The 56,694-nt window shown below is 69.4% G+C and carries 52 protein-coding genes (2 of these 52 only partly in view); 35 read left to right on the top strand and 17 right to left on the bottom strand.

The window, feature by feature from the left end:
• Window positions 1–1,066, top strand: partial view of a succinyl-CoA:acetate CoA-transferase ScpC gene (gene scpC / locus N0B31_RS20440; RefSeq protein ID WP_260593496.1) — the 3' portion only. The gene continues 362 nt to the left of window position 1, outside the view; 1,066 of the gene's 1,428 nt are visible here — the last part of the coding sequence; the start codon falls outside the window, past its left edge; it ends in the stop codon at window positions 1,064–1,066.
• Window positions 1,067–1,189: 123 nt separating this feature from the next.
• Complete coding sequence (locus tag N0B31_RS20445) at window positions 1,190–1,960, top strand: IclR family transcriptional regulator (RefSeq protein ID WP_260593497.1); 771 nt, start codon at window positions 1,190–1,192, stop codon at window positions 1,958–1,960.
• A gap of 482 nt (window positions 1,961–2,442) precedes the next feature.
• Here N0B31_RS20445 and N0B31_RS20450 read toward each other — a convergent pair whose 3' ends face one another.
• The 3 genes from N0B31_RS20450 to N0B31_RS20460 form a co-directional block, all read right to left on the bottom strand.
• Complete coding sequence (locus N0B31_RS20450; RefSeq protein ID WP_260593498.1) at window positions 2,443–3,228, bottom strand: IclR family transcriptional regulator; 786 nt, start codon at window positions 3,226–3,228, stop codon at window positions 2,443–2,445.
• 410 nt (window positions 3,229–3,638) lie between these two features.
• The gene (locus tag N0B31_RS20455) at window positions 3,639–5,039 is read right to left on the bottom strand and encodes a dihydroorotase (protein ID WP_260593499.1); all 1,401 of its coding nucleotides are present in this window, start codon (window positions 5,037–5,039) and stop codon (window positions 3,639–3,641) included.
• Entirely contained in the window at window positions 5,036–5,707 is a 672-nt protein-coding gene (locus N0B31_RS20460; RefSeq protein ID WP_260593500.1) for an isochorismatase family protein, read from the bottom strand. Before N0B31_RS20460 ends, N0B31_RS20455 begins: the two co-directional genes overlap by 4 nt.
• A 105-nt stretch (window positions 5,708–5,812) precedes the next feature.
• On the opposite strand from N0B31_RS20460, the gene N0B31_RS20465 reads away from it, so the two are divergent.
• Window positions 5,813–7,249: an FAD-dependent oxidoreductase gene (locus tag N0B31_RS20465; RefSeq protein ID WP_260593501.1), complete on the top strand. Its 1,437-nt coding sequence runs from the start codon at window positions 5,813–5,815 to the stop codon at window positions 7,247–7,249.
• A gap of 25 nt (window positions 7,250–7,274) precedes the next feature.
• Here the strand turns inward: N0B31_RS20465 and N0B31_RS20470 are convergent, their stop codons facing one another.
• From N0B31_RS20470 to N0B31_RS20485, 4 genes are read right to left on the bottom strand one after another with little or no spacing between them, the layout of a single operon-like run.
• The gene (locus tag N0B31_RS20470; protein ID WP_260593502.1) at window positions 7,275–8,639 is read right to left on the bottom strand and encodes a dihydroorotase; all 1,365 of its coding nucleotides are present in this window, start codon (window positions 8,637–8,639) and stop codon (window positions 7,275–7,277) included.
• Window positions 8,636–9,292 (bottom strand): isochorismatase family protein, encoded by a 657-nt coding sequence (locus N0B31_RS20475; protein WP_260593503.1) that lies wholly within the window; start codon window positions 9,290–9,292, stop codon window positions 8,636–8,638. The genes N0B31_RS20470 and N0B31_RS20475 overlap by 4 nt, the downstream gene beginning before the upstream one ends.
• Before the next feature lie 53 nt (window positions 9,293–9,345).
• Entirely contained in the window at window positions 9,346–10,209 is an 864-nt protein-coding gene (locus tag N0B31_RS20480; RefSeq protein WP_260593504.1) for an HpcH/HpaI aldolase/citrate lyase family protein, read from the bottom strand.
• Window positions 10,202–11,401 carry a CaiB/BaiF CoA transferase family protein gene (locus N0B31_RS20485; RefSeq protein WP_260593505.1) on the bottom strand — a complete coding sequence of 400 codons (1,200 nt, stop codon included), beginning with the start codon at window positions 11,399–11,401 and terminating at the stop codon, window positions 10,202–10,204. The genes N0B31_RS20480 and N0B31_RS20485 overlap by 8 nt, the downstream gene beginning before the upstream one ends.
• A gap of 102 nt (window positions 11,402–11,503) precedes the next feature.
• Here N0B31_RS20485 and N0B31_RS20490 point away from each other — a divergent pair, with 102 nt between their 5' ends.
• The 8 genes from N0B31_RS20490 to N0B31_RS20525 are packed head-to-tail and all read left to right on the top strand — an operon-like array spanning window position 11,504 to window position 18,472.
• Complete coding sequence (locus N0B31_RS20490) at window positions 11,504–11,878, top strand: nuclear transport factor 2 family protein (RefSeq protein WP_260593506.1); 375 nt, start codon at window positions 11,504–11,506, stop codon at window positions 11,876–11,878.
• The gene (locus tag N0B31_RS20495; protein WP_260593507.1) at window positions 11,875–12,855 is read left to right on the top strand and encodes an LLM class flavin-dependent oxidoreductase; all 981 of its coding nucleotides are present in this window, start codon (window positions 11,875–11,877) and stop codon (window positions 12,853–12,855) included. Before N0B31_RS20490 ends, N0B31_RS20495 begins: the two co-directional genes overlap by 4 nt.
• Entirely contained in the window at window positions 12,852–14,219 is a 1,368-nt protein-coding gene (locus N0B31_RS20500) for an acyclic terpene utilization AtuA family protein (protein WP_260593508.1), read from the top strand. The genes N0B31_RS20495 and N0B31_RS20500 overlap by 4 nt, the downstream gene beginning before the upstream one ends.
• The gene (locus N0B31_RS20505) at window positions 14,216–14,539 is read left to right on the top strand and encodes a DUF4387 domain-containing protein (RefSeq protein WP_260593509.1); all 324 of its coding nucleotides are present in this window, start codon (window positions 14,216–14,218) and stop codon (window positions 14,537–14,539) included. Before N0B31_RS20500 ends, N0B31_RS20505 begins: the two co-directional genes overlap by 4 nt.
• A gap of 30 nt (window positions 14,540–14,569) precedes the next feature.
• The gene (locus N0B31_RS20510) at window positions 14,570–15,964 is read left to right on the top strand and encodes a dihydroorotase (protein WP_260593510.1); all 1,395 of its coding nucleotides are present in this window, start codon (window positions 14,570–14,572) and stop codon (window positions 15,962–15,964) included.
• Window positions 15,965–16,006: 42 nt separating this feature from the next.
• Entirely contained in the window at window positions 16,007–16,666 is a 660-nt protein-coding gene (locus tag N0B31_RS20515) for an isochorismatase family protein (RefSeq protein WP_260593511.1), read from the top strand.
• Window positions 16,667–16,715: 49 nt separating this feature from the next.
• Window positions 16,716–17,972: a 3-isopropylmalate dehydratase large subunit gene (locus N0B31_RS20520; protein ID WP_260593512.1), complete on the top strand. Its 1,257-nt coding sequence runs from the start codon at window positions 16,716–16,718 to the stop codon at window positions 17,970–17,972.
• Window positions 17,969–18,472 carry a 3-isopropylmalate dehydratase small subunit gene (locus N0B31_RS20525; protein ID WP_260593513.1) on the top strand — a complete coding sequence of 168 codons (504 nt, stop codon included), beginning with the start codon at window positions 17,969–17,971 and terminating at the stop codon, window positions 18,470–18,472. The genes N0B31_RS20520 and N0B31_RS20525 overlap by 4 nt, the downstream gene beginning before the upstream one ends.
• Before the next feature lie 7 nt (window positions 18,473–18,479).
• Here the strand turns inward: N0B31_RS20525 and N0B31_RS20530 are convergent, their stop codons facing one another.
• Genes N0B31_RS20530 through N0B31_RS20540 form a run of 3 tightly spaced genes read right to left on the bottom strand, consistent with a single transcriptional unit; the run spans window position 18,480 to window position 21,178 of the window.
• On the bottom strand, window positions 18,480–19,370 hold the full coding sequence (locus N0B31_RS20530) for an isocitrate lyase/PEP mutase family protein (RefSeq protein ID WP_260593514.1): 891 nt from the start codon (window positions 19,368–19,370) through the stop codon (window positions 18,480–18,482).
• A 57-nt stretch (window positions 19,371–19,427) separates the two neighbouring features.
• On the bottom strand, window positions 19,428–20,192 hold the full coding sequence (locus N0B31_RS20535; protein ID WP_260593515.1) for an SDR family oxidoreductase: 765 nt from the start codon (window positions 20,190–20,192) through the stop codon (window positions 19,428–19,430).
• On the bottom strand, window positions 20,189–21,178 hold the full coding sequence (locus N0B31_RS20540) for an LLM class flavin-dependent oxidoreductase (RefSeq protein WP_260593516.1): 990 nt from the start codon (window positions 21,176–21,178) through the stop codon (window positions 20,189–20,191). The genes N0B31_RS20535 and N0B31_RS20540 overlap by 4 nt, the downstream gene beginning before the upstream one ends.
• 111 nt (window positions 21,179–21,289) lie before the next feature.
• Here N0B31_RS20540 and N0B31_RS20545 point away from each other — a divergent pair, with 111 nt between their 5' ends.
• Both N0B31_RS20545 and N0B31_RS20550 read left to right on the top strand, forming a co-directional pair.
• The gene (locus N0B31_RS20545) at window positions 21,290–22,039 is read left to right on the top strand and encodes an ABC transporter ATP-binding protein (protein ID WP_260593517.1); all 750 of its coding nucleotides are present in this window, start codon (window positions 21,290–21,292) and stop codon (window positions 22,037–22,039) included.
• Window positions 22,036–22,788 carry an ABC transporter ATP-binding protein gene (locus tag N0B31_RS20550; protein ID WP_260593518.1) on the top strand — a complete coding sequence of 251 codons (753 nt, stop codon included), beginning with the start codon at window positions 22,036–22,038 and terminating at the stop codon, window positions 22,786–22,788. The genes N0B31_RS20545 and N0B31_RS20550 overlap by 4 nt, the downstream gene beginning before the upstream one ends.
• Here the strand turns inward: N0B31_RS20550 and N0B31_RS20555 are convergent, their stop codons facing one another.
• Complete coding sequence (locus N0B31_RS20555; protein WP_260593519.1) at window positions 22,789–24,123, bottom strand: MmgE/PrpD family protein; 1,335 nt, start codon at window positions 24,121–24,123, stop codon at window positions 22,789–22,791.
• A gap of 171 nt (window positions 24,124–24,294) precedes the next feature.
• Between N0B31_RS20555 and N0B31_RS20560 the strand changes: the two genes are divergently transcribed.
• The 5 genes from N0B31_RS20560 (at window position 24,295) to N0B31_RS20580 (ending at window position 29,389) form a co-directional block, all read left to right on the top strand.
• Window positions 24,295–25,170, top strand: coding sequence for a DMT family transporter (locus N0B31_RS20560; protein WP_260593520.1), 876 nt, complete (start codon window positions 24,295–24,297; stop codon window positions 25,168–25,170).
• Between the two features lie 81 nt (window positions 25,171–25,251).
• The gene (locus N0B31_RS20565) at window positions 25,252–26,580 is read left to right on the top strand and encodes an ABC transporter substrate-binding protein (protein WP_260593521.1); all 1,329 of its coding nucleotides are present in this window, start codon (window positions 25,252–25,254) and stop codon (window positions 26,578–26,580) included.
• 47 nt (window positions 26,581–26,627) lie between these two features.
• A complete protein-coding gene (locus tag N0B31_RS20570) occupies window positions 26,628–27,560 on the top strand; it encodes a branched-chain amino acid ABC transporter permease (protein WP_260593522.1) in 933 nt (310 codons plus the stop codon).
• Between the two features lies 1 nt (window position 27,561).
• A complete protein-coding gene (locus N0B31_RS20575) occupies window positions 27,562–28,620 on the top strand; it encodes a branched-chain amino acid ABC transporter permease (protein ID WP_260593523.1) in 1,059 nt (352 codons plus the stop codon).
• A gap of 1 nt (window position 28,621) precedes the next feature.
• Window positions 28,622–29,389: an SDR family NAD(P)-dependent oxidoreductase gene (locus N0B31_RS20580; RefSeq protein ID WP_260593524.1), complete on the top strand. Its 768-nt coding sequence runs from the start codon at window positions 28,622–28,624 to the stop codon at window positions 29,387–29,389.
• On the opposite strand, the gene N0B31_RS20585 is transcribed toward N0B31_RS20580, so the two are convergent.
• Complete coding sequence (locus tag N0B31_RS20585) at window positions 29,390–30,754, bottom strand: MmgE/PrpD family protein (RefSeq protein ID WP_260593525.1); 1,365 nt, start codon at window positions 30,752–30,754, stop codon at window positions 29,390–29,392.
• 54 nt (window positions 30,755–30,808) lie between these two features.
• Complete coding sequence (locus tag N0B31_RS20590; RefSeq protein ID WP_260593526.1) at window positions 30,809–31,216, bottom strand: universal stress protein; 408 nt, start codon at window positions 31,214–31,216, stop codon at window positions 30,809–30,811.
• A gap of 161 nt (window positions 31,217–31,377) precedes the next feature.
• Here N0B31_RS20590 and N0B31_RS20595 point away from each other — a divergent pair, with 161 nt between their 5' ends.
• Together N0B31_RS20595 and N0B31_RS20600 are read left to right on the top strand one after the other, a co-directional pair.
• On the top strand, window positions 31,378–32,604 hold the full coding sequence (locus N0B31_RS20595; protein ID WP_260593527.1) for a CaiB/BaiF CoA transferase family protein: 1,227 nt from the start codon (window positions 31,378–31,380) through the stop codon (window positions 32,602–32,604).
• A gap of 43 nt (window positions 32,605–32,647) precedes the next feature.
• A complete protein-coding gene (locus N0B31_RS20600; protein WP_260593528.1) occupies window positions 32,648–33,106 on the top strand; it encodes a nuclear transport factor 2 family protein in 459 nt (152 codons plus the stop codon).
• Here N0B31_RS20600 and N0B31_RS20605 read toward each other — a convergent pair.
• The gene (locus N0B31_RS20605; RefSeq protein ID WP_260593529.1) at window positions 33,103–34,311 is read right to left on the bottom strand and encodes a DUF3179 domain-containing (seleno)protein; all 1,209 of its coding nucleotides are present in this window, start codon (window positions 34,309–34,311) and stop codon (window positions 33,103–33,105) included. The genes N0B31_RS20600 and N0B31_RS20605 overlap by 4 nt on opposite strands.
• Before the next feature lie 186 nt (window positions 34,312–34,497).
• On the opposite strand from N0B31_RS20605, the gene N0B31_RS20610 reads away from it, so the two are divergent.
• The 5 genes from N0B31_RS20610 (at window position 34,498) to N0B31_RS20630 (ending at window position 39,790) form a co-directional block, all read left to right on the top strand.
• Entirely contained in the window at window positions 34,498–35,709 is a 1,212-nt protein-coding gene (locus tag N0B31_RS20610; protein ID WP_260593530.1) for a CaiB/BaiF CoA transferase family protein, read from the top strand.
• A complete protein-coding gene (locus N0B31_RS20615) occupies window positions 35,709–36,659 on the top strand; it encodes a hydroxymethylglutaryl-CoA lyase (RefSeq protein ID WP_260593531.1) in 951 nt (316 codons plus the stop codon). The genes N0B31_RS20610 and N0B31_RS20615 overlap by 1 nt, the downstream gene beginning before the upstream one ends.
• Window positions 36,656–37,978: a 3-isopropylmalate dehydratase large subunit gene (locus tag N0B31_RS20620; protein ID WP_260593532.1), complete on the top strand. Its 1,323-nt coding sequence runs from the start codon at window positions 36,656–36,658 to the stop codon at window positions 37,976–37,978. Before N0B31_RS20615 ends, N0B31_RS20620 begins: the two co-directional genes overlap by 4 nt.
• Complete coding sequence (locus tag N0B31_RS20625) at window positions 37,975–38,484, top strand: 3-isopropylmalate dehydratase small subunit (protein WP_260593533.1); 510 nt, start codon at window positions 37,975–37,977, stop codon at window positions 38,482–38,484. Before N0B31_RS20620 ends, N0B31_RS20625 begins: the two co-directional genes overlap by 4 nt.
• Window positions 38,485–38,623: 139 nt before the next feature.
• The gene (locus N0B31_RS20630) at window positions 38,624–39,790 is read left to right on the top strand and encodes an acyl-CoA dehydrogenase family protein (protein ID WP_260593534.1); all 1,167 of its coding nucleotides are present in this window, start codon (window positions 38,624–38,626) and stop codon (window positions 39,788–39,790) included.
• 12 nt (window positions 39,791–39,802) lie between these two features.
• On the opposite strand, the gene N0B31_RS20635 is transcribed toward N0B31_RS20630, so the two are convergent.
• Window positions 39,803–41,017 carry a CaiB/BaiF CoA transferase family protein gene (locus N0B31_RS20635; protein ID WP_260593535.1) on the bottom strand — a complete coding sequence of 405 codons (1,215 nt, stop codon included), beginning with the start codon at window positions 41,015–41,017 and terminating at the stop codon, window positions 39,803–39,805.
• A 315-nt stretch (window positions 41,018–41,332) separates the two neighbouring features.
• Between N0B31_RS20635 and N0B31_RS20640 the strand changes: the two genes are divergently transcribed.
• The 4 genes from N0B31_RS20640 (at window position 41,333) to N0B31_RS20655 (ending at window position 46,949) form a co-directional block, all read left to right on the top strand.
• Window positions 41,333–42,463, top strand: coding sequence for an acyl-CoA dehydrogenase family protein (locus N0B31_RS20640; protein ID WP_260593536.1), 1,131 nt, complete (start codon window positions 41,333–41,335; stop codon window positions 42,461–42,463).
• Window position 42,464: 1 nt separating this feature from the next.
• Window positions 42,465–44,528, top strand: a complete 2,064-nt coding sequence (locus N0B31_RS20645; RefSeq protein WP_260593537.1) for an acetate--CoA ligase family protein — start codon at window positions 42,465–42,467, stop codon at window positions 44,526–44,528.
• A gap of 366 nt (window positions 44,529–44,894) precedes the next feature.
• Window positions 44,895–45,254 (top strand): DUF8109 family protein, encoded by a 360-nt coding sequence (locus tag N0B31_RS20650; RefSeq protein ID WP_260593538.1) that lies wholly within the window; start codon window positions 44,895–44,897, stop codon window positions 45,252–45,254.
• Between the two features lie 96 nt (window positions 45,255–45,350).
• Complete coding sequence (locus N0B31_RS20655; protein ID WP_260593539.1) at window positions 45,351–46,949, top strand: class I adenylate-forming enzyme family protein; 1,599 nt, start codon at window positions 45,351–45,353, stop codon at window positions 46,947–46,949.
• A gap of 51 nt (window positions 46,950–47,000) precedes the next feature.
• Here N0B31_RS20655 and N0B31_RS20660 read toward each other — a convergent pair whose 3' ends face one another.
• Both N0B31_RS20660 and N0B31_RS20665 read right to left on the bottom strand, forming a co-directional pair.
• Window positions 47,001–48,197: an acyl-CoA dehydrogenase family protein gene (locus tag N0B31_RS20660; protein WP_260593540.1), complete on the bottom strand. Its 1,197-nt coding sequence runs from the start codon at window positions 48,195–48,197 to the stop codon at window positions 47,001–47,003.
• Window positions 48,198–48,268: 71 nt separating this feature from the next.
• Window positions 48,269–49,051: an HpcH/HpaI aldolase family protein gene (locus N0B31_RS20665; RefSeq protein ID WP_260593541.1), complete on the bottom strand. Its 783-nt coding sequence runs from the start codon at window positions 49,049–49,051 to the stop codon at window positions 48,269–48,271.
• A 337-nt stretch (window positions 49,052–49,388) separates the two neighbouring features.
• Between N0B31_RS20665 and N0B31_RS20670 the strand changes: the two genes are divergently transcribed.
• The 6 genes in view from N0B31_RS20670 to N0B31_RS20695 are tightly spaced (at most 1 nt apart) and all read left to right on the top strand, a layout consistent with a single transcriptional unit that may run on beyond the window.
• Entirely contained in the window at window positions 49,389–51,557 is a 2,169-nt protein-coding gene (locus N0B31_RS20670; protein WP_260593542.1) for a vWA domain-containing protein, read from the top strand.
• A complete protein-coding gene (locus tag N0B31_RS20675) occupies window positions 51,554–52,057 on the top strand; it encodes a DUF7287 family protein (protein ID WP_260593543.1) in 504 nt (167 codons plus the stop codon). Before N0B31_RS20670 ends, N0B31_RS20675 begins: the two co-directional genes overlap by 4 nt.
• Window positions 52,057–52,692 carry a DUF7288 family protein gene (locus N0B31_RS20680; protein ID WP_260593544.1) on the top strand — a complete coding sequence of 212 codons (636 nt, stop codon included), beginning with the start codon at window positions 52,057–52,059 and terminating at the stop codon, window positions 52,690–52,692. Before N0B31_RS20675 ends, N0B31_RS20680 begins: the two co-directional genes overlap by 1 nt.
• Complete coding sequence (locus N0B31_RS20685; protein ID WP_260593545.1) at window positions 52,689–53,708, top strand: hypothetical protein; 1,020 nt, start codon at window positions 52,689–52,691, stop codon at window positions 53,706–53,708. Before N0B31_RS20680 ends, N0B31_RS20685 begins: the two co-directional genes overlap by 4 nt.
• Entirely contained in the window at window positions 53,705–56,185 is a 2,481-nt protein-coding gene (locus N0B31_RS20690; RefSeq protein WP_260593546.1) for a DUF7266 family protein, read from the top strand. The genes N0B31_RS20685 and N0B31_RS20690 overlap by 4 nt, the downstream gene beginning before the upstream one ends.
• A 1-nt stretch (window position 56,186) precedes the next feature.
• On the top strand, window positions 56,187–56,694 hold the 5' portion of the coding sequence (locus N0B31_RS20695; protein WP_260593547.1) for a DUF7289 family protein. It continues 308 nt past the right edge of the window; 508 of the gene's 816 nt are visible here — the first part of the coding sequence; it begins with the start codon at window positions 56,187–56,189; its stop codon lies off the right edge, out of view.

A 56,694-nucleotide genomic window follows, 5' to 3' on the forward strand; every position in this document is an offset into this window, starting at 1 on the left:
GGCTGTCGTCGAGGCGGTGGCCGTCGGCGAGGACTGGCTCATCCCGTCGACCTCGCTCGGTCACACCCCGGCGTGTGTCGAGGCAGCCGAACGCCTCGTCGTGGAGGTCAACGAGGTGCAGCCGCTGGCGCTACAGGCACTCCACGACGTCTACGTGCCCGACCCGGTTCCACACCGCGAACCGGTCCCGCTGACCAGTCCGGGTGAACGTATCGGTGGCCCCCGGATCGAGTTCGACCCCGCCAAACTGTCGGCCGTGGTGCTCACCGACCGGCCGGACTCCCCGTACTCGTTCCGGGAGCCGACGCGAGAGGACGAGGCTATCGCGGTGAACCTGGCGACGTTCCTCTCTGCAGAACTCGAACGGAACCCGACGTTCGCGGAGTCGGTTCGGCTCCAGTTCGGTGTCGGGAGCCTCGGGAACGCACTGATGGGCGAACTCGGACGGATCGAGTTCGGCGACCGGGACGTCGCCTACTACGGCGAAGTGGTGCAGGACGGGCTGCTGGACCTCGTGGACGACGGGTCGCTCTCTGCCGTGAGCGCCACCTCCCTCGCGCTCTCGGAGACCGGGCAGCGACGACTCTTCGAGCGCGTCGAACGGTACGCCGAGCGGGTCGTCCTCCGGCCGGCCGAGATCACGAACGGTGCGGAACTCGTCAACCGACTCGGGGTGGTCGCCGTCAACAGCGCGCTCGAGGTGGACCTGTACGGACACGTGAACTCCACACACGTCGATGGGACGCACGTGATGAACGGCATCGGTGGGAGTGCGGACTTCTTCCGGAACAGCCCACTCTCGATCGTAACGCTGGCCTCCACGGCGCGGGACGGCGCGCTCAACCGCATCGTGCCACGGGTCGGCCACGTCGACCACACCGAACACGACGTCGACGTCGTCGTCACCGACCAGGGTGTGGCTGACCTGCGCGGAAGCGCTCCACGCGAGCGTGCCACGTTACTGGTCGAGAACTGTGCGCATCCGTCGTTCCAGTCGTCGCTCGAGGACTACGTCGACCGGGCGAACACGGCGGGGGGTCACGAACCGCACGAGACCGACCGATAGACTCGCCGTTTCACCGACGAAGTCGGAACAGTCGTCGCCGCAACCGCCCCGTCTGAGAGGTCGGAACGCCCGTTCTGCTCGGCGGAACCTTATAGTAGTAGTACGGCCAATCCGTGCCAACAGATGACGAACGAACACCCGACTCCTCGAACCGTCAAGACGACGGATACGGCGTTCACCATCCTCGAGGAACTGCTGGAGGCCGACGGTGCGACCATCACGCAACTGGCCAACGAACTCGGGATCGCCAAGAGCACGGTCCACCGCCACCTCCGGACGCTCTACAACCGGGAGTACGTCGTCCGTGACGGCGACACCTACCACGTCAGCCTCCGGTTCCTCGAGTTCGGCGAGCACGCGCGGACTCGAAACAAGGGGTACCGGCTGGTCAAGGAGAAGGTCGAACAACTCGCCGAGGAGACCGAAGAGCGCGTCCAGTTCATCGTCGAGGAGCACGGCTACGGCGTGTACGTCTACCGGGTGACCGGGAACCGGGGCGTCCAGACCGACCCGGGAATCGGGAAACGGATACCACTGCACGCGATCGCCGCCGGGAAGGCGATCCTCGCCTACCTGCCGGCGGAGCAGGTCGACGCCATCCTCGAACAGCGTGGCCTGTCTGGAATCACGCCGAACACGAAGACCGACCGCGACGTGCTGTTTCGGGACCTCGAAGCCGTCCGTCGCGAGGGGTTCAGTGTCAACAACCAGGAGAACGTCGAGGGCCTGCGCGCCGTCGGTGTGCCGATCAGAGACAAGGACGGCAGCGTGCTCGGCGCGTTGAGTGTCTCCGGGCCGACTCACCGCATGAAAGGCGAGTGGTTCGAGCACGAGCTGCCGAACCTCCTCCTCGGGACAGCGAACGAACTGGAACTGAACATCACGTACGCGTGACCGCGTTCCCGCGCAGTCAACATCCTGGCGGGTGCCGTCCCCCGGGTCGACCGTGCGTGGTGTTCGCACGGGCCGTTCCGCGATACCGAACGGCCGATACGAAGCGATGTAACCTGCCGTCGCGGGCGGGCGGTGGAATCGCGGGCGGACGGCGTCCGTCAGCGCCCCGTGGCGTCCGCGACCGTCGTCGCGGCTGTCCGGGAACGAGAGCGACTGTACGCGGGAATCGTGCGGTCATCCGAGGCTGTGACCGGTACACTCCCGTCGGTGAACTCCGGTCCCGGTGTCTCTATCCGGTGCTTGCTGTCCCACGTCACCACGGGTCGTGTGGCAGAATACCGCACGATCTGCGTTCTGCATAACGGAACGGCCGTTCCACCCACTCTGTCCGGTGGTCGAGAGACGACGGGGATGGTGGACGCCCGGCCGCTCAAAATAACAATAGTACGTTTGTTATTGTTTGTGGGCGGTGTCGGTCGGGCTCACGTGCTCGACTCCGGTGCGTACTTGAGGTTGAGCTCGAGCTCGTTGGCCGACCCGAGCAGGAGGTCGGGGATCCCGTCCTCGAGCCACTCGCCCTTGATCCGATGTGCCGGCCCCGAGACGCTGAGTGCACCCACGACGGTCCCGTCAGGGGCGAGGACCGGCGTGGCGACAGCCTGGAGCCCCTCGATGCACTCCTCGCGGTTGAACGCGACACCGCACTCGCGGATGCGCTCGAGTTCGGTGGCGAGCTGCTCGCGATCGGTGATCGTCGACTGCGTCTCCGGGGGCAGTCCCCACCGGTCGACGATCTCGTCCACGCGCTTCGCTGGGAGGTGAGCGAGGATGGCCTTGCCCCCGGCGATCGTGTGGAGGTAGCGTCGGGTTCCAGTGGTCGAGTTGGTACGAACCCCGTGTGTACCCACGCTGCGGTAGAGGTACACTGCACGACCGTGCTCCTCGGTCATGAACAGTGCCCGCTCCTCGGTCTCCTCGGCGAGTTGGTCGACGACGGGGCGGGCCATCGCGTAGGTGCGGTTTCGCTCACGGACGTACTCGCCCAGTCCGAGCAGCCGCAGGCCAAGGTGGTACTCGTCGGCCTCCTTCACGACGTAATCGTGCGCCTGGAGTGTCGAGAGGTGCCGGTGAACGGTGCTCTTGCCGATATCGAGGTGGTCGGCGAGTTCGGTCACCCCCCCTCCGTCGAGCTCCCGGATGGCTTCGACGACGGAGAGGAGCGTCGCCGCCGATTTCACCGTCCCCGAGGCGGAGTCTGTTTCGTCCATGTGTGGTAGTACCACGCTCCGGTATTAGTTGTTCCGCATCGAGGAACGGCCGACTCGCGGACGGAGTGCCGTCTAGGTTCACACCAGAACGTGTTCCGGGCGGTTCCCACGAATCGGGGCATTCCGCATCGAGGAAGCGACGCCAGAACGAGTGTCGAAACGGCGGGCTCAACCAGCAACATCTTCCCGTTCGTGGGGGTGTCGAGCACGCGAACCCCCGCAGGTATGGCCGGTGTTCCGCACCGAGGAACGGAGCCGTGAGGGGTAGCCTCTGGGCCACGTGACGCCGAACGTCTCCCGAGCAGTCGCGTTCGCGACGGCGGTACCGCTCCCAGACGCGACCCCGGGCGTCGACGACGTCACTCTCGGATCCCCGACGAGGGGAGACGACGGGGGACCGACCGCCGCCCTCAGATGGGGCGGTCGATGTGTGTGCCGTACCCCTTCTCCCCGACGACCTCGCCCTCGGCGTACGCCAGCCGACCGCGGACGATGGTGTGGGTCGGCCAGCCGGTGACCTCGCGGCCGTCGTACGGTGAGTAGTCGGCCGCCCCCTGCAGGAGTTCGGGCGTGACGGTCTTCGTCTCGTCGAGGTCGACGACCACGAGGTCGGCGTCGCTGCCCACGCGGATGGTCCCCTTCTTCGGGTAGAGGTTCCACGCCTTCGCCGTGTTCGTGCTCGTCACCGCGACCGCCCGCTCCAGCGAGATACGGCCCTCGTTCACCCCTTCCGAGAGGACGAGCGGGAGCATGACGGGGGTGCTCGGGAAGCCGAGGGCGCTGTCGCGGATGCCCTCACCGAACTTCGTCTCCGAGACGTTCGCACAGTGGTCGGTCCCGATACAGGAGATGGTGCCGTCGGCGAGGCGCTCCCAGAGGACGTCCTGGTCGTGTTGCGACCTGACCGGGGGGTTCACCTTCATCCGCTCGTCGCACTCCTCCGTGGTCAAGCAGAGGTAGTGGGGGCAGGTCTCGCCCCAGTGGTCGTAGCCGGCCGCCCGGAGCGCGGCGAGTTCGTTCGCCGTTTTCGCCGAGGAGATGTGGACGGCGTAGAAGCTCTCGTCGTAGTCGTGGAGCTTCGCGAGCGACGCGCCCGCGACCATGCTCTGCGTCTCGGCGTACCCGGGGAACTCCTCGACCATCACCTCGTACCCCTCGTCGGGGTCCGCCTCCGTGTCGTCGCTCTCGGAGGTGACGTAGACGTTGCCGCCGGCGAGGCCGTTCGTGATCTCGACGTTCTCGGAGTGGTAACCGAGCGTCGTCGGCGCGTCCTGCTCGGCGAGCTTCTGGATGAACGCGTCGCCGTAGTCGTCGAGCATGTCGCAGTCGACGCCGAACTTCTCCCCGGCGGCGTACTTGTAGTTCATGTACCACTTGAACGTCGTGATGCCGAGTTCCTCTACGAGGTAGGGTATCTCCTCGATGTGCTCGAACGAGAGCAGGCCGAGCGAGAAGAAGTAGTCGTGGTAGTAGTTGGGTTCTGCCTCCTCGAAGTAGCCGGGCATGACCTCCTCGTAGGAGGCACCCCGCCGGAAGTAGTTCCCGATGGTCGTCACGCCGCCGACGAGGTCCGAACGCGACTCGCTCTCGGCGTCCTCGTCCAGCCCGCGGTAGATCCCGTGGTGGGTGTGTGGGTCGATGGCCCCCGGAAGGACGTGCTTGCCGGTGGCGTCGACGACCTCGTCGCCGTCGAGCGCCCCCGGACGGGCGATGGCCGAGACGACGCCGTCGTCGGCCGCCACGTCCGCCTCGAACGTGCCGTGCTCCACCGAGACGACCGTCCCGTTCCGGATCACGAGGTCGTAGGTCATGCCAACACCCCCATCTCGTCGAGGTACGACTTCACTTCCTCGACCTCCAGGACCTCGGCGTACTTCATCCAGAGGTCGAGCAGGCCGATCTTGTGCGACGCTTCGATGCGGTCGAAGATGCACTCCTGCGGGAGCACGACGTTGAACCCGTTGGACTGCGCGTCGACGGCGGTTGCACGGACGCAGCCCGACGTCGAGTTCCCGACGATGACGACGGTGTCGACGTCCGCGCGGATGAGCCGCGAGACGAGGTCGGTCCCGTAGAACGCGCTCGCGTACGACTTGTCGATGACCGTGTCGCCCTCCTCCGGGGCGACCGGGTCGACGATGGCGAGGTCCGGGTGGTCGGGGTCGTCGTAGCTCGACGGCACCACCCGGGTGTACGTGATGGGGATGTCGTGCTCGCGGACGAACTCGAGGAACGGTTCCATGTGGTCGATGGCCCGCCACGCGATCTCGCCCATCGCGGTCCGGTACTGCTCGACGGCGTCGAGGATCGGCTCGTCGTCGCCGACGATGAGTTGCTGCATGTCGATGACCAGTACCATCGGATTCTCACCGAGGCCACGGGACTCCCACGACGACGCCCCCTCCTTGTCGTACCCTGCCTTCGTGATGACCTGCTTGTCCTGCTCGGAGAGCAGGTCCTCCCAGATTCGCTCAGTCATGTGTAAGATTCACACCCGGACTCTGACGGCAGCCAGTATAAAATTTCGTGCCGGGGCCGTCCTCCATGCGATACGTTTACAACCGCCGGACACGCCGTGAGAGACATGAGTGAGTCCGAGCAACCGACGCTCAGCGACGACCGGCAGGAAGTGCTCGACGCGGCGGACGTGGCGTGGGACGTGGAGACGGACGTCCTGGTCGCCGGCGCCGGGGGGACGGGGCTCGTCGCCGCACTCGCGGCCTGTGAGAACCCCGACCTCACGGTGACCGTCCTGGAGAAGGCACCCGAACCGGGCGGCAACACCTCGCTCTCCACGGGGATGATCCCGGCAGCGGGGACGCACCTCCAGGAGGAGAAGGGCATCGAGGAGACGCCCGCGGACATGGCCCGCGACATCCTCGAGAAGAACCACTACGAGGCGGACGAGGAGCTAGTCCACCACCTCGCCCGCGAGAGCGTGAACCTCATCCACTGGCTCGTCGACGACTGGGGGGTCAACCTCCACCTCGTGGACGACTTCAAGTACCCGAAACACTCGGAGTTCCGGATGCACGCCCCCGTGGGGAACAACGGGGCGAACCTCGTCGCCGAGCTGGTCGAACTCCTGGAGGCGCGCGAGAACGTCGAGTTGCTGACGAACGCGCCGGTCACCAAGCTCGTCGCCGAGGACGGGGCCGTCGCCGGGGTCGTCGCCGGCGACCGCCGCGAGGAGTACATCGCCGCGGCGAAGGTCATCCTCGCGACCGACGGCTTCGGCGGCAACCGACGGATGATCCGTGAGTACTGCGACGAGGAGATCGAGGAGGCGCTCTACTTCGGGTCGGACGGCAACACCGGTGACGGCATCCGGTTCGGCGCGGATCTCGGCGGCGACCTCGCCTACATGGACTCCTACCAGGGTCACGCGACGGTCGCGCGGGACACGGGGGCGCTCTCGACGTACGCCATCGTGATGAACGGCGGCATCCTCGTCAACGAGGACGGCGAGCGGTTCGGCGACGAGTCGGCGGGCTACTCGGAGTTCGCGGTGGACGTGCTCCGGCAGCCCGGCGGCGTCGCCTACGAGATCTTCGACGAACGCATCTTCGAGAAACTGACCGGGCAGTTCGACGACTTCGACGAGGCCGTCGAACTCGGTGCGTACACCGAGGCCGAGACGGTTGCAGAGCTGTGTGCGGTGTTCGACGTCGACGCCGACAGGGCCGAGGCGTCGCTGGAGGCGTACAACGCCGCCGTCGAAGCCGGCGAGCCGGACGAGGTCGGCCGCGAGGACGGCGTCCACACCCTCTCGCCTCCGTACTACGGGACGCGCGTGACGGGTGCGCTGTTCCACACACAGGGCGGACTCGTGGTGGACGAGGACGCCCGCGTGCTCCGGGAGGACGGGAGCGCGGTCGAGAACCTCTACGCGGGCGGTGGGGTAGCCAACGGGGTCAGCGGCCACGGTGCGGGTGGGTACCTCTCGGGCAACGGGCTCACCGCCGCACTCGGCTTCGGCCGGCTGGCGGGCATCCACGCCCGCGAGTCGCTGACCGAGTGACCGAGGAGCCGTCCCGTCGTCGGTATCAGACCGGCCGGTCGACGTGCGTCCCGTACCCCTTCTCGCCCGTGACCTCGCCCTCCTCGAACACCACGCGACCGCGGACGATGGTGTGGGTCGGCCAGCCGGTGACCGCCATCCCCTCGTAGATGGAGTAGTCCGACCCGGCCTGCAGGAGTTCGGGCGTGACAGTCTTCGTCTCGTCGAGGTCGACGACCACGAGGTCGGCGTCGCTGCCCACGCGGATGGTCCCCTTCTTCGGGTAGAGGTTCCACGCCTTCGCCGTGTTCGTGCTCGTCACCGCGACCGCCCGCTCCAGCGAGATACGGCCCTCGTTCACCCCTTCCGAGAGGACGAGCGGGAGCATGGTCTGGGTGCCCGAGAACGCGAGGCCGGTCTCCCAGAGGTCGTCACCCAGCTTCTCGTCGAGCGTGTTGCAGACGTGGTCGGTGCCGATACACGAGAGCGTGCCGTCGGCGAGCCGTCTCCAGAGGGTCTCGCGGTCCGTCGCGTCGCGCATCGGTGGCGTCACCTTCATCCGCGCGTCGCAGTCGTCGGCCGTGTAGACGAGGTACTGCGGGCAGGTCTCGCCCCAGAGGTCGTAGCCGGCCGCCCGGAGCGCGGCGATCTCGTCCGCCGTCCCGGCCGAGGAGATGTGGACCGTGTAGAAGCTCTCGTCGTAGTCGTGGAGCTTCGCGAGCGACGCGCCCGCGACCATGCTCTGCGTCTCGGCGTACCCGGGGTAGCGCTCGCGGAAGGCGTGGTAGTCGGCGTCCGGGTCGCCCGGCTCCAGGATGGACCGCGTGATCTCGACGTTCTCGGCGTGGTAGCCCAGCGTCGTCGGTGCGTCGACCCCCGCGAGCGCCTGGATCATCCCGTCGCCGACGTCGTCGGTCAGGTCGTTGTCCAGCCCGAACTTCGTCCGGGTCATGTACTTGTAGAGGTAGTACCACTTGAACGTGGTAATCCCGAGGTCCGCGACGATGTCGGGGATCTCGGCGACGTGCTCCGGCGAGAGGATGCCCAGCGTGTAGAAGTAGTCGTGGTAGCTGTTGGCCTCGCTCTGCTCGAAGTAGCCGTCCATGATGTCGGTGTACGTTCCCGGCCGCCGGAAGATGTTCCCGACGGTCGTCACGCCGCCGACGAGGTCGCCGTGCGTCTCCGTCTCGTGGTCCGTCGCGTAATCGCGGTACAGCCCGTAGTGGACGTGCGGGTCGATGGCGCCGGGGAGGACGTGCTTGCCGGTGGCGTCGACGACCTCGTCGCCGTCGAGCGCCCCCGGACGGGCGATGGCCGAGACGACGCCGTCGTCGGCCGCCACGTCCGCGCGGAAGGTGCCGTGTTCGACCGAGACGACCGTCCCGTTGCGGACGACGAGATCGTGGCTCACGCCGCCGCCTCCCGGAGGTAGCTGGTCACGTCGTCCGCGTCCCGGACGTGGCCGTACCGCTCGTCGATGTCCAGCAGCGCGACCGCCGTCGAGGCCTGCACCCGGTCGAACACGCACTCCCGGGGGACGAGGACGGCGAACCCGAGCTGGGCCGCGTCGAGTGCGGTCGACCGGACGCAGCCGCTCGCCGAGCAGCCGAGGACGACGACGGTGTCGACGTCCGCACGGACGAGTCGCGCGGTGAGGTCGGTGCCGTAGAACGCACTCGAGTACGATTTGTCGAGCACGAGGTCGTCGTCGCGGACCGCCAGGCCGTCGGTGAGGCCGATGTCGTCGGGACCGAGTCCGCTCCTCGCCCCGGGGACGACGCGGGTGTAGACGACCGGGATATCGGCGTCGTGAGCGGCCGCCAGCAGGGGTTCGATGTGTTCGAGCGCCCGATACGCGACCGCCCCCATCGAGGTCCGGTAGCCCTCGACGGACTGCTCGATGGGGACGTCGTCGCCGAACAGGTGTCGCTGGAGGTCGATCGCCAGCACGACCGGATGCCGGCCTGACTCGCACCGTGGAGTCAGCCCCGGCAACGGCTTCTCGTCGGTCGCGGCGAGCACCTCGCGGTCGCTCGCCCCGAGTATCGTGTCTCGCTCGGTCATGTGGACTACTCACACGATGCTTTCCGTGTCGGTGTAATAAGTGTATCTGCGGGTCAGTGGTCGGCGGCGGCGATGGCGTCGGCCCGGGCGACGAGCCGGCGGTAGCGCTCGACCAGCGCCTCGTCGAGGAACGTGCCCTCGTGGACGAACGCGCCTCGGTCGGACGCGTCGTAGGCCTCGACGTGCGTGCGGGCCGTCGCCACCGCCTCCGGGTCGGGCGTGAACACCTCGTTGACGACGGGGACCTGTCGCGGGTGGATGACCGACTGGCCGACGAAGCCGACCTCGGCGGCTCGAGCCGCGACCTCGCGCAGTGCGTCGAGGTCGGTCGGGTCCGGGTACACGGACGAGACCGGCTGGAGCCGGCCGATGGCCGCGAACCCGACGATTCGGTGGCTCAGGAACTCCCGGACGCGAGTGGAGGTCGGCTCGCCGCCGGTCGCCCGCGCGTAGTCGCCGACGCCGAACGAGAGCCCGGTCACCCGTGGTAATCCCGCCGCCGCCTCGGCGATCTCGCGTCCGGCGAACACGCCTGCCGGGGATTCGAGCAACAGCACCAGCTCCGGCGGGTCGTCCGTCAGGTCGTCGAGCGCCGCGACCGTCTCCTCGACCGCTCGCGGCGTCTCGACCATCGGGAGCGTCACCGTGTCGACGCCGGCGGCGACCGCGGCGTCGAGGTCCGCCGTCCAGTGGTCGGTCCCGAACTCGTTCACCCGCACGGACAGCTCCGTCTCGCCGAAGTCGGCCGTCTCGCGGACCGCCCGGAGGTTCTCGCGGGCCTGCGGCTTGTCCTCGGGCCGGACCGCGTCCTCGAGGTCGACCGTGACGGCGTCGGCCCCAGCGTCGGCGGCCTTCGCCATCATCTCCGGCGAGTCACCGGGCGTGTAGAGGAAACTGCGTCGCAGCCGCTCAACCAAGCCGCACCACCCCTCGGGCTTCGAGTTCGTGGACGTCCGCCTCCGACAGGCCGGCCCGCTCGGTGAGCACGGCCATCGTGTCGGCCCCGAGGTCGCGCCCCGCGTGGTCGATGCGGCCCGGGGTCGCCGAGAGGTGAGGGACGACCCCCGGCATCACGAGGTCGGGGTGCTCGTCGTCGTCGACCCGTTCGAGCGCGCCGCGCTCCCAGAAGTAGTCGTCGTCGAAGATGTCGGCGGTGTCGTAGACGGGACCGATGGCCGCCTCGTGTTCCTCGAACACGCGGAGGATCTCCTCACGGTCGCGCTCGGCCATCCAGTCGGCGATGATGGCGTCGAGTTCGTCGCCGTGATCGAGTCGCTTCGAGGCCGTGGCGAACCGCGGGTCCTCGGCCAGTTCCTCTCCACCGACCGCGCGCAGGATGCGCTTGGCGACGCTCTCGGCGCTCCCGGAGATGGCGACCCAGCGGCCGTCCTTCGTCTCGTAGGTGTTCCGGGGCGCGGAGTAGGCACTCCGGTTGCCCGTGCGGGTCTTGACGGTGCCGTTGACGCTGTAGTCGACGGTGAGTCGCCCCATGATGGAGAACAGCGGCTCGACGAGGCTGGTGTCGACGACCTGTCCCTCGCCGCCGTTCACGTCGCGGTGGTAGAGCGCGAACGTCGCGGCCCACGTCGAGTAACAGGCGGCGATGGCGTCCGCGAGCCCCAGCGACGGGAGCGTCGGTGGCTTGTCCGGGAACCCCGTCACCTCGGCGAAGCCGCTCATCGCCTCCGCGAGCGTGCCGAACCCCGGCCGTTCGCGGTAGCGGCCGGTCTGCCCGAAGCCGCTCGTGCGGACGAAGACGAGTCCGGGGTTCACCTCGCGGAGCGTCTCCCACCCGAGGCCCCATCGCTCCATCGTCCCGGGGCGGAACCCCTCGATGACCACGTCGGCGTCGGCGACGAGATTCTTGAACGTCTCCGCGCCGTCGGGGTCGCTCAGGTCGAGTCCGACGCTCCGCTTGTTCCGACCCAGCCACTTCCACGAGAGCGCCTGCCCCTCCCGGCCGAAGTTCCGTATCGAGTCGCCGACCGCGGGGTGTTCGACCTTGATGACCTCCGCGCCGAAGTCGGCCATGAACGTCGCGGCCATCGGTCCGGCGATGAGCGTCGAGCAGTCTATCACCGTCAGGTCGGACAGCGGCCTGTCTGGCATCGTCGAGGGTTCCTCGCCGGGTGGGATAAGTGGTTCGTCCCGTGGTACCACGACACACCAGAGACAACGCTTTTGCTACCCCGCCGCCCAGCCACAGTTCGGATGCCAGCTACTCCCACACCACGGGCAGTGGCGGAGGAGTTCTTCGCCCGCATGGAAGACGAACGGCGCGAGACGGTCGGTGAACTGTTCGCCGACGACGCGGTCATCACGCTCCCCGATGCGAGGTTCGAGGGGCCGGACGCCGCGAGCGAGTTCCTCGCCCACCTCGCGCCGCGCTACGAGTGGGCCGCGAAGGAGTTCGACCGCTGGCTCGAGACGGAGACGGCGGTCGTGAGCATCGGCACGCTCTACGGCGTCGACAACGACGGCGAGGCGTTCGAGGGCGTCCGCTACGTCGACGTCTACGAGGTCGAAGACGGGCGCATCCAGCGCGTCGACATCTGGAACGACCTCGCTGTCGACGGGGTCGTATGACTCGCACCGGCGTGCTGTTCGCGCTCACCGACGACCTCGACCTCGTCCAGCGGGCAGAGGAACTTGGCTACGAGAGCGTCTGGGCCGCGGAGGGGCAGGGCAAGACCGCGTTCGGGAAACTGGAGCGGTGGGCGACCGTCACGGAGGACGTCGGGCTCGCGACCGGCATCGTCAACGTGTTCTCCCGTACGCCCGCCGCGCTCGCGCAGGCGACGGCGACGCTCGACGCGCACTCGGACGGCCGGGCGATCCTGGGGCTGGGCGTGGCGCACCCGGGCGTCGTCGAGGGCTTCCACGGCGCGGCGTTCGACCGCCCGCTCCGTCGCCTCCACGAGTACGTCGAACTGGTCCGGCGCTACCTCCGCGGCGACGCGTCCTCGTTCGAGGGTGAGTTCTTCACGCCGGCGCGGACGAGTTTCTGGGAGGCGTTCGAGCCGGTGCGTGCGGACGTTCCCATCTACAACGCAGCGCTCGGGCCGGGCAACGTCCGGCTGACGGGACAGGTCGCCGACGGCTGGCTCCCGAACCTGTTCCCGATGGACGGGTTCGAGACGGCGCTCGGGTGGCTCGAGACCGGGGCCGAACGGGCCGGTCGGTCGGTCGACGACGTGGACGTCGCGATGTACGTCCTCACGGTGCCGGACGAGGACCCCGACGCGGCCCGACGACGGGCCGCCGAGCACATCGCGTACTACATCCGGGACATCCCCGGCTACTACGACCGCCCGGCCGAGGAGGCGGGTTTCGCCGACGAGGTCGCCGCCGTCAAGGACGCCGACTCGACGCCCGAGGGCGCCGCGAGCATCAGCGACGCGTTCGTCGACACGCTGGCCGTCGCCGGGACCCCCGACGCGTGCCGGGCACGTATCGACGAGCTGCGCGAGGCGGGCGTCGACCTCCCTATCGTCCGCGCCCCGACGGGCGCGAGCCCCGAACTCGAACGGCGGGTCCTGGAGACGTTCGGACCCGAACGATGACCCTCCGCTGTCTCTCGCTGAACGGGCTGATGCACGGCAACGGCTTCCCGACCGAATCGCTGGTGCGTGGACTGGCGCACGACCCCGCCTTCGTCGGCGTCGACGCCGGCTCGACCGACGGCGGCCCGCACTTCCTCGGCTCCGGCGAGAACATGCACTCCTCGCGTCGCGCGGTGAAGGGGGTCTACCGGGTCCTCCTGACCCACTGCCTCGCCGCCGACGTCCCGCTGCTCGTCGGGTCGGCCGCGACGGCCGGTGCGGACACGCACGTCGAGTGGACCGTCGACCTCGTGGCGGAACTCGCCCGAGAGGAGGGGCTGGACTTCGACCTGGGCGTCGTCTGGAGCGAGCAGTCGACCGACGCCGTCCGCGACGCCATCGACGCCGGCCGCGTGACGCCGCTCGACGAGTCGCCCGAACTGGACGCCGCGACCGTCGAGTCCAGCGAACGCGTGGTGGCGATGGCCGGCCCGGAGGTGTTCGTCGAGGCGCTCGACCGCGGCGCGGACGTGGTCGTCGCCGGCCGGTGTTCGGACGTGGCCATCTACAAGGCCGTGCCGCTGCGCGAGGGCTACCACGAGGGGCTGGCGACCCATCTCGCGAAGACCATCGAGTGCGGCGCGCTCATCGCCGAACCGCGGGGCGGCGACTGCATCCTCGGGACACTCACGGACGAGTCGTTCACCGTGACCCCGACCAACCCCGAGAAGCGGACGGACCCGCTCACGGTCGCCTCGCACCTGTTGTACGAGACGGCCGACCCGACCCGGTTCGTCGAGCCGCGGGGCGTCCTCGACACCAGTGCGGCGAGCTACGACGCCGTCGACGACCGCACCGTCCGCGTCTCGGGCTCGCGGTTCACCCGTGCCGAGAACTACACCGTGAAACTGGAGGGGGCGCGATGGGTCGGCCACCGGGGCGTCGCGGCCGCGGGAATCCGGGACCCGACCGCCATCCGGCAGCTCGACGACCTGCTCGCCACGGCGCGAACGAAGACCGAACGGAAGGCCGAGCGGCTGGATGTCGACGCGTTCTCGCTCGACGTCCGCGTCTACGGGCGGGACGGCGTGATGGGCGAGCGAGAACCGACGCCCGACCCCGGCCACGAGGTCGGGCTGTTCGTCGAGGCGGTCGGACCGGACGCCGAGACGGTCGACGACCTGCTGGAGGAGTTCACGTACACGCTGTTCGTGAGTGACTTCCCGGGGCGACAGACCACGGCCGGGAACGCCGCGTTCCCGACCTCGCCGGCACACGCGCCCGTGAGCCCGGCCTACGAGTTCTCCATCTGGCACCGGCTCGAGGTCGACGACCCGCTCGACCCGTTCCGCGTCGAGGTCCGGCCCGTGGAGGGGAGCGGATGAGACTCGGCGACCTCGCCGACGTGGTCCGCAGCAAGAACGCCGGCGTCCACTACGTCACCGTCGACGTCCTGTTCCACGACTACGCGACGTTCGAGGCCGTCCGCGACGCGGAGGTGCTCTCGGCGGCGACCGTCGCCGACCGCTACGGGCTCCCGGTAGAGGACGTGCGCTTCTTCGTCTACGAGCCGGGACTGGCGTTCAAGGCGACGTTCCCCCGCGAGCACGTCGCGGGGGGCCCGGGCGACCCCGACCTCTACGGCGCGCAGCAGCACGCGCCCTTGCTGGCCGTCGAGGTGCCCGTCGACACGGCCGACCCGTAGTCTTTTGTCGGCTGCCGGTGGATAGCAACCATGCCAACGAGTACCGTAGACCTCGTCGTGCGCAACGCACGGGTCGTCACGCCCTCCGGCACTATCCACGGCGGGGTCGCCTGTGACGACGGCGTCGTCGTAGCCGTGGGTGCCGACGCGACCCTCCCCGAGGGCGACACCGACGTCGACGCCGGGGGGAACTTCTGTCTCCCGGGGCTCGTCGACCCACACGTCCACCTCGGCCGGCGGGACCTGGGCTATCCCGAACAGCTCGAGATCGACTTCGAGACCGAGACCCGCGGTGCCATCCACGGCGGCGTCACGACCCTGTTCAACTTCGTCGAGCAGGAGGGTCACTACGTTCCCGACCTCGACCACTACCGCGAACTGGGTGAGGCGAACTCGTACACGGACTTCGGCTTCCACATGGTGATGAGCCACGCCCACCACATCGACGAGGTCCGTGACCTCGCGGCGGCGGGCGTCACCTCGTTCAAGATGTTCTACAACATGTACAAGTACACGGATATCGACATCGAGCCGTGCGAGGCCGACCGCGTCTCTCGCGTGCTCTCGCAGGTGTCTGACATCCCGGGTGCCGTCGGCATGTTCCACGCGGAGAACGCGGAGTTACAGCGGGAGTGTGAGCGCGACGCGAAGGCGTCCGGCAGCCACGACCTGCGGGCGTGGGCCGACGCCTCGCCACCGGCGGCCGAGGCGATGCAGATCGACCAGATCGGCCACCTCACCCGGTTCACGGACGCCGACGCCTACGTCGTCCACATCTCCAGCGCGGAGGGCGTCGAGGCGACCGAGCGCTGGCAGGAGAAGGGCGTCCGCGTGAGCGGTGAGACGCTCGTCACGTTCCTCGCGAACACCGTCGAGGACGACCTCGGCGTCTGGGGGAAGGTGTCGCCCCCGCTGCGCGAACCCCACCACCAGGAGGCGCTCTGGGCCGCCATCCGCCGTGGTGTCGTCGACCACGTCGGCACCGACCACATCGCCACCAGCGTCGAGGAACACGAGATGGGCGAGGGCCAGCACGGGCCGCACCTCTGGGACGCCCCGCCGGGTATCCAGCCCGGGCTGGAGTTCCTCCTCCCGATGATGCTCACCGAGGGCTACAACCAGAACCGCATCTCGATGGAGCGGCTAGTCGAGGTGTGTTCCACCAACAACGCGAAGCGGTTCGGCATCTACCCGCAGAAGGGCGCCATCGCGGTGGGGTCCGACGCCGACCTCGTCGTCGTCGACACCGAGGCCACCGCCACCGTCGACGACGACTTCTTCCACACCCGCGAGCCGCGGTGGTCGTCGGTCCACGGCCGCGAGGTACAGGGGCTCGCGACACACACGGTCGTCGGCGGCGAACTCGCCGTCAGGGAGGGCGAACTGCTCGTCGAGAAGGGTGGCGGTTCGTTCCTCGCCCGCTGACCGCAACGGTAAGGTAGTCGGCCGCGAGTGTGACTGCCACACATGCCCGAACGACCGTGGGACAGCCTGCTGTCCGACCGGGACCGCGAGGTCATCGAAGCGGCCGGCTACGACGAGGCGGGGGCGTCGAACTGGGACACTCGCGGCGTCGGCGACCGCCCGATGCTGCTGGTCGTCGACGTCCAGCGTGTCACCGTCGGCGCGGACGTCCCCATCACCGAGGCCGTCGAGGAGTCGCGTATCGCCATGGGCGAGGTCGCCCACCGGGCGCTCGAACACCTCGTCCCGTTCGTCGAGTTCGTCCGCGAGCAGGGGATTCCAGTCGCTCACACCCGGGTCGTCCCCCCGGCGTACGACCCCGACGACCCCGAGGTACAGATCGTCGACGCACTCGCCCCGCTGGACGACGAACCCGTCGTCGACAAGCGGTACGCGAGTGCGTTCTTCGGGACGGACCTCGTCTCGCGCCTCGTGCGCGCCGACGTCGACACGCTCGTCGTCGTCGGGGACACCACGAGCGGCTGTCTGCGCGCCACGGTCGTCGACGCCCAGCAGTTCGGGTTCAAGGTGGTCGTCCCCGAGGAGTGCGTGTTCGACCGCGTCGACCTCTCGCACCGGGCGAGCCTGCTCGACATGTGGATGAAGTACGCCGACGTCCGGCCGACGAGCGAGGTCCGCGAGCTGCTCGCGGGGGAGTCGTGACCCCGCGAGCCGGGAAACGGTTATCCTACCCCCCGTTGGACTAGCGGGTATGGCTGCTGGTACCATGGCCCAGCAGATACTGGCGTCGCACACGGACGCAACGTCGGTATCACCGGGCGAACACGTCACCGTCGAGCCCGACTGGGTGCTCGCACACGACCTCTCGACCTACCCCGTCAAGGGGCGGATGGCACAGCTCGGGTACGACCGGGTCGCCCACCCCGAGAACGTCGTCATCGTCTTCGACCACCACGTCCCCTCCGCGAGCGAGGTCATCTCCGACCACATGAACGAGGTGGAGGCGTGGGTCCGCGAGCAGGGCATCGAGCACTTCCACCCCGCCGGGTCGGGCATCTGTCACAACGTGCTGGTCGAGGAGGGGTACTCGGTCCCCGGTGCGCTCATGCTCGGCGCGGACTCCCACACGACGAGCCACGGCGCCTACGGGGCGTACGCCACGGGCATCGGCCACACCGACTGCGCCGAGGTGCTCGGCTCGGGTGAACTCTGGTTGCGCGTCCCCGAGACCAAGAAGCTCGTCGTCGAGAACACCCTGCCCGAGGGGACCACCGCGAAGGACCTCGGCCTCGCCATCATGGGCCGGCTGACGGCGAAGGGGGCCATCTACGACGCGATCGAGTACCACGGCGAGGGCGTCGAGGCGCTGGCGATGTACGAGCGTCGCACGCTCTCGAACCTCGCGGTCGAACTCGGTGCGGTGACGGGGATGGTCCCCCCGGACGACACCACCGAGGCGTACCTCGAGGGTCGGGCCCTGCTCGACTACGAGCCGGTCGTCCCCCGCGAGGACGCCGAGTACGCCGCCGAGGTCCACCTCGACGCGAGCGAGGTCGTGCCGCTGCTGGCGACGCCGTCGCAGGTCGACAACATCAGCACCGTCGAGTCGAACGCCGGCGTCCACGTCGACCAGGTGTTCGTCGGCAGCTGCAACAACAGCTCCTACGAGGACCTCGCGGCGTTCGCCGGCCTCCTGGCCGGCGAGCAGGTCGCCCCCGGTACCGACCTCGTCGTCGTCCCCGGGAGCAAGCAGGCACTCCTCCGGCTGAACGAGGAGGGGCTGTCCAACGACATTGTCGAGGCGGGCGGCATCATCTCGCCGCCCGGCTGTGGTCCCTGTTTCGGCGCCCACGGCGGCATCCTCGGCGAGGGCGACGTCTGCCTCGGGACGATGAACCGGAACTTCCCCGGCCGGATGGGGCCCGGAGAGATCTACCTCGGGAGCCCGGAGACGGCCGCCGCGACGGCCATCTACGGCGAGATCACCGACCCCCGAGAGGTACGATGATGGAGCGAACGGGCCGCGTCCACGTCCTCCCGGCCGACGTGGACACCGACCAGATCATCCCCGGCGAGTACCTGACGACCGTCCCCGACGAGGAACTCGGAGAGTACGCCCTGCGCGGCTACGACCCCGAGTTCGCCGAGCGCGTCGAACCGGGCGACGTCATCGTCGCAGGTGGCAACTTCGGGCTCGGCTCCTCGCGGGAGTCCGCGGCCGTGGCGCTGAAGAACGCCGGTATCGGGGCCGTCGTCGCCGAGTCGTTCGCCCGCATCTTCTACCGCAACGCCGTCAACGTCGGCCTCCCCATCGCCACGGTCCCCGGCATCACCGACCACGTCTCGGCGGGCGACACGCTCCGCGTCGACGTCGCCGAGGGCGAGGTCGAGAACGTCACGACCGGCGAGACGTTCACGTTCAGTCCCCTCCCTCCCGACCTGCTCGAGATCCTCGACGCGGGCGGACTGGTCGCGCTCCGACAGCGCCAGAACCGGTCGGACTCGTGACTCGCCCTCAGTCCAGTTTCGCGTACCGCTCCGCGTACGCGTCCTCGCGCTCGTCGGCCGCTCGTTCGAAGGCGGTCCACTCGTGGAGCAGCGTGATGTCGTCACGCTCGCCCCACTCGACCATCTCGTCCAACACCGACGCCTGACTCCCCTCCGAGATCACGGTCTCGTAGACGTGCCGGATGGTGTGGAGCGCGGCCTTGAACGCGTCCGACGGGTAGATGGCCACGTCGTAGCCCGCCCCGGTGAGTTCCTCGCGGGACAGCGGCGGCGTCTTCCCCTTCGCCGCCATGTTCGCGAGGTGTGGCCCCTCGACCGCGGTGGTGACCTCGCGCATCGTCTCGACGTCGGTCGGGGCCTCCACGAACAGCACGTCCGCGCCCGCCTCCCGGTAGAGTCGAGCGCGGCGGATGGCCTCCTCGACGCCGTGGACCGCGAGGGCGTCGGTGCGGGCGACGACGAGGAACTCGTCGCTCTCCCGCGCCTCGGTGGCGGCCTCGACCTTCGCGGCGAACTCCGGGGCCTCGACCACGCGTTTCCCCTCGAAGTGCCCGCACTTCTTGGGGAAGTCCTGGTCCTCCAGCTGGATGGCCGAGACGCCCGCTCGCTCGTACTCCCGTACCGTGCGCCGGACGTTCAGGGCGTTGCCGTAGCCGGTGTCGCCGTCCGCCACCAGCGGCACGTCGATGGCCCCGGCCATCTGTCGGGCGCGTCGCGCCATCTCGGTCATCGTCGTCAGCCCGATGTCGGGCCCTCCGTGTGTCGAGGAGGAGACACACGAACCGGACATGTAGACGGCCTCCGCCCCGGCCTGCTCGGCCATCCGCGCGGTGAGCGCGTCCCAGGCGCCGTGTACCATCAGTAGCTCGTCGTCCGCGATGCGGTCTGCGAGTCGCATGGCACCCGTGCGAGACGGGGGTACAAAGCGCCTGTGCCACCTCTCAGCCGGGCGAGACTATCCGGTCGTGTGGATGCCGCCGTCGACCACCAGCGAGTGGCCGGTGACGTACGCCGACCGGTCGCTGGCGAGGTAGACGGCCGCCTCGGCGACGTCCTCGGGCTGTCCGAACCGTCTGAGCGGGATGCGTTCCTCGAAGGCGTCGCCCCGCGCGGTGCCGATGACCTTCGAGTCCGACCGCGTCATCTCGGACTCGACGACGCCGGGGTGGATGGCGTTCACCCTGACGGCCGGACCGAGCGCGTCGGCCATCGCGTACGTCATCAGCCGGACCGCGCCCTTCGACGCGCAGTACGCGACGTAGTCGCCGACGCCGTACAGGCCGGCGGTACTGGAGAGGTTGATGACACTCCCCTCGTCCATGCGTCTGGCCGCGGCCTGTGCGCCGAAGAACGCCCCCTTCGCGTTCACGTCCATCGCCCGGTCGAACTCCGCCTCGGTCGTCTCGAGGAAGTCGGCGAGGACGAACACGCCGGCGTTGTTGACCATCACGTCGACGCCGCCAAACTCGTCGGCCGTGCCGACGGCGGTATCGAGCGCCTCGGGGTCGGTGACGTCGCACTCGACGAACGCCGCGGCCGCGTCGGTCTCGTCGGCGAGCCGTTCGTCCGTCGGCGAGCCACCCTCGCGGGGGGCGCGCTGGCGGTCGGCGACGACCACCGCGCTCGCACCTTCGCGGGCGAACGCGAGACAGATATCCCGGCCGATGCCGCTCGCCCCGCCGGTGACGACCGCGACCCTGCCGTCGAGGTCGCCCGTCATGACCCCTCCGGCGCGAGCGCGGCCATCGTGTCCCGCAGGCCGTCCTCGTCGGCGCTCATCGGGGCGCGGACGATGGGGAGGTCGAGTCCCGCGTCCCGGAGCTCGTCGAGCTGGGCCCGGACGTCGTCGGGGGTCCCCACGACGCCGACGCTCTCGACGAATCCCTCGGAGAGCTCGTCCACGGCGTCGGCGTCGGTGTCGGCGGCCTGTGCGGCGTCCACCTCGTCGTCGTAGCCCGCCTCGCGGGCGATGCCCTCGTAGTAGCCGGGGATGTGCCGGAGGTACTGGACGACGTGGTGGGCCGCGGCACGATAGGCCGCGTCGGCGTCCTCGTCGACCGACGTGAGCAGGTACATCGCCACGTCCACGTCGTCGACCGACCGGCCGGCCCGCTCGGCACCCTCGCGGAGCCACCCCATCGCCTCGCGGAAGCGGTCGACGGGGTAGAGGTACGGGAGCCAGCCATCGGCGTACTCGCCCGTCAGGCGGACGTTGCCCGGGCCGAGCGCGGCGTTGTAGATGGGGACCGTCGAGCGGACCGGCTCGAACGCCTCCCAGAACCTCGTCCGCTCGGGCGAGAAGAACTCGCCCTCGAACGGTTCGTCCACGCCGGCTAGGTACCGGCGGACGAGCCCGATGTACTCGGCCATCCGGGGGAGGGGTCGCTCGAACGGGACGCCGTGGAAGCCCTCGACGACACCCGGGTGCGCCACGCCGAGCCCGAGGCTGGCCCGGCCGTCGGAGTGCGCATCGAGCGTCGCCGTCGCCTGCGCGAGCACGGCGGGCGTCCGGGAGTAGACGTTCACGATGGACGCACCGAGGCCGATCTCGTCGGTGGCGGTCGCCCACCGCTCCAGTTTCCCGAACGCGGTCTTGCCCTGTCCTTCGCCGGTCCAGATGCTCTCGTAGCCGAGCCGCTCTGCCTCACGGACGACTCCGAGGTCGTCCAGCAGCCCGATAGAGAGCGCGGTGCGTTCACTGGTCACGGGTCTCACACCCGCCGTTTCCCGGCGGCGGGGAAAACGGTTCCCCTCGACCGAGCGACGGATCGACCGAGACAAACGCTTAATACCGGCGCACGAAGTGTAACACGACAGATGGCACCACTCCTCGATGTCGACGGGCTCACCAAACGGTTCGGTGCGCTCGTCGCCAACGACGGCGTCTCCCTCTCGGTGGCCGACGGCGAGGTCAGAGGCATCATCGGCCCCAACGGGAGCGGGAAGTCGACGTTCTTCAACACGCTCACCGGGTTCTACCGCTCCGACGGCGGCACCGTCACCTTCGACGGCACCGACATCAGCGGCTGGAAACCCTACCGCATCGCCCAGCAGGGGCTCGCGCGTACGTTCCAGATCGTCTCCCCGTTCGAGGACCTCACCGTCCGCGAGAACCTGCTCGCGGTCCACACCCCCGGCCTGCGCGTCACCAAGGAGAAGGGGAAGCGGGCCGACGAGGTCCTCGAGTTCCTCGAGATCGACCACATCGCGGACAACGAGGCGTCCGAGATGAGCGGCGGGCAGCAGAAGTTGCTCGAGCTCGCACGGGTGCTGATGCTCGACCCGAAGTGCATCCTGCTGGACGAGCCGACCGCGGGCGTCAACCCCGCGCTCCAGGACCGCATCCTCGACCGGCTGGAGGAGATGAACGAGCGCGGGACCACCTTCGTCATCGTCGAGCACGACATGTCCCTCATCCAGCGGTTCGCCGACAGCGTCACCGTGTTCGACCAGGGCCAGGTCATCGCCGAGGGCGACTTCGACGAGGTGACCCGCGAGACCCGGGTCCGGGAGGCGTACCTCGGGACGGACGCCGACGCCGAGACCACGGAGGACCTCCTCACATGACCGCGAGCGAGTCGTCCGAGTCGGTCGACCGGCCCGAACCCGACCGCCTGGTCGCCGAGAACGTCGTCACGGGGTACGGCAGCTCCGAGATACTCCACGGCGTCTCGGTGCGGAGTCACGACGGCGTCACCTGCATCTTCGGCCCCAACGGGAGCGGGAAGTCGACGCTCATCAAGGCGCTCAACGGCATCGTCCCCATCTGGGAGGGGTCCGTCCAGTACGGCGACACCGACCTGACGGAGTACAACGCGAACCAGGTCGTCGAGAGCGGCATCATCACCCTCCCGCAGGACGGCGGGCTGTTCCCGAACCTCACCGTCCGGGAGAACCTCGAGATGGGTGGCTACACGGTCTCCGACAAGACCGCCGTCGACGACCGTATCGAGGCGTCGCTGACCGCGTTCCCGGCGCTCCGCGACAAGCTCCAGAGCAGGGCGAAGTCGCTGTCCGGCGGCCAGCAGATGATGCTCAGTTTCGCCCGGGCGATGGTCTCCGACTCCGACGTCTACCTGCTCGACGAGCCGAGCGCGGGACTCGCCCCGGCGCTCGTCGACAACGTCATCGACCAGGTGCGGACGCTCGTCGACCACGGCGCACAGATCATGCTCGTCGAGCAGAACGTCAGGGCCGCGCTCCGCATCGCGGACCACGTCTACATCCTCGCGCAGGGGGAGAAGCATTTCGACGGCCCACCGTCGGAGCTGAGTGAGGAGGACGAGCTCATTGAGCTGTACCTCGGGCTCGGGTAGCTACCGTCGAGCGGTCGCACAGAGGGTGGCGGGGGCCGCCTCCCCGCTCCGGGCCGCGTCCCACAGGGTCCTCGTCGGCTCGTCACCGAGGAGGGGCACGACGAGCTCGTCGAACTTCTCCCGGAGCTCCGGCTCCCGCCACGGACGCTCGGCCCCACCGCGGGCGTGTTCGACCTCGGCGGTGCGCTCGCTGCCGTCGGTGAACCGGACGGTGACCCGGCTGCTGCGTGTGTCCGGGAGCCGCGCCGCGATGTCGTCGGCGACGACGACCTCGACGCGCTCGGCGAGGTCGAACGTCTCCTCGGAGAGCGACTCGTCGGCGAACGACTCCCGTCCGGAGGTACCGTGCAGGAGTCGGGTGGCGACGGCGTACGGCACGGAGAACTTCGCCTGCAGCGCGTTCGTCGGGCGAGTGGGTGTGAGTCCGGCGGCCGTCGGGTAGGTCTCGACCAACACCGACGCGACGGCCTCGGGGTCGATGGGAGCATCGGCAGTCAGGTCGTCGAGCGCGTCGAGTGTCGGATGGGTGTACCGGCAGGCGGCGTGGCGCTTGAAGTAGCCGCCGAGCACGTCCCACCGCTCGCCGAGCCCGTCGGCGAGTTCGGCGCTGTCGAACCCCTCACCCGTGGTGCGCGCGAGGTGGCGGGCGACGCCGTCGTCGAGTCCGGTGAACCCGGCCCGCGCGAGGTCGACCGCGAGTACGCCGTCGAGGTTCGCCTTCCCCGCGTAGCTGTTCCGGACGGTCGCCCCCTCGGTGGCGGTGGCCATCAGCGTCTGCTGGGCGCTGTTCGCGGCGATGCGCATGGCCGTGAGCGTCGTCTCGGCGTCACAGCCACGGAGTCGGGCGACGCCGGCGGCCGCACCGACCGCACCCCAGATGCCGTGTGGGTGGTAGCCGTCGGCCAGTGGGTAGCTGGCGCGAGCGACGCGGGCACAGACCTCGTAGCCGGCGACGAACGCCGCCACGAACTCGTCGGCGCTCGCATCGCGGGTCTCCCCGACGGCCAGCACCGCGGGGAGGACGTGGATGGCCGGGTGGCCGGCGGCGTACTTGTGGCCCTCGTCGAGTTCGAGTACGGTCCCCCCGGTTCCGTTGACGAGCGCGGCGAACCGAGGTTCGAGTCGGTGGGCCGTCCCGAGCACCGTCGCTTCACCGGGGGTCTCCGCGGCGAACCGGTCGGCCAGCGCGGCCGTGTCGGGGTCGGTCGACCCACCCACGATGGCCCCGACGGTGTCCGCGAGGACCAGTCCGACGTGGTCCCGGACCGCGGACGGGAGGTCGGCCGCCTCGAGGTCGGCCGCGAACGCCGCCGCCGTGCGCTCGTACTCGCTCATGCTGGCTCACCGCCCGCTGTGGGACGAAGTCGCATATCGGCACTAGGTGGAGCCAGTGTCGACTTAGCTGTTACCCGTGACTGGGCAGCCGCGAGCGGTGCGCTATCGTCGGAAACACCTTGTACCCGGTCTGCCTGCATCCGGGCAGATGCGACCCGAGGAAGCCGGCCGATGACCACCGTCGGAATCGCCCTCGCCCTGCTGTTCGCGGCGCTGATGGGGACCGCGAGTATCTTCTCCCGCCGCGGGCTCGAGCACGCCCGGCCCGCGTTCCTGCTGCTGACGTCGCTCACGGTCGCGGCCCCCGTGTTCCTCGCGCTGGCGGTGGTCACGACCGACGTGGCGGCTGCAGACCCCGGCCTCGTGGCGCTCGTGGCGCTCAGCGGCGTCGTTGGGAGCGTCCTCGCCCGCGGGCTCTACTTCCTCTCCATCGAGGTCGTCGGTCCGGGGAAGGCACTGTCGCTGGTGGCGGTCTCGCCGCTGTTCGTCGCCGTGCTCTCCGCGCTGTTCCTCGGTGAACCGGTCACGCTCGCGGTCGCGGGCGGGACCGGCGTCATCGTCCTCGGGGTCGCGGGGCTCTCGCGAGACTCGCGGGCGGAGGTCGAACGCCGGAACCGCTCGCCGCTCGTCCTCCTGACACCCGTTGGGGCGGCGCTGCTCATCGCCGTCGCGGTCGTCATCCGGAAAGCGGCGCTCAACGGCGGTATCGACCCCATACTCGCGGGTGCCGTCAACATGAGCGCGGCGTGGCTGGTCGTCGCGCCGGTCGTCGTCGGCCGGTGGCACGCCGACCTCCTGACCATCGACCGACGAGGCCTCCGGCAGTTCACGATCGCCAGCGTCCTCATGGCGCTCGGCTTCGTCTGCTACTTCGTCGGGCTCCAGCGGACGCCGGCGAGCGTCTTCTTCCCACTCGTCCAGACACAGCCCGTGTTCGCCGTGGGCCTCTCGGCGCTGTTCCTCGGCGGCCTCGAACTCGTCTCCAGACGGTCGGCCCTCGCGGCGGTCGTCATCGTCGTCGGTGCGGTACTCGTGACGCTCGGGTAGCCGCCACGTACCAGCCCGTGGCTCGCTGGGCCGCACGAAATTATAAATATCACCGGGGTCAACCGGATATCACCGGTATGCATGAGTAAAGATAGCAACCCCCGAATCGGGAGTCGTCGGACCTACCTGAAAGCGATCGGTGTCGGCGTCACTGCGGGCCTTGCCGGGTGTACGAGCAACGACGGCAACGACGGGAACGGTGGAACGGACGGGAACGGTGACTCCGGTGGAGATGGCGGCGACGGTGGTGGCGGCACGGCGACCGGCACCCCCGGTGGGAACACGGTCGAAGAGGTCGTCATCGGCGCGAACCACCCGTTGAGCGGGTTCCTCGGTGCGGCCGGGCAGGCGATGACGAACGCGGGCAAACTCGCGACGATGCACGTCAACGAGGAGGGCGGCATCGAGTCGCTCGGCGGTGCCCAACTCACGTTCGTCAGCCGCGACAACAAGGGGACACAGGAGGAGGGTGGCCCCGTCGAACAACAGCTCATCGAGGAGGACGGCGCGCACGTCGTCACGGGCTGTTACTCCTCACCGGTGACGCTCGCGGCCACACAGGTCGCCGAACGGGCCGGCGTCCCCCACATCATCGACGTCTCTGTCGCGAACAGCATCCTGCAGGGGCGTGGGCTGAACTACGCCTACCGCATCCAGACGCCGGCCAGCGGGATGGCGGGTGACTACGCACGGTTCATGCCGGAACTCGCGCGGGCAAACGACGTCACGATGGACACCGCCTCGATCGTCTACCTCGACAACGCGTTCGGGCAGTCCATCCGCGACACGCTCATGTCGGCGCTCCCGGAGCAGAACGTCGAGGTCCTCGAGGACTCGGCGTACACGTTCGGGCAGGAGTCGATGGACACGGAGGCGACCCGCGTGAAGCAGGCGGACGCCGACGCGTTCATCTTCGTCGGCTACGGTGGCGGCGGTATCCGGATGATGCAGTCGCTGCAGAACGTCGACTACCGCCCGCCGCTGCTCACGGGCACGTCGACGCCGACGTTCACCGACAACGACATCATCAAGCAGATCGGGAAGTTCGCGAACGGTGGGTTCGGGAACAACTACCAGTTCGACTTCAACAAGGAGCAGACGAACAAGATTTTCGCCGACTACCGCCGCGAGTTCGGGCGTGAACTCGGCGTCACGCACGCCGCGATGACCTACTCGGTGGTGAAGGTGGTACAGGCGGCGCTGGAGGAGGCGGGCTCGGCCGACCCCGAGGACATCAACGAGACGCTGAAGACCATCACCGTCGAGGACCACCCGGCCGCGATGCCGCCGATCGAGTTCCAGGAGAACGGTGAGAACGCGAACGCGCTCTCGCCGATGTTCCAGGTCCAGAACCTCGAGGGACTCGTCGTCTGGCCGGAGCGGTACGCGCAGAGCGAGGCACAGTTCTGACCCGGCACGAGAACAATCTTTAACAACCCGTTCACCCACCTTCGCACATGCTCATCCCCCTCATTATCGACGACATCGTCAGTGCCGTCAGCGAGTTCGCTGGCGACGTCGTCTCGCTCGACCCAGTACTGTTGCAACTCACCATCTTCGCGCTCCTGCTCGGCGGGGTGTTCGCGCTGGCCGCACTCGGCCTGACGATGATATTCGGCGTGATGGACGTCGTGAACTTCGCCCACGGCATGCTCATCGTGGCCGGGATGTACACCGTCTACTTCGTCACGACGACGGTCGGCATCAATCCGCTCGCGGCCCTGCCCATCGCGGTGGTCGCACTGTTCGCGCTGGGCGTCGTCATCAGCGTCACGGCCATCGAACCCATCATCGAGGCGCCCGAGGAGAACCAGTTCATCGTCACGCTCGGCATCTCGTTCATCCTGCTCGCGGCCGTGCAGATCTTCTTCACACCGGACCCACGGTCCATCGTGATGGACCTCGGCCGCTACCAGCTGTTCGGCGCCCAGATTCCGAAGGGGCAGGCGTACGCCCTGGCCATCGCGATCGTCGCCATGGCCGCGCTGTGGGTGTTCCTCCAGCGGACGGAGCTGGGGACGGCCATCCGCGCGACCGCAGACAACCGCGAGGGTGCCTGGTACGTCGGCATCGACGTGCCGAACATCGACCACATCACGGTCGGCATCGGGAGCGCGCTGGCCGGGCTGGCGGGCGCGGCTATCGTCATCTTCTCGCCGTTCGACCCGTTCATCGGCGAGAGCTACCTCGTGAAGGCGTTCGTCATCGTCGTGCTCGGCGGGCTCGGCTCGCTGCCCGGCGCGTTCGTCGGCGGGCTCATCGTCGGTGCGATTCAGGTGTTCGGCGGGTTCTACCTGCCGGGGACGACCAACGAGATCGTCATCTTCCTGCTGTTCGTCCTCCTGCTGTACCTGAAGCCGACCGGCCTGTTCGGCGAGCGGAGGGCCTGAGATGGCGGACAGCACCTCCACCGAGACCGACGTCGGCGGGGTTCTGACCCGCCTCGACGAGCACGAGTACAGCGCCTACATCAAGGCGGTGCTCGGGTTCGGCCTACTCGCGGCGCTCCCGTACCTCATCGAGATCGAGATGGCGGGACTCAGTCTCGGTAGCGTCCTCACGCTGAAGATCCTCATCGTCACGCTCGTGTTCGCGTTCTCGAGTCAGGCGTGGAACCTCATCTCCGGGTTCACCGGCTACTTCTCCTTCGGCCACGCTGCGTTCTTCGGCATCGGCGCGTACGCCACCCAGAAGCTCGCTATCGACTTCGGCATCAACCCGTGGTTCGGGATGCTCGTCGGCGGCGGCGTCGCCGTGTTGCTCGCGCTGCTCATCGGCTTCCTGAACTTCCGGTACGAGCTCAAGGGCCACTACTTCGCGCTGGCGACGTTCGCGTTCGCCATGCTGATGGGTGTCGTCGTCCGGAACACGAAGGAACTCGGCGGCGCCATCGGCTACTACCGGCCGTTCCCCCGCGACTACGGCGCGGAGTACGGGCTGGCCGCGTTCCAGTTCCAGAGCGACCTGCCGTACTACTACGTCATCTTCGGGTTCCTCGTCATCGTGACGGCCGTCGCGTACGCGCTGAAGGAGTCACAGCTCGGGCTGTACCTGTTCGCCATCCGTGAGAACGAGGACGCCGCCGCCAGCGTCGGCATCCCCACGTTCCGCTACAAGATGCTCGCCATCAGCCTCTCGGCGTTCTTCACGGCGTGGGCGGGCGCGTTCTGGAGCATGTACTTCGAGATCATCCGTCCGGAGACGGTGTTCGGCCTCTCGAAGAACGTCGAGGTGCTGCTGCCGGCGGTCGTCGGGGGTCTCGGTACCATCCCTGGCGCCATCATCGGCGCGCTCTTCGTGTTCCCGCTCGCGGAGTTCTTCCGCGCGAACGTCGACCAGATCATCGGCCTCGACGACGTGGTCTACGGTGTCGCACTCGTACTCATCGCGCTCGTGTTGCCGAACGGCCTCATCTCGATCCGCAAGCGCATCAGGGAGTGGCGGGACTGAGATGCACGTCGACCTCTCCAATCGGACGGCCATCGTCACGGGTGCGAGTTCGGGCATCGGTCGTGGTATCGCGCTCGCGCTCGCCGACGCGGGTGCCCGGGTCGTCGTCGCGGACCTCGAGGAGACGCCACCCAGCGACGCCGACCGGACGACCGCCGAACGTGTCGACGACCTGGGCGGGACGGCCGCGTTCGTCGAGTGCGACGTGACCGACGACGACGCCGTCGCCGCGCTGGTCGACGCGACCGTCGAACGGTTCGGCGGCCTCGACATCCTCGTCAACAACGCCGGCATCTCGCACGCGGGGACGGTCGAGGAGACCACGCCCGAGGAGTGGCACCGCGTGCTGGACGTGAACCTCACGGGCGTCTACCACGGTGCCCGGCACGCGATGCCGTACCTGAAAGAGAGCGACGCGCCGCGCATCGTCAACGTCGCGTCCCAGCTCGCGTTCGTCGCCCAGCCGGAGAAGCCGGCGTACCTCGCGTCGAAGGGGGGCGTCGTCTCGCTCACCCGGTCGCTAGCGGTCGACTACGCCGACGTGCCGGTGCTCGTCAACGCGGTCTGCCCGGGCGTCGTCGAGACCGAACTGACGAGAGACTCGCTCGCCGACCCGGAGCGTCGAGCCGAGTTCGAGCGACAGACCCTGCTCCCGTATCTCGGCCAACCCGAGGACGTCGGCGCGATGGCGGCGTTCCTCGCCTCGGACCACGCGCGGTTCGTCACCGGTCAGAGCTTCGTCGTCGACGGCGGCTACACCGCCCAGTGATCACGGCCTGAGCGTGGCTCCCACGGCTCGGACCTGACTGTCACGCACGCCGAGCAGCGCGTCCAGCGCCCCGGGTGCCTGCTCGGGGCCGAGCCGCGACGCGAGCAGGCGGTCGAACTTCGCGACGAGCCTGGCCTCCCCGGGGAAGTTCCGGTAGTCGCCGGGAGCGTCGATGCACTCGCTCTCGACGGTCCTGCCGTCGGTGTGGGTCACCTCGACCCGCGCGCTCCAGTGCTCGGGGAACAGCTCCTCGTACTGCTCGTCGTGGTGGAGCTGGACGCGCTCGGCGAGCGCCCGGGTCTCGGAGTCCTCGAGTGCGTCGCCGGTGAAGTCGTCGAGCCAGAGGTCACGGCCCCCGACGGCGAGGTAACGGCCGAGGACGTAGGGGATCGAGAACTTCGCGCTCGTCATCGTCGTGTAGTCGGTGTAATCGAGGTCGCAGGCGTTGCGGTAGGCGTACACGTCGACGGACTCGACGTCGTCGACCCGCACGTCGTCGACGACTCGTTCGAGCGCCCCGAGCGGCGCGTGGGTGTACCGGCACGACGGCGTGAACTTGTAGTAGTTCTCCAGTATCGTCCACTCGTCCCCGAGGGCGGCGAAGGACTCGTCGAACGCCTCACCCTTCATCTCCCGGAGAGGGTCGTACACCTCGGTCATTGCCGACCGGGACCCGTCGAGTCCGGCCACCGCCGCGAGCGCGGCGTTGACGCCGGCCTGTGCGGAGAATCCCGCGGTGAAGTTCCGGGCGGGCGTGCCCTCCTCGTAGGGGTCGTGCATCGAGACGACCGCGAGGTTCGCCCCGAGCCGGAAGGCCTCGGCGACGGTCTCCTCGTCGGCCCCCATCGCGATGGCCCCCGCCACGGCCGGGCCGATTGTCGTCCACGTCGAGTGGGGGTCACGGAGGAGCCACGGCAGTGCCTCGTTCATCCGGTCTTTCATCAGGAAGATGGCGTTCTCGATACGGGTGCACAGCTCGTACGCCCTCACGACGCCCTCGAGGAACGCCTCGCCGTCGGCGTCGTGGGCTTCGGCGAGCGCGAACCCGCCGACGACGATGCTCGCGCCGACGTGCCCGCCGGTGTTGTGGCCCTCCTCGACCTCGGGGGTGATGGCCGCGGTCGCGTTCAGGAGCGCGGCGCTCCCCGGGTCGGTCGTCCGGGTGGTCCCGACGACGCTCGCGTCGCCCGGCGGGAGCGACATCCCGGTCGCGACCCGTTCGTTCGCGTCGGTGTCCACGCCGGCGACCGCCGCCGACAGGACGTCCGCGACGACGTGCGTCCCGCGCGTCATGGCTTCGTCGGGCACCGGTGCCGAGAGGAACGCCACCGCGTCCTCTATCCACGCTCTGTCTTCGCTTCCCATGCCAACTCCTCCTGGGCGAGCGAGATAACGTTTCGCCCGCCTGTCGTCGGGGTGTCAGTCGCTGGCACGCACGTCCGGCACCGCGAGCACCGGTCGGTCGGCGCCGAGCAGCACCTGCTGGGTCGTGCTCCCGAAGACGGCCTTGCCGGTGGGCGAGCGTTGCCGCGAGCCGATGCAGATACAGTCGACCTCGAGGTCGGCGGCGACCTCGACGACCGCGGCGGCGGGGTCGCCGCTCGACTCGGCGAGGGTCACGTCGAAGCCGGCGTCGGTGAGTGCCTCGCGGGCGCGGCGCACCGAGGCCACCTGGTCGACGTACGCTCCCTCGGGGTTGTCGGTGAAGTCGTGGTGCACGACGACCGCGGTGTCCTCGGGGTCGAACAGGTCCGTGACGGCCTGGGCCTGCCGCCGGGCCCGCCCCTCGTCCTCGCCGACCGCGAGCAGTATCCGTCGGGTTGCCATACCCGCCGGTCGCCCGACTACCGCATATTCCTGTCTATCAGGGGAGTGATACGTCGGGGGAGACGTTATTACGGCCGGTGCCGACCCGCAGGTATGCCAGCAGCTAGCGACCGACGGTACCCGGCCGACGACGGACGCGACCGCTCGACGGAGGCCCGGTGATGGTCGGGGAGGCCGAACACCCCGACGGCGACACTGGTCCGCTCGACGGTGTGACGGTGCTCGACGCCTCACGCGTGCTCGCGGGACCGTTCTGTACGATGCAACTGGGTGACCTCGGCGCGGACGTCGTCAAGATCGAACGGCGGGACGGTGGCGACCAGACCCGCGGCTGGCACCCGCCGACGTACGGCGACAGCGACGAGAGCGCCTACTACCTCTCTATCAACCGGAACAAGCGGTCGGTGACGCTGAACCTCGCCAGCGACGAGGGGCGAGCGGTGTTCCGCGACCTCGCGAGCGAGGCCGACGTCCTCGTCGAGAACTTCCGCGTCGGGAAGATGGCCGAGTGGGGGCTCGACTACGCGGACCTCCACGAGGAGAACCCGGGGCTCGTCTACTGCTCGCTGTCCGGCTACGGCGAGTGGGGTCCCGACCGCGACCGCGCGGCGTACGACATCGTGATGCAGGCCGAGGCCGGGATGATGAGTATCACCGGGGTCGAGGACGGCCCGCCGGTCCGCGTCGGCGTCGCCATCGCCGACATCGGCGCGGGGATGTACTGCACGCAGGCCATCCTCGCGGCGCTGTTCGCCCGCGAGTTCGGCGACGGGACGGGCCAGAAGATCGACGTCAGCCTGTTCGACGGGCAGGTGGCGTGGATGACGTACATGGCGTCGAACTACTTCGCCACCGGCGACCCGCCGGGGCGGATGGGGAGCAAGCACCCGACCATCGCGCCGTATCAGGCGTTCGCCACGCGGGACGGCTACGTGGTCGTCGCCGTCTCCTCCGAACACATGTGGCCTCGGTTCTGCCGTGCGATCGACCGCGAGGACCTCGTCGACGACCCCCGGTTCGAGGTCAACGCGAAGCGCGTCGAGAACCGCGAGACGCTCGACGCCCTGCTGGACGAGGAACTGGCCGACTACACCACCGACGAGCTGATGACCCGGCTCGACGAGACCGGCGTCCCCGCCAGTCCCGTCCAGTCGCTCGACGAGGTGTTCGACCGCGAGCAGGTCCGTGCCCGAGGGATGCGGCAGTCGGTCGAGCACCCCACCGCCGGCTCGGTGGAGATGCCGGGGAGCCCGATGTTCTTCTCGTCGACGCCCGCGACCATCCGACGGCACCCGCCGCTCCACGGCGAACACACGGACGAGGTGCTGACCGAGTACGGCTACACCGAGGCCGACATCGAGCGGCTACGCGAGGGAGAGATCGTCTGAGGCGGGGGCGAACGGCTAAGCGCCCCTCCGACGAACCCGCGGCATGGCTCCCACCGACACCGCGGTACAGGAACTGCTGGACGCCCGCGCCATCGAGACGCTCCGGTACCGCTACTGCCAGCACGTCGACCGCCACGAGTACCGCGAGTGGGCGTCGCTGTTCGCCCCCGACGGGACGTTCACGTCGGACCTCCCGAACCGGGACGTCTACACCGGCCCCGACGAGATCTACCAGTTCGCCCGCGACGTGCTCGACAACCCCGACGCACCCAACGCGGGCTACCTCTACTCGACACACGTCGCGGTGAACCCGGTGATCGAGGTGACGGACGACGCGGCGACCGGCCACTGGTACTTCTTCCTCCGCTACGCGCTGGCGAACGGGACGAGCGGCTTCAAACACGGCCACTACGACGAGACGTACCGGCGGGTCGAGGACGAGTGGAAGTTCGCGTCCGTCCGGGTGGGGTTCGACTCGGCGGGGACGTTCGAGCCGGTCTAGTCCCGAGAGAAGGTGTAGTCCCCGTACACGGTCGTGTCGGGGTTGAAGTCCCGCCACGTCTCCCAGAACAGCTGTGGGACGTCCGTCGCCCGGACGAGCCGCTCCCCCTCGAACGGGCCGTCGACGGCCAGGCCGGTGAGCCGGCGCCAGCGCGAGCCCCCCGCCCGGAGGTGTCTGTCGTCCCACGCCTCGAAGGTGAGCGTCCGGCCCCGGACGCGCCGTTCGTACGCGACCAGCGAGGTGCCGGGCGCGACGGTGACGACGACGGGTACCCCGCCGACGACGTCGTTGACGACACGCTCCTCGACCACGACCGGGAGGGGATACGCACGGGCCGCCACACCGTACTCGACGCCGAGGACGTGTGTGAACTGCCCGCGGTCGAAGTCGGCTGCCTCGGGGCTCCCCGGGGCGCGCGTCGCGGGCTGGAGGTAGGTGCCGGTCGCGTTCATGCCGGGCTGGCCGTAGTAGAGCGGCTTCGAGAGCGGTGGTGGCAACAGCACCGCCGTGTCGGGGAACTCCTCACGCCACGCCCCCCACTTCGTCAGCGTCGACGGGACGAGCTCGAGGCGTTCGCCCGTCAGCTCACCGTTGATGGCGACCATCTCCGCCTGTGTCCAGAGACTCCTCGTCTCGCGGTCGTACATCACGAGGTTGAGCTTCCAGAGCAGTCCGCTCACGCCGAACGTCGCCTCCTCTCCGCGGACCTCTCGGACGGCGACGATGCTCGAGGCACACACCGGACAGTAGGTGACGAGCAGCGGCCCGTGGAACTCGTCGTTCACGACCTCGTGGCCGGCGAGGACCCGCAGTGGGTACGCGCGGGCCTCGCCCTCGCGGACGACCCCGACGACCGTGTCGTGGTCGGTGAGCCGCGGCTCGGTCTGGAACTCCCGCTCGGTCCCCGGAAAGTGCGTTATCGTGAGGTCGGCCCAGTCGGGCCCGAACGCCGGCTCCGTGATGGATCGGATGGCGTCCTTCGGGAGGCCGTTCAACATGTCCGCGACGGGGATGGGCAGCGCTTCGTCCGCGACGCGGCCGTAGTCGGCGGGGTCGCCCCGAGCAGCAGGCGGCTCCGTCTCGGCCGGCGTCGACGTGGGTGACGGAGCCTCGTCGTCGCGGCGGGGGGTGAACGCGGCGTAGCCCAACGCCCCGGCCGCGGTGCCGACGCCAGCGAGTCCGAGGAGGAGCTGTCGGCGGTGCATCGACGACGGTACGCGCAGGTCCGGTGAAAGCGCTATCGCGGTCTGGCGCCCCGTGCACAAGCCACAGTCGCGTACCGTAGGAGGCAACAGGGTTTATACCCGCTGCCACTAAACCGGGTAGCAACGTCGCCACGTGACCGTCCGGCTGCCAGCCGACCGACACGGGCGAGTATCGCACCACTACACATGTCAGAACCACACGAGGCCGTGGGACCGCTCGACGGGTTGACCGTCATCGAGGCCGGGTCGATGATCTCCGGTCCGACCGTCGGGCGACTCATGGCCGACTTCGGCGCAGACGTCATCAAGATCGAACACCCCGAGTTCGGCGACCACCTGCGGAACTTCGGCCCAAAGAAGAACGGGGCCGGGCTCTGGTGGAAGTACCTCGGCCGGAACAAACGGTCGGTCACCCTGAACCTCGGGAGCGAACGCGGGCAGGTCGTCTTCGAGGACCTCGTGAGCGAGGCCGACGTGCTCGTCGAGAACTTCCGCCCGGGCACCTTCGAGAAGTGGAACCTCGGCTACGACCGCCTGCGTGAGCTGAACCCCGACCTCGTGATGCTTCGCCTCTCGGGGTTCGGGCAGGACGGCCCGTACGCCGAGCGGCCGGGGTTCGGCACGCTCGCGGAGGCGATGTCCGGGTTCGCGTATCTCAACGGCTTCCCCGATCGGCCGCCGCTGTTGCCGCCGACGGGGCTCGCCGACGGCATCGCCGCCCTCTACTCGACGTTCGCCGTGATGTTCGCGCTCTACCACCGCGACGTGAACGGCGGGTCGGGACAGGTCATCGACACCAGCCTCATCGAGCCCATCTTCTCGCTGCTCGGTCCACAGCCGCTCCGCTACGACCAGCTGGGCGAGATCGAGTCCCGGTCCGGGAACCAGTCGACCAGCAGCGCGCCGCGGAACGTCTACCAGACGGGCGACGACCGGTACGTCGCCATCTCGGCCAGCGCCCAACCCATCGCGATGCGGGTGTTCGACGCCATCGACCGCCCCGACCTGAAGGACGACCCGCGGTTCGAGACGAACGCGAGACGGCTGGCGAACGTCGACGAACTCGACGCCATCATCGAGGGGTGGATGGACGAGCACACCCGGGCGGAGGTGCTGGAGGCGTTCGAGGCGGCGGACGCGACCATCGCCCCCATCTACAACGTCGAGGACATCCTCGCCGACGAGCACTACCAGGCCCGCGACGCCGTGGTCGGTATCGCGGACGAACAGCTCGGGGAGGCGCGCGTGCAGGACGCGTTCCCGCGGTTCTCCGAGACGCCCGGCCGCGTCGAGTATCTCGGTCCCGAACTCGGTGCCCACAACGACGCGGTGTACGGCGGCCGGCTCGGCTACGACGACGACACGCTCGCGGAACTCGAATCCGAGGGGGTCATCTGATGCGGCTCCCCGACGCGGTCCACGTCGTCGAGATGCTCCCGCGCGACGGCTTCCAGCGACTGGACGAGTTCGTCCCGACCGACGAGAAGGTCGCCATCATCGACCGACTGAGCGAGACGGGCGTCGACGAGATCGAGATCTCGTCGTTCACCCACCCGAAGGCCGTCCCCACGCTCAGAGACGCGGACGAGGTGGCGAAGCGGATCGAACGACGTGACGACGTGGCGTACCGTGCGCTCGTCCCGAACCTCCGGGGGATGGAGCGGGCGGTCGACGCCGAGGTCGACAAGGTGAACGCACTCGTCACCGTCAGCGAGACGTACACGGAGAAGAACGTCAACAGCACCCGCGAGGCGGTGCTCGCGGGGATGGACGACATCGTCGAACTGGCCCACGACCACGGCATCGAGGTGGAGTGTGGGATGGGGACGAGCTTCTACTGCCCGTACGAGGGTCGGATCGACCCCGAGGAGACGCTCGGGGTGGTCGACCGCGTCGTCGAGGCCGGCGTCGACGAGGTGACGCTGGCGACGACGATGGGGCTCGCCAACCCCGTCGAGGTCTCCGAGATGTTCTCGGCCGTGTTCGAGCGCCACCCCGACCTCGACGTGGGACTCCACCTCCACGACACCAACGGGATGAGTCTCGCCAACACGCTCGCGGCGATGGACTGCGGCGTCGACCGGTTCGACGCCTCCGTCTGCGGGCTCGGCGGCGGCGTCGTCCTCGCCGAGGGACTGTCGGGCGTCGGCAACACCCCCACCGAGGACCTCGTCCACATGCTCTCGCGGATGGGCGTCGACACCCGCGCCGACTTCGCCACCGTCGAGACCGTGGCCGACGAGGTGCGCGAGCGACTGGGGCTCGGCGCGACGAGCCACGTCCTCATGGGCGGCACCGTCGAGAACGTGCTCCGTACGATGGGGAGCGACGACGGAGGGACGGCATGACGGGCAAGACGCTCGCCGAGAAGCTCCTCTCGGCGAAGGCCGGCGAGGACGTCCGTGCGGGCGACTACATCGAAGCGCAGGTGGACGTGGCGATGGCACACGACATCACCGGTCCGCTCGCGTTCCAGACGTTCGAGGAGGTGACCGGCGGTGAGGGTGACCTGTTCGCGCCAGGCCGCACCATCTTGACCATCGACCACCACGCGCCCGCCGACGGGGTGCAGGCGGCGAACAACCACAACGCCATCCGCGAGTTCGCGGCCGAACACGGCGCGCACCAGTACGACGTCGGCGACGGCATCTGCCACCAGGTGCTCATCGAGGAGGGCCACGTCGCCCCGGGTGACCTCGTCATCGGTGCGGACTCGCACTCGACGACGTACGGCGGCATCGGCGCGTTCGGGACGGGTGTCGGCTCCTCGGACCTCGGCACGGCGCTCGCCACGGGCGAACTCTGGTTCCGTGTCCCCGAGACGCTGCGGTTCGTCGTGGAGGGAGACCTCCCCGAGGGCGTCTACGCGAAGGACCTCATCCTCCGGTTCATCGGGGACGTGGGGTTCGCGGGCTGTACGTACATGGCCGCGGAGTACGTCGGATCGACCGTCGAATCGCTCCCCGTCCACCAGCGACTCGTCCTCACCAACATGGCCATCGAGATGGGCGGGAAGACCGGACTCGTGCCCGCCGACGACCGCGTGGCTCGCTTCCTCGAGGCCGAGACCGGGCAGGCAGTCGAGTTGCCCGCCCCCGAGGACCGCCGCTCGGACGACGACGCCGAGTTCGCCAGCGTCCACGAGTACCGCGCCGAGGAGCTAGCGCCGCAGGTGTCGAAACCGTCGAACCCCGAGAACGCCGTCGACGTGGGCGAGGTCGCGGGGACGGACGTCGACCAGCTGTTCGTCGGCACCTGCACCAACGGGCGATACGAGGACATCTCGCTGGTCGCCTCGGTGCTGGAGGGCGAGACGCTCGCGTCCGGCACCCGGATGGTCGTGGTGCCGGCGTCGGGGTCCGTGTACCGCAAGCTCCTCGCGACCGGCGAGATGGCGACGCTCGTCGACGCCGGCGCCGTCGTCCAGGCGGCCGGCTGTGGCCCCTGTGCCGGCTACCACCAGGGCGTGCTCGGCGACGGCGACGTCTGTCTCGCCACCGCCAACCGGAACTTCCCCGGCCGTGAAGGCTCGATGGAGTCGTCGGTGTACCTGGCGAGCCCCGCGACCGTCGCGGTGTCGGCGCTGTACGGCGAGATCACCGACCCACGCGAGTACGACGGGCTGCCACGGTTCGACGACCACGCGCTCGCGGAGGTGGAGGCGTGACCGACCCGAGCACACCTGCGAGAGCGTGGGTGTTCGGCGACGACGTCGACACCGACCAGATCGCCCCCTCGCGGTTCATCGTCTCCTCGGACCCCGAGGAACTCGCCGAGCACGCGTTCAACGACCTCCGACCCGAGTTCGCCGCCGAGGTCGAGGCGGGCGAGTTCGTCGTGGCGGGGACGAACTTCGGGAGCGGCTCCTCGCGCGAGCAGGCCCCACTCGCGCTCGCGGGGGCCGGGGTGGCGGGCATCGTCGCCCAGTCGTTCGCCCGCATCTTCTTCCGGAACTGCATCAACCTCGGGCTCCCGGTGCTCATCTGCCCCGAGGTGGGGAACGTCTCCGACGGCGACGAGATCAGCATGGACCTCGACGCGGGTCTCGTCGAGAACCACACGACGGGCGAGCAGTACGATGCCGAGCCACTGCCCCCGTTCCTGCAGGAACTCGTCGACGTGGGCGGGCTGAAGGCGTACACGAAGGCCAAGCTCGCTGCCGACCGGGAGTGACCCGCGTGACGAACGTTCAAGACGTGACGGCCGGAAGGTGGCGTATGCCTGCACGCACCCCTCCGGCCGCGCCCCGGTGCTCGTCGCTCGCCCGCGTCTGTCGGTCCGCTCCGCTCGACACTCCCGACGGTGGTCGCTGATGGACGCCTTCGAGACCGACATCGCCGACGGCGTCCTCTCCGACGAGCACCGGATGCTCCGGGCCGAGACCCGGAGGTTCGTGACCAACGAGGTGCTCCCGGAGGCGCGCGAGCGCGACCCCGAGAAGGCGAACATGTCGGCCGAACTCGTCGACCAGCTCGCCGAGATGGGCTTCTTCGGCATCCTCGTCGACGAGGCGTACGACGGCCTCGGCCTCGACCTGAAGGCCTACGCCGTCATCGCGGAGGAGTTGTCGAGAGGCTGGCTCAGCGTCGGCAGCATCATCGCTCGCGGGCAGAGCCTCGCGGGTGCGACCGAGGCACAGCGCGAGTACTACCTCCCGAAGATGGCCCGTGGCGAACTGCTCAAGGCCATCGCCATCTCCGAACCGGGCGCGGGCTCGGACGTGGCGAACATGCGCACGCGAGCGGAGCGCGACGGTGACGAGTACGTGCTGAACGGGCAGAAGATGTGGACCACGTTCGCGAAGGGTGCCGACTTCATCCTGACGTACGCGGTCACCGACCCGGACGCGGAGCCGGCGTACACCGGTATCTCGGGGTTCATCGTCGAGAAGCCCGCGGGCACCTTCGACCGCGAGGGACTGAGCGGGCAGCGCGTGAACAAGATCGGCTACCACGGCTGGGACACCTGGATGGTGAACTTCGACGACGTGCGCGTCCCCGCCGACACGCTCGTGGGCGAGGCGGAGGGGAAGGGGTTCTACCAGATCGTGGAGTTCTTCGAGGAGGGGCGGGTCCACACCGCGGCGCGAGCGGTCGGACTGGCACGGGCCGCGCTGGAGGACTCGCTGTCGTACAGCCGGGAGCGCGAGCAGTTCGGCCAACCCATCGGCGAGTTCCAGGCGACCCGATTCAAGTTGGCCGAGATGGCGACGAAGGTCGAGGCCGCGCGGGCGCTGACGCTGCTCGTCGCGGAGGCCGTCGACCGTGGCGAGCGGGCCGACGCGCAGGCCGCGATGGCGAAACTGTTCGCCACGGACGTCGCCGAGGAGGTGACGAGCGAGGGTATCCAGATCCACGGCGGCTACGGCTACACCACCGACTTCGACGTCGAGCGCCACTGGCGCGACGCCCGGCTCACACGCATCTTCGAGGGGACCAACGAGATCCAGAAGCGCATCATCGCCGACCGGCTGTTCTGAGGCCCCGCGACCTCACGCCTCGTCCAGTTCGCCGACGACGCCCGCCGCCACCAGCCGCTCGATTGCCGTGTCGTCGAGCCCGACCTCCTCGAGGACGGCCCGTGAGTGTTCACCGAGTCGGGGGGGATGTCGGTCGACACTCGGTTCGGCACGCTCGTACTTGACCGGGAAGCCCAGCGTCTCCACCTCGCCGGCCGTCGGGTGGTCGAGCGTGCGACGCATCTGGCGGGCCTCGACCTGCGGGTCGTCCCAGACCGAGACGGTGTCGTTGATGGGCGCGGCCGGAACGCCGGCCTCGCGGAGCGCCGCCACGAGGTCGCTCGCGTCCCACCGCTCCAGCACGGCCGTCAGTTCCGCTTCGAGCGCCTCCCGGTTCGCCACCCGTTCGTTCACCTCCGCGAACCGCTCGTCGGCGGCCAGTGCCGGGGCATCGACCGCCTCGCAGAACGCCCGCCAGTGGCGGTCGGTGACGACCGACAGCTGGACGGCGCCGTCGGCGACCTCGTAGACCCCCTCGGGCGCGAAGTAGTTGTGTCGACGGCCGAAGGGTGGGTACGGCTCGCCCGTGGCGAAACTGTACGTCGCGCGCGTGGTGAGCCCGGCCAGCCCGGCGTCGAGCAGCGAGACGTCGACGAACTCGCCCTCGCCCGTCCGGTCGCGGGCGTACAGCGCGGTGAGGATGCCCTGGACGGCGTACAGCGCGGCGAACACGTCGTTCATCGGGACGCCCGAGCGCATCGGGCCGGAGTCCCCGTCGCGTGTCATCGACATCGCGCCGCCGAGCGCCTGCACCGTCGTGTCGATGCCCGGGAACTCCCGATAGGGTCCCGTCTCGCCGTACGCGGAGATGGAACAGTAGACGATCTGCTCGTTGTGTTCGCGGGCGGTCTCGTAGCCGATGTCGTACCGGTCGGTGAACGTCGGCGGGAAGTTCTCCAGCACCACGTCCGCGGCCTCGACGAGCTCCAGGAACAGCTCGCGTCCCTCGTCGGTCGTGACGTCGAGCGCGAGACTCCGCTTGTTCCGGTTCGCGGTCAGGTAGTAGAAGCTCTCGCCCGCCGCACCGCCGACCCGCGGTTCGAGGCTCCGGGCGAGTTCACCGGTCTCCGGGCGCTCCAGTTTCACCACGTCGGCACCGAGGTCGCCGAGCAACTGACCGGCGTACGGGCCGGCGATCATGGTCGAGAGTTCGAGGACGGAGACGTCCGCGAGTGGCTTCGTCGTCATCTGTCTGTACGCCACTGGCGCCGACGCCAGCATCACGCTTTGGGTCCGTCCGGGGCGGGGAACGCACCCGCTCCTCCGGGGGGAACGGTTCCCACGAGCGACGATGCGGATGGGGCGGGTGGACGCCGGCACTGGGTGACCTGTCTGACGTCGTGTGGAACGGCCGCCGTGGGGCAGTCTCAATCTATAAATAACTGAGTTACCACCGGTGAAGTATGCGACCGAGCCACACGCACCCTGCCGAGCGCCGGGACTCGATGGAGACCCGGACGACCGACCCCATCACCACCCGGCAGCGGCGGGGGCGGTGAGTCGATGGAGTTCCAGCTCACCGACGAACAGCGACTCGTCAAGCGCACCGCGAGCGAACTCGCCGAGTCACAGTTCGCAGACGCGGCGTTCACGTGGGATGGCGACATCCCGTGGCCGAACGTCGAGACGCTCGCCGACCAGGGGTTGCTCGGCATCTCGCTGCCCGAGGCCTACGGCGGCGGGGGGTACGAGGTGCTCGACGTCCTGCTCGCACAGGAGGCCGTCGGGCGGGTCTGTCCCGACACCGCACACGTCCTCTCGCGGTCCTCGATGGGCGTGCCGCGCGTCATCGCCGAGCTCGGGTCGGACTACCTGAAGGAGCGGTACCTCCCGCCCGTCACGGCTGGGGAGTCCATCCTCTCCATCGCCATCTCCGAGTCGGAGGCCGGCTCCGACGCCGGCGCGATGCAGACCACGGCGCGCGAGGAGGGCGACGAGGTTGTGCTGGACGGCCACAAGATGTGGGTGTCGAAGGGGACCCACGCCGACGCCTTCCTCGTCTACGCGCGGTTCGCGGAGACCGACCGCATCGGCGCGGTCGTCGTCGATGCCGACGCGCCCGGACTCACGGTAGAGGACGGCTACGTCAACATGGCCGACCACCGGCAGAACGTCCTCCGGTTCGACGACTGCCGGATTCCGGTCGAGCACGAACTCGCCGTCGGTGCGGACGCGTTCAAGGAGCTCCTCGCGGAGTTCAACGTCGAGCGGTGTCACAACGCGATGATGTGCGTCGCCTGCGGGCTGAACGCCTTCGACACGGCTCGCGAGCACGCCGCCGACCGCGAGCAGTTCGGCCAGCCCATCGGCGAGTTCCAGGCCATCGAGCACAAGCTCGCGGACATGGCCATCAACCTCGACGCCGCCCGCCTCCTCGTCTACCGGACGGCCGCGAACGCCCGCGGTGGAACGGCCTCGCGGATGGAGGCCTCCATCGCGAAGGTGTTCGCCAACGAGGCCGGTCAGGAGGTCGTCGACCAGGCGATGCAGATCTGCGGTGCGATGGGCTACTCGAAGGACAGCCCCCTCGAGTACCTCTACCGGTGGGTCCGCGGCTGGCGCATCGCGGGCGGTACCGTCGAGATCCACCGCAACGGCATCGCCGAGCAGCTGCGGAAGTACGGGTTCGAGTGATATGGACCGGCTGTTCACCCCCGCGTCCATCGCGCTCGTCGGCGCCTCGGCGGACCCCGAGAAACTGTCGGGGCGGCCGTACCGCTACCTGCAGCGCCACGGGTACGAGGGGGAACTGTTCCTCGTCAACCCGAGCCACGACACCATCGATGGCCGGCGGTGTTACGATTCGGTGACCGAGCTTCCGAGGACGGTCGACCTCGCGATGGCGCTCGTGCCCGCACGACTGACCCCGCAGGTCGTCACCGAGTGTGGCGCGGCGGGCATCCCGTACGTGCTGGTCATCGCGTCGGGGTTCTCCGAGACGAGCGAGGGAGCGGCGCTGGAGGCGGAGCTCCTCGACGCCGCCCGCGAGGCCGGTGTCCGGCTCGTCGGCCCGAACTCCGAGGGGCTGGTGAACGTCCCCAGGAGGGTGGGGGCGTCGTTCTCCTCCATCCTCAAACGCGAGTCACTCGTCCCCGGTGGCCTGAGCGTGGTCACCCAGAGTGGGGCGTTCGGCGGCGCGCTGTTCCAGCTGTCCCAGGACCGGAACGTCGGCGGCAACGTCTGGCTCTCGACGGGCAACGAGGCCGACCTGACGACCGTCGACTTCCTCCGACACCTCGTCGAGGACGCCGGAACCGACGTGCTCGTCAGTTACGTCGAGTCGCTGACCCGTGGTGGGGAACTGCTCGACGTCGGCCGCCGCGCCGCCGAGACCGACACGGACCTGGTGGCGATCCGCGTCGGTGAGTCGCCAGCGGGCCGGGAGGCCGCGGCCTCGCACACGGGGAGCATCGCGTCCGACGACGCCGTCTACGAGGCCGTGTTCGAGCAGGCCGGCGTCACGACCGTGTGGGGCGTCGACGAGTACGTCGACCTCGTCACGGCGCTCTCGACGGTGCCCGCGGCCGCGTACCCCGACGTGGACGCCGAGGCGGGCCGCGGCATCGGCGTCCTGAGCGTCTCGGGCGGCGCCGCGGTACTTATCGCCGACACCTGCCACCGAGTAGGACTGCCCCTCGCCCGCTTCGCCGACGAGACCGTCGCCGCCATCGAGGCCGAGATTCCGGCGTACGGCTCGGCGACGAACCCCGTCGACGTGACCGGCGGCATCATCAGCCAGCCGGAGCTGTTCGAGCGCTGTATGCGGAGCGTCGCGACCGACGGGGCGGTCGAGGGCGTCGTCCTCCAGTTCGGGAACTCGGGCGGCGAGACCGTCGAGACCTGCAAGGCCGAACTGCTCGACATCCAGGCCGAGAGCGACCGCCCCATCGCCGTCGTGTTCACCGGCGGCCAGCCGAGCCCCGAGACCGCCACCGAACTCCGCGAGGCCGGCGTCCTCCTGTTCGAGGACCCGGTCCGTGCGGTCCGGACGCTCAAGACGCTCGCGGACCGGCGGACCGCCCGTGGGCGTACGGCGCGACTCCCCGACCGCGTCGACTACGCGGACCGCCGGCCGTTGCCCGGCGACGGCTCGTGGGCGACGGTGGCCGACGCGCTCGCCGAGGTCGGTGTCTCGTTCGCCCGGACGGTTCGGGTCGAGCGCGCCGACGCAGCCGTCGACGCAGCCGAGCGGATCGGCTATCCGGTCGCGATGAAACTGGACCCGCTCGTCGTCGACCACAAGTCGGAGGTCGGGGGCATCCGGGTCGGACTCGACGACGCGGCGGCTGTCGGTGACGCCTACGAGGCACTCGCCGCGCTCGGCGACGGAGTCCTCGTCCAGGAGCAGGTCGAGGGGGTCGAGGCGGTCGTGGGTGTCGTCGACGACCCGGACTTCGGGCCGGTGATGCTGGTCGGGCCGGGCGGCGTGTTCGTCGAGCTGTTCGACGACTTCGCGTATCGGGCGCTACCCGTCACCGAGTCGATGGCCCGCGAGATGGTCGCGGAGACCGCACTCGGCGACCTGCTCGACGGCTACCGGGGCGCCCCACCCGGCGACGTGGACGCGCTCGTCTCGCTCCTGGTCGCGGTCTCGGACGCCTACGCGACGTACGACCTCGCGGAACTGGAGTGCAACCCAGTGATCGTCACGGCCGACGACGCGCTCGCGGTCGACCTGCTCGTCTCGGCGGGGGAGTGAGCAACGGCACGCACGTCGGGCTCCCCCGGCCAGTCCTGCACGGTGTGTATCGAACGACGCCGTACGCTCGAGGCGCCGACTCGGAGCCGGCGGCTTCCGGGCCGAACTCGGTCGAAATTCACGAGTCATCCACCGTGAAGCGGGCACGAGTACAACCGTGAGCGGGTGTGGGAGCTGGAGTCCGAGAGGTACCGCTCGTGGCGCCCGGTCGCCGACCCCGGCCCACCTATCGCGTGGAGAATACTTCGATTTCGGTGGCAGAACCGAACTGCTCCCGCTTGTGGAACTCGAGTCACATAATATCTTGTGATTCCATGCGATAAATCTTGGATTACGCTTATGTGTTCGCAGTACGAGGTCCGGGCCATGCGCTACGAGACCTTGCTCGAACGACGTGTCGACGAGTGGGAGGACGGCTACGGTGTCGTCCAGATCGTCAGCCCCGACTCGGCCGACGAGAACGAACTCCGGTTCTGTTACTACAAGAACGGCGAGTTCGTCAACCGGCCGCTCACCATCGCCCCCACGGCGGAGGCGGCCGAACGGACCGCCGAGGTCGTCGAGACGATGGCCAGTCTGGCCCGGACGTTCACCCCCGACGAGATATCGGCACTCGTCGCGGAACTCGGCGAGGACCGCATCCTCGAACTGGCCGTCCTCATCGAGGAACTCGGACGGGGTCGCTTGCTCGAGATACTGCAGGCACAGCAGGAAGGGGACGACTGACGCCCCTCGTGGCCGACCGTACCGCCGGGGGCCGGTCGGGGACCCGAGAATCGCTCGGGGGGAACGCTTAATGGACGTTTCTCGCTATCACGTCGCATGCACCTCGACGAGGTCACGGGCGACGCCCGTGGCGGGAACGTCGCACGGTTGTTCGACGAGACGGTCCGGAACCACGGTGGGGAACTCGCCGTCGAGGGGCCGGGACGTGAACTCACGCACGCCGAACTCGCCCACGAGACGGCGTCGTTCGCGGGCGGCCTGCGCGAGCGTGGGTTCGACCCGGGTGACAGGCTGTTGTGCTACCTGCCGAACTCCCCGCAGTACCTCGTCGCCGCGCTCGGCGCCTTCCGCGCGGGCGTGGTCGTCTCGCCCGTCAACCCGCAGTACAAGCGGCGCGAGCTCGGCTACCAACTCGAGGACACCGACGCGTCGGTCGTCGTCACGCACCCCGACCTGCGGCCGGTCGTGACCGAGACGCTCGCCGAGTCCGACCGAGACCCGACCGTCGTCTCGGTGGGTGACCCCGACCAGCATCACCCCGACGACGTGGCGTTCGACGCGGTGCGTGGCGACCCGGTGACGGTCGACCGTGACCCGGAGGACGTCGCGCTCCTCCCGTACACCTCGGGGACGACGGGCCAGCCCAAGGGGGTGCGACTCACCCACCGGAACTTCGCGGCACAGCTCGTCTCGTACCTCGCCAGCCGGGACGACGAGGTGGCCGACACCGACGTCCGGTCGCTCTGTTACCTGCCGCTGTACCACATCACGGGGTTCACCCACGTCGCCATGCAGCCGCTGGTCCGTGGTGGCGCACTCTACCTCCGCAACCCGAGCGACTGGTCGGCCGAGACGGCGATGGAGACCATCGAGTCCGAGGGTATCACCCACTTCGTCGGCGTCACGGCGATGTACGTCGACATGGTGGGGAGCGGGTCGTTCGGCGAGCACGACCTCTCCTCGCTCGTCCGGGTCAGCGAGGGGGGTGCGAAGATGTCCGTCGCCGTCCAGGAGCGCTTCGAGGCGGTGGCGGACGTCTCGCTGACCGAGGGGTACGGCATGACCGAGACGACCGGCGCGACCCACTCGCAACGGGGATCGGCGTTCGGCCCACGCCACGGCAGTATCGGCCAGCCGCTGCGCCACACCGACTGCAAGGTGGTCGACGCCTCGGGCGAGGAGGTGCAGCCGGGCGAGGAGGGCGAACTCCTCGTCCGTGGCCCGCAGGTGATGGCCGGCTACCACGGGATGCCCGAGGCCACGGCGGACGCGTTCACCGAGACGGGCTACCTCCGGACGGGCGACGTGGCACGGCGTGACGCCGACAACTACTACGAGATCGTCGACCGCAAGAAGCACGTCATCGTCACCGCCGGGTACAACGTCTACCCGAGCGAGGTGGAGGAGTTGCTGCGCGAACACGAGGCCGTCGCGGACGCCGCCGTCGTCGGCCGCGACGACGACCGTCGCAACGAGGTCCCCGTCGCCTACGTCGTGGCGGCACCCGATACCGAACCCACCGGGCCCCTCGCCGAGACGGTCCGCCAGTTCGTCCTCGACCGGGTGGCCGAGTACAAGCACCCGCGCGAGGTCCACTTCGTCGACGCGCTCCCCCGGACGGCCAGTGGGAAGGTCCAGAAGTACGAGCTGGAGCGGCGCGCGGACGAGGCCGGAGGGGCGACGAGCGAGTCCTGACCTGACCGTCTCGTCGGCCGGTGACGACGGCCCGACCGGCCGCGCGGCCGCTCAGATGAGCTCGCGCGCGATGGTCCGGCGCTGTATCTCGTCGGTCCCCTCGAAGATACGGAGGACCCGGGTCCCCCTGTAGCGCCGCTCTATCGGCTGGTCCTTCATGAACCCGGCACCGCCGTACACCTGCATCGCCACGTCGGCCGCCTGGTTCGCGAGCTCGGCACCACGGAGCTTCGCCATCGACTCCTCCTTGCGGGCGCGTTCGCCGTTCTGTATCTTCCACGCCGCGTAGCGGTAGAGCCAGCGGACCTGTTCGACCTCGGTGGCGAGGTCGGCGAGCTGGAAGGAGACGCCCTGCCGGTGTCCGATGGGCTTGCCGAACGTCTCGCGGTCGCGGGCGTAGTCGACCGCGAGGTCGAGGAGGTGCTGTGCCGTGCCGACCGCGTTCGCGGCGATCTTGATGCGCCCGCCGCCGATCCAGTTCATCGCGGTCTGGAACCCCTGGTCCACCTCCCCGAGGACCTTGTCCTCGCCCACGCGGACGCCGTCGAACCGGAGTTCACACTGCCCACCGGGCGTCAGCCCCATCGTCCGGTGGACGTGCTCGACGCTGTAGCCCTCCTTGTCGGCGTCGACGAGGAAGCAGGTGATGCCGCCGTACTCACCCTTCTCGCCCGAGGTGCGGGCGAACACCATCGCGAAGTCGGCGTACGGCCCGTTCGTGATCCAGTACTTGTTGCCGTCGATGACCCACTCGTCCCCGTCCTTCTCGGCGGTGGCGTCCATGTACTGGGGGTCGCTCCCGTGGTCCGGTTCGGTCAGCGCGAAGCAGGTGGTTATCTCGCCCTCCATCAGCGGGTCGAGGTACTCCTCGCGCTGTTCCTCGGTACACGCCAGCAGGATGGCCGTCGGGCCGCCGGCCCCGCCCATGATGGCGTCGTGGAACCCGGGCGGCCGGTTCGCGAGGTGCTCGGTGACGATGGCGCTCGTCAGCAGGTCCACGCCGCCGCCGCCCACCTCCTCCGGCATGTCCATCCCGTAGAAGCCCGCCTCGACCGACTTCTGGCGGATGGTCTCGACCACCTCCCGGTACTCGGGGACCTGGAAGTGGTCCTCGTCGACGATGTGTCGCTCGTAGTCCTCGCCGAGGAACTCGGGGTGTTCGTTCTCCAGCGGGACGACCTCCTGCTCGATGAACTCGTCCAGCGCCTTCTTGATCTGGGTCGCCTCGGCCGGTTCGCTGAAATCCATGTCGTGTGCTGGCAAAGCACTAACAAATAGGTTCGGGTGGCGGCCCCCTCCGTCGGGGCGGGTCGGACGGCCTACTCGTCGGGGTCGCCGGCCTCGGCCACGGCCTCCCGATACGCCCCCCGCGCCGCCTCGCCCCCCTCGGCGAGGTACTGGAGGTCGTACCCGACGGCCATGAAGTCCACCCCCCGCTCGACCCAGCCGTCGATGCCGTCCGTACTGGTCGCGAGCGTCCCGACCGGGACACCGGCGTCGTGGGCAGCCGCGACCACCGACGCCACCGCCTCCTCGAACCGGTCCTCGCCGGGTGCCGACCCGAGGGACGCGCCGAGGTCCGCCGGCCCGACGAACAGCGCGTCCAACCCGTCGAGGGCAGCGATGTCGCCCGCGTTCTCGACGCCCCGCTCGGTCTCCACCTGGGCGATGGCGACGACGGACTCGTTCGCGGTCTCGACGTACTCGGCGAACCGCGCGCCGTAGCCCGAGGCACGCGCGGCGGCCATCCCCCGGACCCCCTCGGGCGGGTAGCGCGTCGCCTCGACGAACGCCTCGGCCGCCTCGCGCGTCTCGACCATCGGCACCATCACGCCCGTCGGGCCGGTGTCGAGGGCGCGCTTGATGCGGACGGGGTCGTTCCACGGCACGCGGACGACGCTCGCGGCCGCGCCGTCGCTCCCGGCGTCGACGGCCCGCACCAGCGACTCGACGGTCTCGACGCTCGCCGGGGTGTGTTCGGCGTCGAGGAAGACGCAGTCGAAGCCCTGTTCGGCGGCGAGTTCGGCGACGGCCGGATGCGGCACCGACACCCACGTCGCCTCGACCGGGTCGCGCTCCGCCAGCGCACGCTTCAGGTCCATGCGGTGTCGACCCGCGGCGGCAGCAAAAGGGTTGTCCGCCGCACCGGGCGCGTGCGGCCCTGGCGTTCGCCGTCGCCCAGTCGTCACACACTCTCGCCGTTGCCCGGTCGTCCCACACTCCCGTGTCGGTTGCCGCCGCCGGCGGGTCCTCCGCCCCGTCCGTGGAACCGCGGTAGGAGGTCCCGAGCCGTGGACGACCGGCACTTTACTCCAAACGTGTGGGATGCGTAAAGTGTGTGTATGTGGCCCAATAGTGCCACTGTCGGCCGAATTCGGTTCTGAATCGCGGGTGAAGATTTATGTGTGTCTGTCTGGAGGGTGAACGTAAGTTCAGCAGATGACGGGTGGGGACAGTCGGACCGACCGGGCAGCGACGAACACCCTCGGGTACGTCCTCCTCCTCGGTCTCGTCGTCACCTCTGCGTCCGTGCTGTTCGTGGTCGGCGGCGACGCCATCCAGCGCATCGAGACGGAGTCACGCGGAGAGACGGGTGAGCTGCTCGTCCAGGAGGTAGACGCGAAACTCGGGTCGGTGGCGAGCGCGCCCGGCGACGCCGCCACGTCGGTCGAGATCGGCGACAAGCGGCCCTCGCAGGTGACCGTCGTGGGGAACGGCACTCTCGAGATACGAGTCAACGGGGGTGCGTGCACGCGGACGTTCGACCTCGGCGGTATCACGGTCGAGAGCGAGACGGGCGAGACGGTCGCGTACCAGGCCGGCGGGGTCTGGCGACTCGCCCCCGACGGCGGGTCGGTGATGGTCGCGCCGCCGGACATCACGTTCCAGAACCGCTCGCTCAACGTCCGACTCGTGAACTTCACGGGCGCGGTCAACGGCGACCGCTTCCGGACGGTCAAGAACGAGTCGAAGTCGGTTGCGACCACGACGAGCGCCCGCGAGACGCTACTGAGCGGCAGTTGTGCCCGGCCCCGGAACGTGACCGTCCGGGTCACGAGCGCCTACCACGAGGCGTGGGCGGACTACCTGAGCCAGGAGGTTGACACGTCCGTCACGGAGACCGGGTCCACGGTGTCGTTCACGCTGAACCAGAGTGACCTGCCGCGGGCGGTCGACGACTCGCGCAACCGGGTGGTGAACCTCTCGGACGCCTCGGTGGTCGACCCGGACCCGGTGAACGGTCGGTTGCCCGGCTCCTCGTTCACCATCGACAAGTCCGCTGGCAACCGGTACTTCGTCTCGGGCAGCATCGTTCCCGGCGGCGCGGGGGTGTCGGACATCGAGACGTTCGACGGCGGCGCGATACTCAGACGCCCCGTCGACGTGGTCGTCGTGATGGACGAGTCGGGGTCGATGTCGGGCACGAAGAACCGGAACGCGGAGGACGCCGCCCAGGAGTTCGTCGGGCTGATAGACGTCGCCCGCGACCGGGTCGCCTTCGTCGGGTACACCACGGAGTCGCGCTACATCCTCGTCGACGGCGACCGGTACTTCGGGCCTCGGACCGACGTGCTCGACGACGACACCGCGAGGGACGAACTCAACGACACCATCGACCGGTACGTGGCCAGCGGAGGGACCGCCATCAACCGTGGACTGAACGCCTCGCTCGACGTCCACGACGTGAAGTCGAACGCCTCGCGCGACCGGCACGTCATCCTGCTCTCGGACGGGCAGAACAGTCCCGGGTACGGCGAGTGCGACGCGGCCGGCTTCAGCGGGGAGAACGCCGCGTGCCGGGCGCAGTTCGACGAGTGGACCCTGGCGGGCGCTCGCGAGGCCGCCGACCAGGACATCACCGTCCACACCATCGCGTTCGGCTCCTCGCCGGACGAACAGCTGATGAAGGACGTCGCGAACGCGACGGGCGGGACCTACTCGCGGGCGACCACTGGCGCCGAACTGGAGGCGGTGTTCGAGAGCATCTTCCAGGAGATAACGGAGAGCGAGCAGATTGTCAACTACCCCGTCTCGACGGAGATGACCATCGACGGGACGACGTTCTACCCGACGGCGCCCGGCAACACCAGCGGGGTGGCGGGCGTCGGCGACTACACGAACCTCAACGACCCTTCGTTCACCGGGGAGTTCACCTACGCCACGGAGACCGGTGACGGCGCGCTGATGGAGGTGAGCGCGGTCCGGCTGAGCTGCGAGGACTGGGCGCTGACTCCCATCGAGCAGTACGACAACGCGACCGACGAGACGTACAACGAGGTCCGGTGTACGAACGCGACCGCGGTGAACTCGACGCTCCCGCCGAGCAACGTCACCGTCCTGCTCGACGGGGCGGACGTGAGCGGGTACCGGAGCAGTCCGGACACGTGGTGGCAACCCGACTTCTACAACGACACGCTGGCGCCGTACCGTGACGGCGACGAACTGGACCTCGAGAGCAACGAGGCGCTCGTCGTCTACGAGTTCGCCGACCCGCGGGCCGCGACCGGCTCGAACCGGCTGGTGATGCGCTACAGGTTCGGCCTGCCCGAGTCCGCACAGGCCGCGTCGGTCGTCGACGTGACCGTGACGGAGGTGAGCATCGAGTGAGCCCCGACGAGCGCTCGGGCCGCGCCGCGTGGGGCCGGACGGACGCCGCCGAGGACGGCGGTCGCTCGCGCGCGCAGACGACGCAGGACTTCGCGTTCGGCATCAGCATCTTCGTCCTCGCGGCCGTGTTCGTCGTCACCTTCGTCCCCGACGTGACCACGCCGTTCGCGACGGGCATCACCGAGGTCGAACAGGAGCGTTCGCAGACCGCCTCGCGCCTGCTCGTGGGGAACGTCTCGGACGACGGGACGCCCGAACTGAACACCTCGCGGACCGACGCGTTCTTCGACCGCTCGTGGGCCGACGGTGAGCTGGAGCGGGCGCTCGGGCTCCCACGGACCGCCAGCGTGAACGTCACGATGCGGACCGCCGACCCGCCGGGTGACATCGTGATGGACCACGCCATCGGCGACGCCTACCGCCAGCAGGCGGGGGCGACCTCGGTCCGCATCGTCTCGTACGACGACACCGTCTACCGACTGGAGGTGCGTGTCTGGTGATGCGTGATGGCGACGGTGAGCGCGGACAGGCGTTCACCATCGAGGGCATCACCGCGGCGGTGGTGTTGCTGACGGCGGTGCTACTGGCGGTGCAGGCGGTCGTGGTGACGCCGACGACCCGCGGGACCGTCGACGAGGACGTACGGACCGAACTGCGCCAGCAGACCGAGGACGTGCTCTGGCTCTCCAGCGCGGGAGCCGACCCCGGGGAGGACCTCTCGACGCTGGTCCGCTACTGGGAGCCGAACGGACAGACGTTCGCCGGCGCGACCAACCCGACGGTGGGCTACGGCCGGGACGCCCCACCCACCCGGTTCGGGACGCTGCTGAACCAGACGTTCACGCAGCGGGGCTACCTCTACAACGTCGAGTTGCGGTACCGGACCCGCACGGCCGGCGAGTCGAAGCCGCTGACCCTCGTCTCTCGTGGGGTCCCCGACGAGAACGCCGTCGTCGCCTCGTGGACCGTGACGCTGTACGACGACGACACGCTGACCGGGCCGGGTGCGGGCGGCGCCGAACTCTCGGAGTACGACACCGACCCCGCCGACGGCGACGACGGCTACTACCCCGTCCCGGACGCCGTCGACGGGCCGGTGTACAACGTCGTCGAGGTACGGGTGGTGGTGTGGTGAGCCGCCGTGCGGGGCGGTGCGACTGGCCGCCCCGCCGCCGCGAGGCGCGCGGGCAGGTGCTGCTCGTCGGGGCAATCGTCCTCGCGTTCATCGTCCTCGCACTGGTCCCGGTGTTCAACGGCGTGTTCGCGCCGGACAGCGCCGGCAGCAACGAGCCACCGGAGGTCGGCGAGGGTCCGGCGACGCTCCGGGCCGAACAGCAGTCGGCGGCCCGCGAACTCGCAGTCCGCATCGGCCACGGCGACACGCACGCGAGCCCAGCCCCGGTGGTGGACGAACTGTCGTCGGCGCTGGCGAACTACACGCGCGTCTCGGCCGAGTCGGCCGCCGAACAGCGCGGCTGGTTCGTCGAGACGCGACTGAACACGTCGTCGCCCGGCACCGTCAACGGAACGCGCGTCGTCCAGCGCGAGCAGGCTCGACTGGTCCTGCCGAACGGCGACGCACGGACCTGGCAGATGTTTCCCCCGGGCCAGCGGACGGAACTGGGCTGGTTCGTCCTCCGGCTCGACACCTCGAACCTGAGCGACGAGGACCCACTGGTGGTCGAGGTCGGTAACGCGCCGACGGACGCGATGACGGTCGAGATCGAGAAACAGGAGAACTCGCGCGGCGTCGAACTCAGCGTCGGCGGCGCGTTCGAGACGACCGACGAGCCCGTCGTCTGCGACGCCACCAACGGCCAGGTCGTCCTCGACCTCTACCGGGGCCGGTCGGCCGACCGCGACTGCGCGTTCCCGGCGCTCCGCGGGGTCGAGGGGCCGGTCGACATCGAGGTCCAGAACCCACCCGGGACGCCGGACGAGCGGGCCGTCGGGGTGTACGACCTCGTCGTCCGTGATGGGAGCAAGATAACCGCCGACGTCGACTCCTGCACGGACGCGTCGGCGACCCCGACCGAGCCGTGTACGACGCCGGTGCTCTGGCAGCTGTCACTGGAGACGACGGTCGACGGCGGCCGGGCGACCTACACCACCGCGCAGAACGTCAGCGTCTACGGGGGTGGCGAGCGATGACCGACGGCTGGGGCCGACGGCTGAGCGTCGACGAGCGGGCGGTCTCCTCGACCGTGACGCACGTGCTCGCCATCGCCATCGGCGCCATCCTCGTCGGCGCGCTCATCACGGGGATGAGCGGGTTCCTCGAGGACGAGCGCGAGCAGGCGACCCGTGTCGAACTCGAGTCGCTGGGCGCGCGTCTCGCCGACGACGTGGCGGCCGCCTCGCAACTCGCCCGCGGCGGCGGCAACGCCAGCCTGCGGGTCGACCTGCCCGAGCGGGTCGTGGACACCCGCTACACCGTTTCGCTCGCGACCGGTCCGGCCTGCGTGACGGGGACGACCGACAGCGACAGCTGTCTCGTCCTCGAGGCTGACTCGCCCGAGGTGACGGTCGTCCAGCCGCTGGCGAACCGCTCCGCGGTCCGGTTCGTCGAGGACGGGAGCGGCGACCTGCTGTTACGTGTCGACGGCGCGGGGACGAGCGAGGTGGGGGCGCTCCCGGAGCTCTCGGTCGCCCCCACGGTCGGCGTCGGCGACGTCCCCGGCATCTCGAGCGGGCCGGGGACCGTGGTGAACACCGACCCGGTCGCCGGGTTCGTCTTCCGGCCGGGGAACCCGACCGCCGGCGAGGAGATACGGTTCGTCAACGACACTTCGGACCTCGACGGCATCGTCGAGTCCTACGAGTGGCGCTTCGAACTCCCGAGCGGAGGGAACCGGACGGTGACGGGTCCGACGGCGAACGTGACCTACGACACGCCGGGCGTCTACCGCGTGACGCTGGAGGTGACCGACGACGAGGGTGAGACCGACAGCATCAGCCGGCGGGTGCCGGTGTCGGGACTTGTGTTCACCGACGCGGGGACGTTCGACGGCGACGGCAACGGCGACGACGCCGGCGTCTGGGTCTCCCTGAACAACACGTGGGACGACACCGTCGAGGTGACGACGCTCGGGTTCGACCCCTCGGACCCGAGCATCGACGGCATCGAGGAGGACGGACAGCCGGAGTACGAGATCACGTTCGAGACCGGCGGTGACGTCCCGACGAGCGTCGACGGGGCCGCCGTGGACGCGGTGGGCGGGAGCGACGGCTACGTCGACTTCAGTGGCGGGACGACCGTCCCGCCGGACGGCCTCATCGTCGACGTGGACGCCGACGGGGGCGCCGGGTCGGGACCGAACCCCGAGGTCGCGGCCGGCGAGAACGTGACGGTCTACCTCACCGAACTCCGCGACGGCGGCGACGACGTCGACGGGGCGGACGTCCCGACGGCGGTGGCGGTCCGGTACCGCGTGAACGGCTCCGTGTTCGTCTCGAAGTTCGGGCTCTTCTCGCTCGACGACGCCGACGCGGTCACGTGGGAGGGCACCGACGACTGGGACGCGGCGACGAGCGCGACGAACGTCTCGCACCCGGACGGCGTGGTGAGCCTCGACGCGCCGGCCGGCGGTGGGGGTGTCCCGACCACCGGTCTGCAGGTGTGGCTCCCCCTGAACGAGACTGGGCCGAGCGACTGCAGCGCGGGGGCCCGCACCGCCTGCGACTACGCCGGCGGGACGAACTACCAGTTCGACTACCAGGGGGCGGGGAACCCGACCTTCGGCGTCCCCGGCGTCGACGGCGGCATGGCCTACGGCTTCGACGGTTCGGTCTGGCTCGAGGACCCGAACGTCGAGGACACGTACCTCGGGAACGCGGACGAACTGACCGTCTCGATGTGGGTGCAGGCGGACGCCACCGGGACCGACCGCGGCCTGCTCGACACCATCGACGACGGCCCCGTGGGCAACGACGACGAACTCGGGCTCCGGTACGACTCCAGTGGCGCCTCGCACGGCGGGTCGAACTCGTTCAAGGCGAGCGTCGACCTCGCGGGCGACGGCGGGACGGAGTACAGCTACGAGTACGAGTCGGACGTCCAGTCGACGAACTGGCAGCACGTCGTGTTGCGGTGGGCGGCCGGTGAGCGCGTCGCGGTGTACGTCGACGGCGAGCGACTGGACTACGCCGGTCCGGACGCCGCTACCCCGCCGGGCACGGAGTGGGACGACGACGGCCGGGACGTCTTCTTCGGCATCGGCCGCTCGCAGAAGGACGACCTCGACGAACTCTGGGAGGGGCGCATCGACGAGGTTCGCATCTACGACCGTGCGCTCGGCGACGCCGAGGTCGAGGCGCTGGCGAACGACGGCGGCTACCGGTCGGGGTCGCTGGAGACCGACTGGAAGACCACCGACGAGGACCTCGACCTCGCGGACCTGCGGCTCGGGTACGACGCCACGCGCGGTGGCGGGACGATACAGGTGACGGTCGAGGCCCGGCAGGACGACGGGACGGTCGTCACGGCGGATCCGGTGGTCCTCGGCGGCGACAACGGCGTCCGCGAGGTCGAGGGCCTGACCGGGAGCGCCGACGAGTTCCGGCTCCGTATCGAGTTCAGCGGGGTCTCGAACGCCCCCTCGGCCGACTCGTTCACGCTTGGTGACTGAGATGCGAGGGAACGACCACACCACGGCGGGCTCGACTGCGGCGCCGAGCGACCGGTCTGGAGGACTCGTCCCGACCGGCCGGTCGGACCGCGGGGTCAGCGAGGTGCTCGGGTTCGCGCTGACGCTGGCCATCGTCGTCGGGTCGGTCGCGCTCGTGTTCGGCGTCGGCCTCGGGGCGCTCGAGGACGTCAACCAGTCCCAGCAGGACGAGAACGCCGAGGGGGCGTTCGTCCACCTCGCCAACCGGTTCGCGGAACTCGGTGCCGACGCCGCGCCGTACCGGGCCGGCGAGTTCTCCGTCGCTCCCGGCCGCGTCGGCGTCCGGGACGTGGGGACCCTCGAGGTCGAGGTGGCGACGAACGCTTCGACGCACGCGGAGACGTTCACCCTCCGGTCGCTCGCGTACACACGCGAGGACACTCGCATCGCGTTCGAGGGCGGCGGGCTGTTCCGCAGCGACCGCGGCGGTGTCGTGACCCGCAGTGCGCCCCCGCTCGACTGCACCGCCG

The organism is Salinirubellus salinus, assembly GCF_025231485.1.
Taxonomy (GTDB): domain Archaea; phylum Halobacteriota; class Halobacteria; order Halobacteriales; family Haloarculaceae; genus Salinirubellus; species Salinirubellus salinus.

Coding starts and splice junctions, on each gene's coding strand:
- N0B31_RS20445 (WP_260593497.1), top strand. CDS start 1,190: ATGACGAACGAACACCCGACTCCTCGAACCGTCAAGACGACGGATACG.
- N0B31_RS20450 (WP_260593498.1), bottom strand. CDS start 3,228: ATGGACGAAACAGACTCCGCCTCGGGGACGGTGAAATCGGCGGCGACG.
- N0B31_RS20455 (WP_260593499.1), bottom strand. CDS start 5,039: ATGACCTACGACCTCGTGATCCGGAACGGGACGGTCGTCTCGGTGGAG.
- N0B31_RS20460 (WP_260593500.1), bottom strand. CDS start 5,707: ATGACTGAGCGAATCTGGGAGGACCTGCTCTCCGAGCAGGACAAGCAG.
- N0B31_RS20465 (WP_260593501.1), top strand. CDS start 5,813: ATGAGTGAGTCCGAGCAACCGACGCTCAGCGACGACCGGCAGGAAGTG.
- N0B31_RS20475 (WP_260593503.1), bottom strand. CDS start 9,292: ATGACCGAGCGAGACACGATACTCGGGGCGAGCGACCGCGAGGTGCTC.
- N0B31_RS20485 (WP_260593505.1), bottom strand. CDS start 11,401: ATGCCAGACAGGCCGCTGTCCGACCTGACGGTGATAGACTGCTCGACG.
- N0B31_RS20490 (WP_260593506.1), top strand. CDS start 11,504: ATGCCAGCTACTCCCACACCACGGGCAGTGGCGGAGGAGTTCTTCGCC.
- N0B31_RS20495 (WP_260593507.1), top strand. CDS start 11,875: ATGACTCGCACCGGCGTGCTGTTCGCGCTCACCGACGACCTCGACCTC.
- N0B31_RS20500 (WP_260593508.1), top strand. CDS start 12,852: ATGACCCTCCGCTGTCTCTCGCTGAACGGGCTGATGCACGGCAACGGC.
- N0B31_RS20505 (WP_260593509.1), top strand. CDS start 14,216: ATGAGACTCGGCGACCTCGCCGACGTGGTCCGCAGCAAGAACGCCGGC.
- N0B31_RS20510 (WP_260593510.1), top strand. CDS start 14,570: ATGCCAACGAGTACCGTAGACCTCGTCGTGCGCAACGCACGGGTCGTC.
- N0B31_RS20515 (WP_260593511.1), top strand. CDS start 16,007: ATGCCCGAACGACCGTGGGACAGCCTGCTGTCCGACCGGGACCGCGAG.
- N0B31_RS20520 (WP_260593512.1), top strand. CDS start 16,716: ATGGCTGCTGGTACCATGGCCCAGCAGATACTGGCGTCGCACACGGAC.
- N0B31_RS20525 (WP_260593513.1), top strand. CDS start 17,969: ATGATGGAGCGAACGGGCCGCGTCCACGTCCTCCCGGCCGACGTGGAC.
- N0B31_RS20530 (WP_260593514.1), bottom strand. CDS start 19,370: ATGCGACTCGCAGACCGCATCGCGGACGACGAGCTACTGATGGTACAC.
- N0B31_RS20535 (WP_260593515.1), bottom strand. CDS start 20,192: ATGACGGGCGACCTCGACGGCAGGGTCGCGGTCGTCACCGGCGGGGCG.
- N0B31_RS20545 (WP_260593517.1), top strand. CDS start 21,290: ATGGCACCACTCCTCGATGTCGACGGGCTCACCAAACGGTTCGGTGCG.
- N0B31_RS20550 (WP_260593518.1), top strand. CDS start 22,036: ATGACCGCGAGCGAGTCGTCCGAGTCGGTCGACCGGCCCGAACCCGAC.
- N0B31_RS20555 (WP_260593519.1), bottom strand. CDS start 24,123: ATGAGCGAGTACGAGCGCACGGCGGCGGCGTTCGCGGCCGACCTCGAG.
- N0B31_RS20560 (WP_260593520.1), top strand. CDS start 24,295: ATGACCACCGTCGGAATCGCCCTCGCCCTGCTGTTCGCGGCGCTGATG.
- N0B31_RS20565 (WP_260593521.1), top strand. CDS start 25,252: ATGAGTAAAGATAGCAACCCCCGAATCGGGAGTCGTCGGACCTACCTG.
- N0B31_RS20570 (WP_260593522.1), top strand. CDS start 26,628: ATGCTCATCCCCCTCATTATCGACGACATCGTCAGTGCCGTCAGCGAG.
- N0B31_RS20575 (WP_260593523.1), top strand. CDS start 27,562: ATGGCGGACAGCACCTCCACCGAGACCGACGTCGGCGGGGTTCTGACC.
- N0B31_RS20580 (WP_260593524.1), top strand. CDS start 28,622: ATGCACGTCGACCTCTCCAATCGGACGGCCATCGTCACGGGTGCGAGT.
- N0B31_RS20585 (WP_260593525.1), bottom strand. CDS start 30,754: ATGGGAAGCGAAGACAGAGCGTGGATAGAGGACGCGGTGGCGTTCCTC.
- N0B31_RS20590 (WP_260593526.1), bottom strand. CDS start 31,216: ATGGCAACCCGACGGATACTGCTCGCGGTCGGCGAGGACGAGGGGCGG.
- N0B31_RS20595 (WP_260593527.1), top strand. CDS start 31,378: ATGGTCGGGGAGGCCGAACACCCCGACGGCGACACTGGTCCGCTCGAC.
- N0B31_RS20600 (WP_260593528.1), top strand. CDS start 32,648: ATGGCTCCCACCGACACCGCGGTACAGGAACTGCTGGACGCCCGCGCC.
- N0B31_RS20605 (WP_260593529.1), bottom strand. CDS start 34,311: ATGCACCGCCGACAGCTCCTCCTCGGACTCGCTGGCGTCGGCACCGCG.
- N0B31_RS20610 (WP_260593530.1), top strand. CDS start 34,498: ATGTCAGAACCACACGAGGCCGTGGGACCGCTCGACGGGTTGACCGTC.
- N0B31_RS20615 (WP_260593531.1), top strand. CDS start 35,709: ATGCGGCTCCCCGACGCGGTCCACGTCGTCGAGATGCTCCCGCGCGAC.
- N0B31_RS20620 (WP_260593532.1), top strand. CDS start 36,656: ATGACGGGCAAGACGCTCGCCGAGAAGCTCCTCTCGGCGAAGGCCGGC.
- N0B31_RS20630 (WP_260593534.1), top strand. CDS start 38,624: ATGGACGCCTTCGAGACCGACATCGCCGACGGCGTCCTCTCCGACGAG.
- N0B31_RS20635 (WP_260593535.1), bottom strand. CDS start 41,017: ATGACGACGAAGCCACTCGCGGACGTCTCCGTCCTCGAACTCTCGACC.
- N0B31_RS20640 (WP_260593536.1), top strand. CDS start 41,333: ATGGAGTTCCAGCTCACCGACGAACAGCGACTCGTCAAGCGCACCGCG.
- N0B31_RS20645 (WP_260593537.1), top strand. CDS start 42,465: ATGGACCGGCTGTTCACCCCCGCGTCCATCGCGCTCGTCGGCGCCTCG.
- N0B31_RS20650 (WP_260593538.1), top strand. CDS start 44,895: ATGCGCTACGAGACCTTGCTCGAACGACGTGTCGACGAGTGGGAGGAC.
- N0B31_RS20655 (WP_260593539.1), top strand. CDS start 45,351: ATGCACCTCGACGAGGTCACGGGCGACGCCCGTGGCGGGAACGTCGCA.
- N0B31_RS20660 (WP_260593540.1), bottom strand. CDS start 48,197: ATGGATTTCAGCGAACCGGCCGAGGCGACCCAGATCAAGAAGGCGCTG.
- N0B31_RS20665 (WP_260593541.1), bottom strand. CDS start 49,051: ATGGACCTGAAGCGTGCGCTGGCGGAGCGCGACCCGGTCGAGGCGACG.
- N0B31_RS20670 (WP_260593542.1), top strand. CDS start 49,389: ATGACGGGTGGGGACAGTCGGACCGACCGGGCAGCGACGAACACCCTC.
- N0B31_RS20680 (WP_260593544.1), top strand. CDS start 52,057: ATGCGTGATGGCGACGGTGAGCGCGGACAGGCGTTCACCATCGAGGGC.
- N0B31_RS20690 (WP_260593546.1), top strand. CDS start 53,705: ATGACCGACGGCTGGGGCCGACGGCTGAGCGTCGACGAGCGGGCGGTC.